The following is a 57,671-nucleotide window of genomic DNA, read 5'->3' as shown; positions in this document are numbered from 1 at the left end:
CTTTCATCAACTCGTGGCGCAAAACCACCGTGTTTCAAGCTAGATGGGGGAATCCTCAATTGTAAAGGTTGATGCTAATCATTGTTATCTTATTTTAAAGATAGCGCTCCAGTGTTTTAGAGTCTTCTTAGTATGGATAAGCCGGGTATTATGTTGCTGGCTCTAATGATTCTATTCAGTTTTTACATAAGTATTAAAATAGATATATCTCAAGGCATGAAGTTTTAACTAAAAAATATTAATTTAAATATATATGCCAAGGAATTCCGTTTTTAACCGGAAATAAGGGTAACAGGCTATGAACTTGTCAAAGTATCTGTTCGCTGGAATGGTAACACTAGTGATAGTAGTCTCCGTAGCAGAAATAATAGCTTCAGCATTAACATTTGAGAGCTTCTATGTAGTTTCAACTGGTTTACCACTACTGCAAGAGAGGGTTGAAACACCCCAGTATATTTCTGCTGCAGCAACAACAGGGTATATCATATATTCATACCTACCAGGCCAACCAAACTACAACAACTTCATCATGCAACCACCTGTGGCCTCATACATAGATAAGGTTGGACACTGGGAAGGATCGACTTATTGGTATGCTAGAAGTCCTATGACGTCTCCATGGCTGTCACCTAATGAAGTATCGGTTTATGTAAAATGGAATTATAGAGATATGAGCAGCTCGGATATCCTAAGCATTGACTACCATGGATGGCTCATTGACGCCGAGGCGCCATCTAAGAGTGTTAGTTTTTCACTATCCGTTAGTGGTGGAGTGAATTATGAGCAAGGCGGAATTACGGTTACGTTCTATGATGTAACAGAAACAAGCACAGTAACAAATATGACAATTGAAAACGGATGGCTGCGAATATCAACAGCCAGGGCAGACTATAGATCGTGGTTTAGATGGGAATGGGGAGGTGAATGGAAGATGACTGCCGCAATAGTTCCATTAATGAAGAACTCTTATCTATATGATAACAGGGCTTCCAGGATACAGTATATGATACGTCACGATATAAGTTATTGGACAGATATGACGTTATTGTGGATAACTATAAAGCATGTGAAGATACAATACATTCTAGGTGACAATATCGCAGACGGAGATGGCGTAATTACTGTTGCACCGGGAGTTTGGAGGGGTTCACAATGAATATTGAAAAATACAACTACTTCTTCCCCGCTTTACCGTTAGTTCTTATCATTTTATTGCATGTAGGCGTTTTCTATCTTTGTAATAGTTTTATTATAGATTACAATAGCTTGTTTTCTTCGCGAAAAATACATTTGATAATAGGTTATTCTGGTGATATAGAGAAAAACATGTTCACTAATTTGTCTAAGGATATCGTTTCTTTGGCAAGCGAATATGGTAATAAAGGAATGTTGTTCTTCGGCTACGTAGGCTGGCTTGTAGGCGTTGAAGCGGAGGTAAATGATTCGCGCTCACTCGTACTCTTCCCAGACCAGTTCTTCCATTTATGGCTAGGTAACTTTGGAAAGCCCTCGTGGCTAGACTATATAGAGAAACACTATGGATATGAAAATACATCCTACTTGATCTACTTATCCGAATCTGAGAATAGAACTGAAGTCTATAGAGCTTTGCTCTCGATACCTGGGAGTGTTTCTAATCAGAGCGTTATGGTTGTGAAAACAAACGTTGATGATTTAAAGGAGATGTTCTCGAGTATTTTGTATGGACGTAGGGATGTCTACTTGTTTCTACCAGTTTCAGCGCCTGCTACAGAGCTGTATCGGCAAATAATGCTAGATGTATCCGCTGTAAATAGTGGGGAACCTAAACCCGTGCTTTACTTGTCCATGTTTGCGTTCTCAACGTATACGAATAATGGGCAAATACTAATTGATCCTGAAGCCATAAGATCATTCCTTAGTAACGCATCACGTATAATAGCCGGGTACGGATATAGCCCTGTGATAATCGACCGTGTATCGCAGAAGCTACAGTCTTATATATTATCTCTTCAGACCATGCTTACTGTCTACACCATCGTGTTTTTAGCGTTTTCTGTAGCTGTACTCGCATATACGTACCTGGTTTACCGCTCAAAGTGGCTGCCAAGCTACTACAAGTACATACGGTTGATTTCAAGTATGGGATATTCTCCAAAACACATTAAGAAGAAGGCATTGCTTTCTACGATAACAGTGTTGACAGCCACTATCTTATCGATTTTCGCCACGTATAACACGTTGCTTAGAACAATCGTGTTCTACGGATACGACTCTGCTATCCTGCCCATATTAATAGCAATATCCTTGACAATTATACTATACAATTTATTCCTCTATAAAGCATTAGTTGACACAATAAAGTATGGAGCAACTGGTTCTTCAACTAAAATTAAGTTCCTTCTGTTTACAGTACCACTTTTCCTAGTGTTCTTACTAAGATCATACCATATAACCGGTGTTTTTGGAAGGATATTCGGCGCCGCTATTCTATTAAATCTCGCTTTACTGTTCATCCTGCTACTGGTATACGACAATAGATTCTTCAGTAGACTCATATACAGGACTGCCAGGGTTTCAAGCACTGCGAGCGCAACATTCTTAACCACGATAATATTTTTCTCTGTCCTGTCCCCTGTTATCGGTACATATACGCTCACAATCGGTTCGGAAGAGTTGATCAGGTTTTACTTTCCTTTAGACAAAGGTATCGACAGGGTACTGATTATACCAAGCCATACGAGTCTGAGAGATCTTGCTAGTTTAGAGGAGAAGTTGGAGTCTAGTAAATGGTACCTCACAACAGAGTTGCATATACAAAGAATTGATGATAAAGAGTTTATACAGGTAAAAACAGAGAAAGGTACTGGTCACTTCGTTGCTGAAACGACCTTTAAGATGAAGATCCCACTAATCATTGTTTCCGATGAATTAATGTATTCACTTGGCTATAAGGACTACAATTACCTTTTATTTGTATCCCGGTACTCGCCATATGCTGACGAGCTATCCAAGCTTATAAATGGCAAAGATTATGTAAATGTCTCGCTGATTCCCATTGAATCTCTACTGTGGGAATACCCGGTAATCAACATAATTGTTGAGAAAGGAACTCTTGTTAATACCGGTTTTCCGCTATGGATAATAGGATACAACCCCGAGGGAGAATCGATAGAGTCGTACACTGCTGTAGTGGATTACTATAATAATGCCTTCGTTGTTAGAGATAGCTACTTCAAAGAAAAGCTGGGTGCGAATTCATCTTCGTGGCGTGTAGATATTATAGGTGTAGTTAACCCCCGTCATATTCCTGAGGGGGGTTTCGTGGTTGACTATAGGGCTTTGGCGAAGAGTTTTGCAGAGGAGCTTGGTGGCGTAACACCCAGCATTATACCCCTACTCTTCATATTGAGTTTTCTGTTGATGATGCTTGCCAGCTACCTTTACTATCACGATATAAATATGGTTATTCAGAAGAAAGTAAAACTCTTGATATCGCATGGGGTTACTGGTAGGGATATTGTTAGAGGAGAGCTTCTAGGCAATATAGTTGGTGCTGTCATAGCGTTCTCCATTGTGGTTGGGTATATGTATAGTGTTGGGAGAGCAGTATTGTTCCCCGTATTGAATACCTTTACCTTGCTTTTAATCATATCTATTGCTCTATCCATTTTTGTCCTTGGTGTAGCATTCTGTTTGAAAACAACCACTAGGCTGATTAAGACCGTGTCGGGTGGTTAGGTATGGGTGAAAAGGAGTCGCCTATAGCTAGAATCGCCAGCATAAAGCTCGAGAATGTAACTGTAAGGTACCCTGGAAATGTTGATGCATTAAAGTCGCTGTCACTCGTCTTCGAGCCAGGGATATACATATTAGTAGGGCCTAATGGTGGCGGGAAGACTACATTACTGGATGTCGTTGCCGGCATCCGGAAGCCTTCTACGGGGAGAGTGGTCGTTAATGACGCAATCAATCTTTATGGACTGGATGAAGAGACTCGGGCGAGTATAAGAAGAGAAACGATAGCATATATGCTCCAGGAAGATATTTTCCTCGACCACCTGAACGTAGTTGAGAACTTGAAATTCTTTTTCAAGACCATAGATGAGAGTGAAGTAGTGGCACTCATGAAGAAACTAGGGGTAGGGTCGCTTGCCAGCCGCTATCCGGCCGCCTTAAGTGGTGGTGAGAAACGAAAAATCAGCTTCATAAGAACCTACCTAAAGGCTGTTAATTCATCGCTGGTATTGTTAGATGAACCAACTTCTCACATGGATGCAGATAGTGTTAATGTAGTCAAAGATATGATACTTGAGCTCTGGGAACGCGATAAAAAGAAAATTATTATAATAGCCACACACGATCTTGAACTAAAGAGCATTGCACACGTACATATAGAGTTGAGGGCTGGCCGCCTCGAAAAAGTAGAAAAACAGCTGACATAACCTAACATCACCCTCTTTTAGCCCCTGCCCCACATAGGGCAGGTCCAAAGCTATGGATGCCTTCTTTGGGAGCGTGATGGGTGTTTCTACAAGGGCCTGCATCAAGTATTTCACCACGCCTGCGATGCTTCGACAATCCTTAAACACTTTCTCCCGCTCTACATGTGCTCTACGTGCTGTGCATGTCCTCGACTTGCTTGCCTCGTCTGCATATATGAGCTTGAGGTATATTGGGAGAACGCTCATAGCCATAGGTATAGCTGTTTTCGCCCTACTCGCAGCTAAGCCGGCTGAGATGCTGTAGCTAAGCAACGCAAGCACTATAATCTTGTTACCTCCTCCCCGCTCTGAAATGCGGGGCTTTCAGTTGTAAAAAGTATAATAAGTTGGTGTTGCCATAATATTCCGCGGGAGTAACCTGTGAAGAAGGGTATAATTCCTTTACTAATTATTGCAGCCATATTATTGGTTCCAGCATTAACTGCCAGCTCAAACTATACATGCATTGCTTCGGTGATTAATAAGTACGGCCCCGTTGTTATTTACTCCGAGAATAGTGTGGTAATATACGCGTTCGACGAAGGCTTCTTCAACTACACTTATAGAAACGTGTATGTCTACATCACAAGTAACTATATTATCGAGGGTGAAGATAGAATCCCCGAACTATACAATATAACCTATAAGTATCTACCAGTAAACCCGTATGAATTAAACTTAAGCACTGCAAAAGCAGATACTTGGAGAGAAGAGCAAATCGCTAACCTCTTCAACGAGAAAACAGGTTATCCAATAGTTAAAGGAGTAGGGGAATACGACGGCACGATTCTAATAGTTATAGCGAATACAAATGCGGGGCTTGACGAACTCGTCGCCATTGGTAGGGAGGTATCGGGGAAGTATAATGGGAAAGTAGAGATCATTGAGATGAGCCCCTTTGAAGGGTTCTTTAACGGGGAATATAATGAATCACTGATAGCTTCAGAAGCCAAGAAGATTGTTGAGGAAAACGGTTTGACAAGTGTTGTGACCGGCATAGGTGGATGGATTCCAGCGTTTAGAATATATGCTATCTTAGAGCTTGACTCAGACGCGTTAAAGGCCATCGCAGAAAGCAAGCATGTTAATGCAACTAAGCTGATCCAAGATATTATAGACAAATTGAGAGAAAGAATACCTGAGGAAATACCATTATCCATTATCGTTAAGAAGAAAGGCGAAGTAAAGTTCCTAGAAAATTATGGGAAGAACGAGATCGATATCACTCCCCCTAACTATGGAGCACTACAGTGGATTATCGTTACTGTCCCAGTAATCGCATTGCCACCAGCCGTGTACTGGTGGTTTTCAAAAAGATGGTAATTTCTACCCCGCAACCTTGTATATAAGCTGACCCCCGGCCCCCACTATGCCCTGGCACGCTGTATGGGGCTGGGCGTCTGGTGGTGATGTGTCTTATGTAATCCCCCTGTGTTTTCATTGGGCTTCTTGGTGGATTTCATGCCGGAGACCAGACTCTCCAGCGGGTTTCTTAGGGGTCTCCGCCAGATTTCTTAAGAGTCTCCGCTGGATTTCCCCGGGGTTTCAATGAAATAATACCGTGCGATTCCATGCTGGAATCCCCTAGGAGCCCGCCAGAAATCCTAGACCACATCGCCAGGGGCCTCCGACACGGACCAGGGGTTTCCGGGAGTCTCAGGTATAAAAAGTATACGCCTCCAGGGATTATTTGATGATATCCCCCGGGATTTATAGGCGGTTTCCCCAGGGAAGCCCGCCCGGCATCTAAGGGGTCTCCAGCATGGAATCCCTTTTGCAGCCGGCATGATAGGGAGCCCTCCTGGCTGGCCAAGGGGACAACGCGAAGTCCTTGCTAAGCTACCTAGGTATGATTACCACTGTAGCGTAGACTTCGAGAACCCGGTAATCGGAGAGAGGAGGAAGTATATCGACAGTGGTACTGTAAACCGTGAAGCACGGGTTTAAGGTAACGTTAACCAACATGAGTGATACAAACAGCCTTGAAAGGAGTTGATTACCCCGACACGGTGTGAAAGCAGTGTTTGTGGAGAGCGTGGAGTGCTGTCTACCGCCCTGCTATATATCCTGCTACTGCTTGAACTTGAAGAGCTTCTTCAGGCGCTCCCTAACTTTTGCTCTAAGCCTAGGAGAATCTACTGCCAAGATGATAGGGCTTACGTAAAGACGGTTGAGGAATAGAGTCCTGACGAGGATATTAAATTACTAGGGGCATACTTGGAGATCACGAGGCTTACCTACTTCGAGAAGAAAGGATTCTGCAGGTACTACATGGGGTTGAAGGGCCCCGAGAAGTCCTGTGAATGGGTGTACATGAGCCTGGAGATGGCGAAACTCCTTAGAACCATTGCCCCATCCCTACACTACTTGTGACACCACAAAACCGTGAAGTTTTATATGTTTCCCAAAGAAAAGTATATAAGGAGGAGGCCCGATGAGCCTCGCCACAGTCTACGGTGTCCCAGTATATGTAGCCGGTGATGCACAGAGGGTTGAAGTCCCCTTCTTCAAGATAAGGATTGGCAACGAGGAATTGGCCACAGCGTACAGGTATTTGGCGTACAAGTTCGGGCAGTACCTCTTCCTCAAGAAGGGCGTAGTGGTAGCAGGCTACGACCCGGCAAGCGGCACACTGCTCCTCAACGGCTTCATGGAATTAGATGACGTCTACTCAGAGTACAAGAACTTTGTGAAAGAGTACTTAGCACCGAAGCTCAGAAAACTCATCGAAAACGCTGACATTAACGACATACTCCCGGTATTCTACTACAGACGAGGCGAGCCCGACAGTTCACCCACAGGGCTCTCCACCGTTGTCCTTGCCGCACACCATGTTGGTAACTACATTGAGACTCTGAGGAGTGGTTACAAGATTCAGACCCAGGAAGAACTCCAGAAGAAGCTCAGCAAGATGGAGAATGAGCTTAAGCAGAACCAAGCCGGCTTGAAAGATATTGTTCTGGTCAACAAGGAAGGAGATGTACGTCTACTCAGCGACGAAGAGATTGCCGGAGAGCTCAGCAACATAGATGCGACTGTTAGCGGGGATGTGAAGGAAGTTGAAAAAGATAGGTGCATATACTGTGGTGGAGTAAGTAAACACCTCTACCCGGCCACGGGTAAGCTGGGAACCGGTAGGACTAGGCTCTCACATGAAACGTACACTAAGATATCTGGAGATGCACAGATATGCCTGCGTTGCATGCTTGTCACGCTGTTCCACAGGCTCAACAGCAAGAAGGATGTGCTCTTCGAGCTGAACGGCTATCTCGCTAGGTTCTCCGATAAGCTTGCCCGCCGGGCTGACACTGAAACGCTGAAGGCTATACTCATGGTCTTCAGCAAGCTGGAGAACATTAGCCGTGGCGAGGCACTAGTATTCAACAGCCTCTTTGGCGATGAAAGGGTGAGGGTCAAGGTGGAGGGCCTCGATGAAGAGGCCGTTGAGAGAATAGCCCTCCTCTACGCAGTCGCGGGGAGAAAGCCGTTTGAAGACCCGCAGACACAGTCTCTCCTCGTCTCCTACGTTTTCGCGCCCTCCCTCACCGAATCGGTTAGGGTTCTCCTCCACATCCTGAAGCAATTTGAAAAGGGTGGGGGGTTAGACATGAGTTACGTATCCAAATATATAACCTCAAACCTATATATGCAGGAAGAAGATAAGAGGGTAGCCTACGCGCTGGCAAAGCTAGCTGAATCAGTAGTATACATGATAGATGAGAAGTCCCCAGTAGAGAACAAGGACTACGTGAAGAGAAGGTTCGCCGACACACTAAGGAGGGCGGGACTATCGAAGGCCATAGCATATGCGGTGTCAGCCGGGGGCATAGACATTATACAATTACCGGTACCAGCAACGGGTGAGGAGAGAGACCATATAAAGGAGGTGCTTGAAAAATACGGGTTCAAGTACGAGCAAAGCAACGACATCTTCAAAGTAGACGTAAAAAGCATACCGCTCGCCGAGATAAGGATTGAGGAGGAGTTCACCAACAAGATATACGAGGACGCCTACACGTACCTAGTAGTCCTAAGACCTGAAATCGAGCTGGGGTAGAGGGTGATGCGGGATGCCCAGGAAGAGTAGTGGAGAGAAGAAGGAGCAACTCACAGCAGACATAGTACGGCTAGCAGAGGACGCAATATTCTCTGCAAGCACAATGGTCAACATGGCTATATACGCCATCCTAGAGGCACCGCAGGAGCTGTACTTCGGTAGCCACAGCGAGAAGAACCTGAACGTGCTCGAAAAAGTCGTGCTGGACATAGAGGTCGAAGAGGGCGGCAGGGTAATCCAGAAGCGCGTAGTCAAGCCGTACTACAGCCCGACAAAGCAGAGGGGTATAGAGAGGAGAGCTATAGCGTACTCCCTAGTGAAGACACGGAGCGGTCTAGTTCCATACTACAGGTACTTCAACCTAGGCATCGACGTAACGGACACGTATTCTAATGGAGTGCCAGACCCCAGGGATATACTGACATTCCTGTGGGGTGCCACATGGACGAGACCAACCGCCTACATCAGGGGTAGAGTAGGGTATGGAGGGGGCGTTGCTGTTCAGAGCACATTTGAGAGGAAGCAGAGGAACAGGGTGGATTACAACATATACGAAGCCGTTACAAAAACCAGTAAGGAAGGAGGGAAGAGCGAAGAACCGGAGGCAGGCGGCGAGGGCTACGAGACGGCTCAAACACTGTGGATGAAGGAGTATGCAGAACCACACCTACTGATACCTGTCACTAGGCATGGAATGCTACTGGGCGTCGAGAATTACGAGCCGCATGCAATGGCATACGCCTTCCTGCAGGGCCTAGCACTCGCCGGCGCCAGCACCCCGAAGTCTATAAGCATCCTCGAAGCGTACTGGCTCGACGGCAACAGGAGGGATAAGGCAATCGTCGTGGACATTGGGCCATGGCTACTGCTAGAGCCTGTAACAGTATCTCCCGCCATCATGTCGCCAGTAGAGGTGCTCAACATATTCAGGGAGAAGGCACTGAAGCACGGAAAGAACATATGCAACGAGACAGAGCCGGAGAAGGTATTCGACGCTTTTAGAGAGAAGGAGTCGCCGTGTGCAAAAACGCCGGTCAGGCTAGTGGGCGACACGGCGTACGAGTTCCTCAAAAAGCTTGCGGACGAGTTCGTTGACAAATACCTAGCTAACATTGAGCAATTAAATATTCCAAGAGTGGAAAAGCTGAAACAGTACGTACAGACATCGACAAGCACATAAAGGGGCGCCCGGCTTGAAGCTAGTTAAAATAAGAGCACTGTTTTTATCGCCATCCTTCCTCCCTTTTTCATCCGTGACATCCCACTGGAGTATCGTCCACGAGCATATCCCGCCCTCGACATTCTCGGGTCTCATGTTCAGGGGGCTCTTATTCGCCTTCAACTCTAAGGCGTTATACGGAGACTACATTCCATGCGCTATAGGAGAGGGGCTGCTTGCAAAGCTGGTGAGAAGCGGTTCAAGGCTTCTGGGTGTTGAGTGGACTAAGGCCGGTAAAGTCGAGGAGAAACCCGGGTACAGGCCACCCTACATCGAGCACCACTTCAGGGCTATCGTCCACGGGGCCTACCCAGTCTCCATCCTCAAGGGGCACAAACCGGGTAGCAGGGGTGTTGCCGAGAAGTACTGGAATGTGATAAAGTATATTGACAACGCCGACGAGCACCTTCGTGCCCCCATAGTAGTCGGCATTAAGACCTGGCACTACTCGGTAATGGATGGTGCAAGACTATATGAAATGGGGAAGAAGTCCGGGGAAGGAGAGGAGAAGAAGAGGGAGGTTAGGTACCAGATTTATGACGTTGTCAAAGTTAAGCACGTGTTCGTTCTGGAGGATATCTACGGCTTCATCCTAGTGGATGATCCCGCAGCCGAAGAAGGGCTGAGGAGACTGCAGGAAGGGTGGTTCATCGCTAAGTCTAGGCTCAAGACGCTCGTGGCTGTTAAAACCGAGGAGTTATTGGAGGAGATGGCAGAGGAGCCTAGCCAAGTAGACTACGCGGTCCCATTCCTGAGGAGGCCGACAAAGCCAACCTATGCTTTTGCGAGTAGCGTACTTGACTTGGATGCTGTACGCGGAGAGAGGAGGGATGCATTAGTGGTTAACGCCTATCTCTACGCGACCACAGAGCCACTCCTAGACAGGGATAGGCTACTGTTTTTCGAGGATAGGAATGGGCACGTCTACGCTGTTGACAGGGAGTGGCTGAACTATCTTGGACCCTAGGGTGGTGGTTGCATGAATGTTGGCAGGGGACTCATAACCCAGAAGCTAAAGGAAGGCGAGTATGCCGGCTTCGCCGTACCCCTCGAACAGCACACGGAAGCTGTTGAGAGCATCCTAGTTCACCTCTTCGAGCTCGCGGGCGATGAGGAGCGATACCTCCCGATTTCAGCTAGGCTTCACGACAAGTACAAGCCAGCCACTATGAGAGTTGAAGAGGAGGGCAACAGCTACACCGTTGGCTTCCGGGGACACCCATATAAGCTAGGCTTCACGGACTTTGAGGAGGAAGCAAGGGAGCCGGTTGAAGTGGCTCTTGCTACTGGCGTGGCAAGGCTCCACCACTTCCTGAACATCCGGGACGTGGACACCTTCATACACACGTTAGCGCTGGTCAAGGCATACCTCACTAGAAACAGCGTGCAACTGGCCCTCAAGGAACTGAGGACAAGGGTTCTAGATGGAGTTGTAAAGCTACATGTCGCGGACATGGTGGCCGGCTACATAGAGCAGCTTCTATTGAAAACAGCGGCTGGTTCGTTCACTCCAGACGTGGACGTCATTGACACGGAGTCACTTGAGCACGCTGAGCCGCATATACCGCTCTCCATAGCTGTGACGCCACGCAGCGAGGGAGAGCTCGATGTCAGGGTGGTAGTGCACGGGCTTGAGCAGGCGGTGAGTCCTAGGCTCTTCTCAGGGGGGAGCACGCTGAGGCTGGAGTACCAAGTTGTGGAGGGCGTCTTCGACGAGAAAGGATTCACGCCTGCATCGTCCCCGCCTAGGAGCTTCACAGTCAACCTGGTTTTACTGCATAAACGTGGCCTGATACAGGGGTTGAGACCATGATGCATAACCCAATTGATGAAGAAGGGTTTAGGAGGTTCTTCGCTGTCGCCACTGGTTTCAGGGAGCCCTACCCCTGGCAGGTGAGCGTAGCCAAGGAGATACTGGGAATGGGGAGAGGCATTTTCTTCCTCTCTGCTGAGACGGGTGCCGGCAAGACTGAGGCCGTCGCGGTACCAGCGCTCTATAGGGCGCGGCAATTGATTGTCGTCGAGCCGTTCAGAGCCCTCGTCGAGGACATGGCCGACAGGTTTAGGAAGATGCTGGGAAGGCTGAGCAGGGCTCTTCACACGCCGTACACGCTGGGACTAGACTACGGTGGCGAGCACGTCGTCTACGAGATTACTGAGGCTGGTGAGCGGCAGGTTGTTACTAGGAAGCCGTTTGGGGTGGACGTCCTCGTTACAACAATGGATGAGATGCTCTACAGGCTCCTGTCCGTGGGTCCCAAGCGGAAGGCATCCCTCTACGCTACGCTGGTGAGGCTTGGAACACCAATAGTCTTCTTCGACGAGGGGCACAGCTACTCGACTGAGGTCATGAACCCCCTTGTAACAGTGCTCCACGAGGCGCTCTCCATATCACTATACTCACCCGTGGTGATAGCGTCTGCAACGCTCCCTGAGCAGCTGAAGAGCCACATGAAGCTCCTCGCCGAGAGGAACAGGGTTCCCATAAAGGAGCTGGTTGCACCCCCGAGGGAGAAGAAGACGCGTAAGGCAGAGCTAGAGCTACACTTGGACAGGAAAGGGTACAAGGAAATTGCTCGGTACACACTAAAGCTTGTTGGACATGAGTTTAAGACAATACTAGTGAGGACAATAACGCCGAAGACAGCGTACAGTGTTTACAGTGAGCTCCTGAAGTGGAGAGGCGTCTTCAGCGACTACTCGATTGGGATACTACATGGGAGGATGCCCGTAAGGGACAGGGCTGAGGTGTTCAGGGCGGTCAAGGAGGACATGGAGAGCGGGAAGAAGGTAATTCTAGTAGCCACGCCAGCTATTGAGGCAGGAGTTGACCTAGACTTTGACGCCGGAGTCCTGGAGCTGACGCCCTACAGGAGCCTAGAGCAGACGCTTGGCAGGATAAACAGGCACTACACCAAGCCGGATGCGAAGGTTGTGGTGGTCGGGGTTGACGAAGCAACGTGGGAAATTCTGGCACCCCGCGAGTACCTAGATGAGGTCAGGAGCGTGTTGAAGGTGGTTGGCGGAGAGTGCTTGTGGGGGAATGTGAGGTGGAAGCTCAAGAAGATAGACGAAAAGTATACTGGGGACCAGCTATCGGCTCCCTCCCTGCTAGACGCATACGACTCGCCGTACTCAAAGTTGCTGGCAGTCTCCTTCCACTCGCTCTTCCACCTAGAGGGCACAATGATGGAGTATCTGCTGGCGCTGTCAAAGGATTCGTACAACACCAGGGGTAGCTTCGACATCACCGTCTACGTAGAGGGAGAACCAGGCAACTACCTGAGGATACCGTTTTATATAGCGAAGAAGCTGTCTGAGCAGGGAATTGCTGTAAAGCCCGGTGGGACAATACCACAGAGCCTACTGACCAGCCACGACTACACAGGGGCAGAGAGAACGGTGAAAGCACGAGGACTAGTCGTATGAGGCTTCTACGCGTGCTCTACCCTATTTCCTGGAAGACAATGAAATTAGAAGAGGAGTCTCATATATTCTCCAGGTCTACATCTTTGTATTCAGTTGGCGAGATAGTGCACGATGCAATATTGAAGGCGTTTACTTTCAATTCTTTCTATTGTATTCTTAATGAAAAATTGTTATTTTTTATGTTACAGATCGGAAACCAGCTTTCAATTCTTTCTATTGTATTCCTGAAATCTCCTTCTCTAAGCCGTATGGTGTTACTCCAGCAACCCTTTCAATTCTTTCTATTGTATTCAAACTTTGGCACAGTATACGGGAATAATAATGAGAAATTAACTTTCAATTCTTTCTATTGTATTCTGATGACTTTTCATTCATGATCACTGGTAGAAGCGAAAAAGATCCTTTCAATTCTTTCTATTGTATTCACGATGATGTGATAATGCTTGTCATTCACAGCTACGAGCAGTACTTTCAATTCTTTCTATTGTATTCGCAAATGGGGGATTGGTGTGCCACGTGACGAGGCGTACACGACGATACTTTCAATTCTTTCTATTGTATTCATGGTAACTGGCGACAACCCATACCAGCAGGCAATACAGAAGCCTTTCAATTCTTTCTATTGTATTCCATTGGCAATACGGTTGCAGACTCGGTGAAAGGGTTCTTTGACCTTTCAATTCTTTCTATTGTATTCTGCAGTGGACTATGTGTTGGCGTTCAGGTTTCACTCGCTGAGTGCTTTCAATTCTTTCTATTGTATTCACTGCTTCCTCAATGATTCAATGCTGAGCCTGACGCTATGCTTGGCTTTCAATTCTTTCTATTGTATTCCAGTATCTGCGTGGCGATGGCTAACGCTACATCTTCCTGCATCTTTCAATTCTTTCTATTGTATTCTATCACTACACACGCGGATGAGTGGGAGCATGCTGGATATACTCTTTCAATTCTTTCTATTGTATTCTAGGAGACAAGCTGGTTGCACTAAGCAGTGTAGTAGGCGTGTTCTTTCAATTCTTTCTATTGTATTCTCAATGATGCTGTCAAGCTAAGTGCTTACTCAGCTATGATTACACTTTCAATTCTTTCTATTGTATTCTGATGTGAGGCTCAAATCGAATAGGAGGCACCCGAGGCCCGACATATCTTTCAATTCTTTCTATTGTATTCCAGTAGTGAGGCAGTGATCGGCTTTGCGTCGAGAATGATTGGTCCTTTCAATTCTTTCTATTGTATTCATCCCGAGGTGGTTGCAGTTGATACTGTTGGCTTGGGTGCCTTTCAATTCTTTCTATTGTATTCCTGAAGAATGCCCTCCAGGACGCAGGCAAGACTCTCTCAAGCGCTTTCAATTCTTTCTATTGTATTCCAAGAGGTACGTGGTGGCTCCTCTACCATACGGGGATCAAGCTTTCAATTCTTTCTATTGTATTCTGGTTTCTACACGAGTTCTCAATGAATGTTCTGCAAATATCCCTTTCAATTCTTTCTATTGTATTCACGTGGACTCTGATACTATGCCGCGTACATCACTATATTTCTTTCAATTCTTTCTATTGTATTCTAAAACCGAGATCTACGTGAAAACGAGAAAGAAGCGTAAAGAGGCTTTCAATTCTTTCTATTGTATTCGAAACCCCCGTTTCCACCGACGCGCCGCGGTGCTTGGCTGCTTTCAATTCTTTCTATTGTATTCTTACTTCAAGAAGGGTGATTTCCCGTTTCCACGGGGGAAGATACTTTCAATTCTTTCTATTGTATTCTTCCTCACCAGCAGGGATATGACTGCGTTGCCCGGAGTCGTGTACCTTTCAATTCTTTCTATTGTATTCATCCGCTTCTCAGCACAGAACGCCACGAGCTCCACGAGGTTGCCTTTCAATTCTTTCTATTGTATTCACCGCTGGAGCTTTTCGCATTATACGAGATATGGAGGGCTAAGCTTTCAATTCTTTCTATTGTATTCGGTATGAGAAAACAGGTGCTAGCGTCGACACAGTTCCGAGGCTCTTTCAATTCTTTCTATTGTATTCCCTCACTAATCCGTGAGCCATTACGCAATTGAACTAGTAAAATAGCTTTCAATTCTTTCTATTGTATTCTAAGCATGGGGGCACAAGCACAGGCAGAAGAGAAAACACTTTCAATTCTTTCTTCTTTCTATTGTATTCCCATGTAAGGCGTGTAAGGGCGTAAGGCGTGTAAGGCGTGTACTTTCAATTCTTTCTATTGTATTCCGCAGCTTCTTCGAGTCATTCACAATGCAGAGAGTAAAACCCTTTCAATTCTTTCTATTGTATTCCCCAAGATAATCAAAAACACCTAAACAAACTCGAAGAAATAACACCTTTCAATTCTTTCTATTGTATTCCGCTGTGGGAGAAAACGTGCCACGCCAACAGCTACAGAGTGTATCTTTCAATTCTTTCTATTGTATTCCTTCTAGCTATCCCGTAGCCTTCTTCGCTCGGAGCCACATGCTTGCTTTCAATTCTTTCTATTGTATTCTGGTCGCGGATGAGAAAGACCTCGAGAGGGCGAGGAATCCTTTCAATTCTTTCTATTGTATTCCTAGTTTGTTATATAGATCTGCTGATGCGAAACGATTTATCCGTCTTTCAATTCTTTCTATTGTATTCGGGGCGAAAAGTTTATAAGGGGCTTTTGACACATGTAAAAAACCTTTCAATTCTTTCTATTGTATTCGTGTCAGCGGTGGAGGCGGTGCACTCGATGTACTCGGTGCACTCTTTCAATTCTTTCTATTGTATTCGATGTACACACCTTTAGCGAAGCGATAGAACTGGGATACACTGTCTTTCAATTCTTTCTATTGTATTCCCCGCCTTCTTGTAGCTGTAGACTACAGCACTCAGGCGGGTCTTCTTTCAATTCTTTCTATTGTATTCTCTCTCTGAGTAGCGTTGCTGTTATCGAGATCCTGTTTTCACCTAGCTTTCAATTCTTTCTATTGTATTCTGCAAGAAACCACGGCTTCAAGGGGTTTGGATTATCTAAGCTCCTTTCAATTCTTTCTATTGTATTCTACGTGCTGAATACCCGCATTATAAAGACATTCTACATCTATGCCTTTCAATTCTTTCTATTGTATTCGCTATACTTCTGCAGTGCCTCCAGCTTCATGCGATCACCTCACTTTCAATTCTTTCTATTGTATTCTAGTTCTTTCTTGAGCCTCGAAGCCCGAAGGCGTACTCTATTCTTTCAATTCTTTCTATTGTATTCAAATTATACCCGCGGAGACTTATAAACACAGACGCCGCGCACCGCCTTTCAATTCTTTCTATTGTATTCGGAGATTGGGCTACGAGAAAGCGTGCACTGATAGATGAGTGATCTGCACTTTCAATTCTTTCTATTGTATTCCAGTTAGCGGCAAGTGTGGCAGGTTTGGTCGTTAAGAACATTCTTTCAATTCTTTCTATTGTATTCGTCAGATAACGCCCGCTAGGCTTCAGAAACCCCCGCAGTGAGCTTTCAATTCTTTCTATTGTATTCTGCTTAGAGCGCGGCTGTATATACGAGCTACCGAGATAGTCGCCTTTCAATTCTTTCTATTGTATTCTGTTCTTGATCTTTGATGTATTCATGTTTATTCTTTTAGCGTCTGGGTTTTTAAATATTTTGTGCTGGTGTGGGTTCATGGCTGTTATGTGGGGTTGATCAGTGATCGTGCCTCGTCTATTGGTTCAGCGGATTCCCTTTGGGTCTTGGGATTGTGGCTCACTGGTTGATTTATGTTGATCCGGTTCTTAAACTCTGTGATGTCTTGATTTACAGGTGTGATCGCCCTGCCTCCTTGCTTTGGTGTCTTCTTGTTCCCATGATATGTTTGGGATTTTTAAGCTTGGCTGGGATATTTTATTCTAGGTTATTGCCCATGCCTAGGGTCTTCTTGTCTCCCCTGGGCTTTCACGAGGATATCTTGGTCAGGGCACTCATACAGTTAAGGGCTTCCAGGCTAGACAAGCTCCTCGTAGTCTCCTGTAAGCCTCTTACAGGTGGTGTTAGAAGGGCTTTCGATGGCTTGAAGGCCTCGTGCAGTAGGCAGGACCTCCCGGAGCCGGATCTCCTGGAGGTGGATTGCTCTAGGTTCTACGAGTCTGTAGCGGATGTGAGGAGAGAGCTGGCTAAACGTGAAGGGGAGCCAATACTCCTCCTCGGAGCCGGGCTAAGGATACTCAGCCACATGCTGGAAGTCGCAGTCCTAGTCTCAGGGAGGCCTTTCAAAGTATATTATGAGCCGGAGAGCGAGGGAGGGGAGAGAGTTCTCATAGACCACTACCTCTACGAGAACCTCTTGAACCGAGGCAGGCTGACGAACCTAGAGCAGAGGGTATTGAAGCTTACCCTCGAGAAGCCTGGAGTCACAGTAGTAGAACTAGCCAGAGAGCTGGGAGTCAAAGAGAAAACCGTGAGGAACACCCTCACGAAGCTCAGGAACAAGGGACTGGTGGCGAAGAAGGGGAGGAGCGAAGGAGTTGAACCCACCCCGGTAGCCATAGCACTCTATTCTTAGGCAAAAATCCCATTAGAAGCCTGGGAATCCCAGAATCGTGAAGGCCCCTATTAATAAATACCTGGATGCCCAGAGGTGATCACGGTGGAGAAGATTGCTGAGCAGAAGACTCATGCTTAGACTAGTGAGGAGGATCTACGCCTGGTCCAGAGCAGACCCCGTAGACGAGGAGCTGAGAGGCTGGAACTGGGATAAACCACCCCTCAAGCCTAGAGCATACCTCGACCTAGGAGTATGGGAGGTGGCTTCAAAATACTGTGGAACAAGGAGAGACCTATGGCTAAGGAGGAAGATGGGGGTCTCAGTAGAGCCGAGCGAGTCTATGGCTAAAGGAAGAATGGTTCACGAAGCAATCACCACAGCGTTGAGAGAAGCCGGCAGATACCTCAGCAACGGGCTGGACGTTTGGAGCGTCTACGAGGTTGCTAAAGAGAAGTGGAGGAGGATAGACACAGGAGGCTCTAGAGAGAACGCCAGGCTCGTCGAGAAAATATACAAATCCACCCTACTCTCAATACTCGGGGAGGCAGCATATGAAGAAGCACTATACGGCTCGAGGCGGCCACCACTAGCGATCTCAGAGTACAGGGTAGACGGGTCAAACCTCGGCCTAGCTTCAAACCTCTCAGCAGACCTGGTGGCTGAAGGAGGAGTCATCGTAGACATAAAATACGGGGCTCACAGGGAATTCCACAAGCTCAGCCTAGCGGGCTACGCTCTAGCACTCGAGGCGGAGTATGAAGTACCATACGACTACGGGATACTAATCTATATACAAGGCTCTGCCGAAAACATTAAGATCAACGTCAAGCCGATCTACATCAACAGCTACCTGAGGAGGCATTTCATCGAGGAGAGAGACGAGATAATAGATATGCTGATAGAAGATAGAGAGCCCCCGAGAGACTCAGCATGTAATACCTCGTGCCCATTCTACAAGGTGTGCAACAAATGAAGACGCTCATCATCTCAGGCTACGGGGTTAGACTAAGGTATAGGAAGGGCCTGATACTAATCGAGTCCAAGAGTGAGAAGAAGGAGGTTCCGTTAGCAGACCTAGAGCAGGTTGTCGTCGAGACTGGAGGAGTATGGTTCTCAAGCAAATTAATTAGGAAGATGACCGAGTATGGAGTAGACTTCGTGGTCTTAGACCACAGAGGATATCCAGCCGGGAGGCTCTACCCTCCATTCATAAGCAGGACAGTGGAGACTAGAAGGGCACAGTACGCTGCATACGAGAGCTGGAGAGGAGTCCACGTAATGAGGGAGCTAGTCTACTCTAAGCTAGCTAATCAAGCCGGTTTGCTGAAGAGGTATTACATGTACACTATGATAGGGGAGCTTAAAGACGCCTACAAGGAGATCACAGAGCTGGCTCATAGAGCTAGAATGCTTGAAGCAGGATTCGAGGAGGCTAGAGAGAAGCTGAGGCAGCTGGAGGCCGAGGCAGCACGCATCTACTGGCCTTCTCTAAGCCTTTTAATACCAAAGGAGCTGGGCTTCAACTCGAGAGACCAGGATAGCGGAGACCCAGTGAACACGTCGCTCAACTACGCCTACGGGATACTCTACGGCGAGTCATGGAAGGCGCTTGTGCTAGCTGGCCTAGACCCTTACGCTGGCTTCATGCACACGGATAGGTCTGGTAAGCCTGTTCTAGTATTCGACTTCATAGAGATGTTTAGATTCATAGCGGATTCAACACTGTTGGCAATGTATAGACATGGGTGGAAGCCGAGGGTTTTAAACGGGTTACTAGACTACGAGTCTAGAGCCAGGATAGTTGAATCGATCCTGAAAACCCTCGAAAACACGAAGACGAGGTACGTTGATGAAACCCCTATAACCCTCAGGCAGGCCATGAAGAAAGCCGCGTTGAAGCTGGCCTCGTTCCTCCGAGGCGAGTCGAGCTTCGAAGGCTTCCTCCACGGGTGGTAGCAATGTACGCCTTGATAATATATGATGTATCGAGTAATGAGAAGCGGTACAATCTAGCCAACTACCTTAAAGCAAAGGGGTTGGCGAGGATCCAGAGGAGCGCTTTCATAGGCAGGATACTCCCATCGACGCTCTTAGACGTGGAGAGAGTGATTCCAAAGCTTATAGATGGATCAATTGACGTCGTCCATGTTTTCCAACTATATGATACAGCTATCCAGCGCGTAAAGGTGTTCGGGAAGCCGCTGGCAGAGATCACGGTTAAGCATGGAGTGGTTGTGATAGCTTGATTCTCACGAAGCCGTTCGACAGGGTCAACCCATCCCTCGTTAAACAATACTATTACTGCCCAGTCATACCCTGGATACAGGCTAATCTAATGGTGGCGGAACCTGTGACAGACAGTATGATGCTGGGTTCTGAAGCCGTGAAACCACCCACCGGGAAGGGGCAGGTAAGGATCTCGACGAGCAGAGGAGCAACAATCATAGATGAGGTCGTCGAAGAGAAAAATGGAAAGATTATTATAGAGAAAAAGGCTTTCAAGAGCCATAACTTCTCGAGATACGTGTCTCAAGCAATAACCTCATACATTATTGCGAGAGAGAAGATGCCTGGCGTTAGGAAAGCTAGGATTGCTGCTGGGGATAAAATAGTTGAGTTAGAGGTCAACGATCAATTAGTCCATGATGTCGAAGCCTCCATTAGAAGCGTCAAGAGGATTATCAACGAGAATAGTCTACCCAAACCCGGTGAAAAGGGTAAATGCTCGAGTTGCTGGTATAGGAGGTTCTGTCCCTACGCCTAGTAGGGTCTGCGGTGATCGGGAACTATGGTTAATGGATTTATTTAGGTCTTTTGACAAATACTCTAACGGGAGGGAAAGTGAGGACATTAGTTGCCAGCTTCGGGTTCGACATAGACTTTATAACCTATAGGATCAGCGCTGTTAAACCAGATAGAGTAGTGCTTCTAGCACTATATACTTCGAGAGAAGCATACTCGAGGATTGAGAAATCATATCATTTAATATCCGTCATGTGCAACTCTATCAAGATCAATTGCGAGCTTGAAAGCATAGACCCCTCAAACACGGGTAGATCTGTACTCTCGATCCTCGAGAGAGAGGTGAGGAACGCTGACGAGGTCGAAGTATTCTTGACCGGTGGGCCCAGGATACTCGTTGTAACACTATTGTTGACGGCACTACTACTCCCCGATGAGTTAGCGTCTAAGATCAGGGTAGTCGCCGAAGGAGAAGGGTTCAACTGCAGGCTGGAACTGGATGTCAAGTCGTTCATTGAGAGGATGAGAATAGACGCTAGGAGTAAGGAGATATTAAACAAAATCGAGCTAATAGGCAACGCGACATTCGGGGAGATATCTCGTGAAGCACCAGACATACCTCGGTCGACGATGTACAGGAGGCTTGACGAGCTCTTGAAGACGGGTCTTGTCGAGAAAGCTGGTGGATACTATGTTGCTAAAAGGCCTTTGAAGGTTGAATGCAGGGGTTAAGCCTAGCTGGATAATCTATGCACCCGTGTAGTGTTGTCTCATTTCATGAAACAAATTATTTTGAAACTCATGTTCCTGGTTATGAGACATGTCTCATTAAAAGCTTATTAACCATCCCAGTGCAAATATTTATATTGAGGTTGGTTGAAATGTCCACACCTTCAACCCAACTCTCGGAGATAGTAGACATCCTAGCATTCCTAGGCGCGGTAGGCGACTACGGGTATATTGACAGGCTTGGGAATGCGATCGATGAGGTAACCTTCATGGAGGCTGTCAGAGACTCTATTAGAGCATACTACACTAACTGTCTTGGAGAGAAGAAGTGCGTTGAGTATGATAGGGAGAAGAAAGCCGGCGTGTTATGCCCAGATTTAAAGCCAGGCCAGCTCGAGAAAATCATAAGCAGCATTCTCGACACGATCAGCAAAGCCAGTAGGGTCGACGTGATAAAGCTCTCGCGAAAAATAGCGCTGGAGGCCTATGCGAAGATACCGGGAGTAAGAGAGAGCCAGGGATGCAAGACTGAGTAGGGGGTGGGATAGATGCAGATCACGATCGGATTATCCCTCAGAGTCCTCGTTAACGCTGAAGCATTAAACATGGCTGAAGCCGTAGGAAACTACACTAGGCATAGAAAGGCCCCGGTAGTCATATCTACTGGGACAGGCTACTCGGTGGTGTACGTACCGGCTGTTAGCGGGGAATCTATAGCACACCACTACCAGCTCACACTAGCCCAGATAGCGAAGAGCCGCAACCTCCCTGTAACATCAGCCGACTTAGAGGGCTACTTCATCAAATTTGCAGATAAGAACGTTATCAAGAACCTTTACCCAGAGCTAGATAAGATCGTTGGAGGCATTGAAAACTGGCTTGGCAAGAAGCCGTCGCCAGGCGAGCTGGAGCATATGTTCCTTAAGGCTAGTGTCGTAGCTGACGTAGGCGGATTCCTGTACGTAGATGGCCCTATCAAAAGGACTTCAGCAATCAGGTTCAGCTACATGCTCCCGACGCTCGACGCCATCGAGCAGGGCGGTGTAGCATTAACGCCACAGTTGCACACCAGGTATGCGCCGCCAGAGCTCATGAAGGATTACCAAAGACCATTCTATGTTGAGAGCGGCAGCGCCCTCTACACGCTCACCGCTGAACTCGTGGTCACAGACATCGCTAGGCAGTACTACTCGAAGGAGACTGATAAAGAACTAGAGAAGCAGAAAGTCGAGCGAGTGAAAGCAGCTGTAGATGCTCTGATAGCTCTCGTAGACGGCATGATATTCGGAGCCAAGAGGTCTAGGTATAACCCGCTGTGGAAGGTTAAGAGTGCTGTTGTAACACTCAGCAAGGGACCCGTGGAATTCATACCCAGCTCAGGCATCTCGAGATCATATATTGTCGAGACATACAATAGGGCGGTCCAGCTGACTAAAATTATTGAAGACGAGACTCTCAATATCTTTGTCTACAACGATGAAAACCTCGAGGAGCCTAAAGTACAGCAAGAGCACAAGAAGGTGACGTATGAGAAAGCCACGACTCACACCGAGGCTCTAGCCAAAGCGAGAGACAAGGCAGTGAATATACTGTCGGTTCTTGGAGTTATAGCCTAAGTAGGTGATATCAGGCATGGTTGAACCCCAAGACATAAGGGTTTTTTACGCACGCGCATCCTTCTCATGGGGCTTCACCGTTAGATACAAGGGTGTTTCAGCCGCTCAACCCTCATACCCCATACCGCCGCCGACCACAGTAGTCGGAGCCTTCGGATACCCGCTGGCAAGGCTACTCGGCTTAAATCCGCATGGCAAAGAAGTGGAAAAACACGGGGAAGGCCTCTTGATCTCCCCGCCGATGAAGGCTTTCCTAGAATCTACGATCACAGCCTCAGTAGCCCTAGTGAGAACCAAAGGTTCCGCTGGAGGGATATCCGTGTATTTAGAACCTAGCAGGATAATAGGTTTGGTTTACAAGACGGGCGGGCAAGTTGAAAGAGTGAAGAAGGCGAAAATGTGCACTAGGGAGTTCCACACTGAAGCACTGGGAGTAATGCTACCTGTCCAAGCACTCGGTTCAGCCTACGCTCCTGGACTCGTTCTAGACCTACTCTGGATTATTGATGCAGGAAAGCTAGTCAAAGAACTAGGCGTGTCGAGAGAAAGCTTCGAGAAAGCCGCCTCTAAAGCCGTCTACGGGGTTGTTAGGATAGGTAGCAAAGAAGGATTGGTCGCACTTCACACCGCCACCTATCTTACTAGCGTCAAGATCCTGAATGCGGGTGAGAAGTTTAAGACAAGGTTCTATGTTGATGCTAGATGCGTAGAGCCCCTTGACAGAGAGTACGTTCTCGAAATAGAACTACCAGGTATACGTTACGACACCAGCAAGTTCTACATAGCGGCTCAGACGGGGTCCCAGAACCTGATTATACCACTATCGGAGAGTTCAAGCCCACCCTGGTACAGGGTACTAACCAACTGTAAAGGATTCGTTGCACCAATAAGTGAAGAGATAGTGGGGGTGGCTCCTGTTGAGTAGCCTGGTTATTGAGCTGTTAGATGAGCGAACCATAGGCAGGAACTTCCAGGTTGCTGCTCTAGGCTTTATCAGAAGCAGTCTTCCACCTAGCATCGTCAATGAAATCAAGAAGGGCCTTATCAATGGTAAGATCATGCTGGGTGCAAACGATCTGAGAGAGCTATTGAATATCCTGGCTCAGCAGACGAAGGATGTTTGTGAAAGCAAGAAAAATTTACCGAAATTATATGGGAAGGAAGATACTAAGGCATTGTCTTCCATCGGGATAGCGATCTCGTCGGCGAAGTCCAAAGAGGAATCTAAGGCGAAATCTAAAGAGTTATGCGATGCTCTAGTGAACTCGGTGGAGGCTGTTCTTAGTAATCCGACATCCGAAACAAGGATTCCACAATTCCTTAGAACCTATGTGTTCGGCAAATATAGAACCGAGCTAACACAGGTGGAAACCTCTAACGCTGTCTCAATCTACATAGCTACTGCGGGAGCCATCATCTCGATGGTCGATCGCCTTAAAGCTGGAGAAACCTTTCTTGAACAATACCTTGTACCTGATGGCTCTATCGCGTCTTTCAACGAGGCAGTGAAGGTATACGGCTTGATCTATGCTTCGAAAGAACACACCCTCGACAAATTCATTGAAAGCATATACTACAACCTTGAAAACATAAGCCTCGAGGTCTCGCTGATACTAGCAACCATGGCGTTCACCCACTACATAGCCACCCAGGTAAAGGGACTTCAGACCCTCGACCAATACTACGACTCCTTCGAAACACATCGACTAGTATCTATCAGGCCAGAGATGAGGCCACAGGTTGCCTGGGAGAGACCTCTCACAATATCAGGGCATCTGAGAGCACTGGAGAAGAGGAATGCGATAAAAATGCTGGACGACCTCAGGAGCCTCGCTAGCTACGCTAAATCAGTGGGAAATGAGGTAGAGGCCTACGACGACACAATATCCATGTGCCTCCACGAGATCTACGGCTACATGGAGACTGGATCCCTAGACCTACTGACGTCCTGTGCTGGGAGGATAACAAGGATCTTGGACACGTTGAACTCGAAGAATATCTGCGGAAGGAATAAGTATGTCTGCACAGACTTAAAGTCGCTCTTGAATCATTTGATGAGGCTAGCATACTAGCACTGTCCCCGAGGATTTTGCTATGACGTTTATAGACACCATATATTCGAGGCCCGGGCTCGAGAGAGCGGGAGAGCTCTTTAAGAGAGAAGGAAAGCTTGTTTTAATCGCTCCAACAGGTTACGGGAAGACAGTCTTATCTCTGAAGCTGTACAGAGACTTCGTCGAGGAGGGCCCATGGGGCGGCTTGATACATGTAGCGCCTTATAGAGCCCTCGTGAGGCAGATATACAATGAAAAATTCAAGCCTTACGTGTCAACATCAGGCTATCAATCGCTCGACTATATCGAGCCAGGAGACAAATCACCATACTTCCTTAGAGACTTGATCGTGACAACGCTCGACAGCTTCATATACAACCTCTTCAGGATACCCGTCGCAGAGCTGAACAAGGTTTATAGGATGATTTCACAAGGCCACTACTATCCTATACAGCTCTCCATCTTCACATCCCTCATAGTCTTAGATGAAGCACACGTGTACCTTGGCGATATAGATGAAGATGTATCTATCGCGTCAGTAGTAGCAGCCAGCAGGTTTCTCAATAATGCCGGAGTCCCATTACTTGTCGAGTCTGCTACGATGCACAGCGATCTGGTTTCAGCATTATCTAACAACATCCTGAGGGGGTCGAAGATAGTTTATGTTGGAGACGAGAACTACCAGGTGAAGAAGCTTAAAGATAAGGGAGTTAGCGTTGAAGTAGTCCGGGACATAGATTTCGAGTCCTCTAACTCATTCAACTGGCGCACACAGCTAATAAGCGAGGATAAGATAATTGGGGTCCTACAGGAGCATTGTAGATCAAGCTTAGTACTCTTAATCACAAACACCGTGAAGAGAGCTGTCGAGATCTACGATGTGATCCTCGAGAAAGGAATATGTGATAAGGCAGTGCTACTACATGGTTTGTTAAGCAATAAGGATAGAGAGGGGGCGTTAAGCGAGATAAGTAAGGCATCGGCAGGCATAGTAGTATCCACACAGGTTGTAGAAGCTGGAGTCGAGTTCCCGAGCAGAGTCTTGATTACAGACCCAGCACCCCTGGAGAACCTGGCTCAAAGAGCCGGAAGGCTGTGTAGAGAGAAGTACACTAGCATATATGAAGAATGCGTGAAAGAGGGGCCTCTGGTCTACATAGTTAAACCTCCCGGTGACTCTGAGTTAGATGAGTACAGGGGACCCTATAGAACTGAGCGTGTAAGATCCGCTTTGACTTCAATCAACGATGTCTTAGAGAGGGGAAGGAGTATTGACTGGAGGCTGATGTCCCACAGGGAAAACTACATTCCGTTTGTTGAACTACTAGAGAAAACCCCGGCCGTTCAACCCGCGAAGGCTGATATTGGGGCATCAATACTTGAGGAGTATCTAAAGAGCGATGCTACACCCGAAGATTTAATCAATGTGTTAAACTCCACTGGTCTACAGCTCACCAGATCAGGCTTCCTGGTAAACCTGCTTGTGAACACTAAAGAAGTATGCGGTAGAGAGCTGAGAGACCTAGGCGAGCTGGAGACCGTGTCCATCGACTTGAGGAGCCTGCTGAGGGGTGGAGTCGCGAGGGTTGTAGAGACTATTAGCGTGGATGATAGAGATTATTTGAGGCTGGCTGCAGTGAGAGTAGTTAGAACAGATGGTGGAAGCGTAGTCAAAGTCGTCTGCGATGTAAAAAGCAAATATTTCATACCAGCGCGGTTGAAAGAGGTAACCCTCAACGAGTACTTGGGCTTGATAACGCCTGATGTTGGAGATGGGGAGGTGTACGTTGGAGGCAATGCTGTCACTCTAATTGTAGCTTCTGAAGGAAGTTATGTCAGAGGACGGGGTCTAGCAGTATGGTGAAATGCGATATCCCCGGCTGGCCTTTAGCATACTACGAGGTTAGAGCAGGCAATGTAGTAGAGGTGCCGTTGCAGAAACACTTGGTTCTGACCTCAAGGATCGCACTAAAAGTCTTCGGTAAGAGAATTAAAGTATTAGATTACATGGTCTCCTCTTCGGGATTGTATAGTTACATAGAGAGTGTGCGCGGGGTTGTTGAAGCCACCGCTCTGCTTCACGATATCGGGAAGGCGAGCAAATTCTACTGCGGAGGTGTTAAACAGGGTAAAGTCTCGTTTGAGCTACATGAGTATATACCGGCTGTTTTACTAGCGGATCTTTCGCTAGAAACGAACATGGAGGAGAAACCAGTTTTCAAGCTTGTAGCCAGGGCCATATCTCGACATCATACCTCAATGAGGAGTAGACACCCTGCATCTCTCCATGAAAGTAAAAAAGTAGAAAAGCTTGCGAAAGCGCTCAAGGCATTCTTAGATGATAGTGAGGAGGTAAACAACATGCTAAGCGCGTTAGAGAAGCTATGCTCAACAGGTGAGTCCTGCTCCTTTATCGTTGGGGGACTTAAAGACCATATTAGCAGAATCGACTCGGGTAGAATAGTAGACAGGGTTAAATCGGGTGATTTATTCAAGACGCTTAAATCAACAACCGACTCCAGTGAAGACTTCACAGGTTACAAGATCTTAGCGGGTTTAACAGGTATGCTCATAGTGGCAGACAATATAGCCGCGAGTTGCGAAGGAAGGGTCAGCGACGACACGCATACACCGTCCTATGTCACTTATTGGCTGAGAGAGCTAAATCTAAGCGGGGGAAGATTAGACCGGATATGCCAGGATCCCTTCTAGGAGGGAGGATTAGATAGGTGGGGAATGCTTGGATCCTGAAGTCTCGTTGATCAAGGCTGTCGTGAGAGTCAGTGGGTTTAAAGGCTACTTGTTCACAGGGAAGCTTGTCAAGACCCTTGTCTTAAGGAGCAACCCTGGTTTATCCAAGTTCTTCGAGCCTAGTAAAGCCGGGCCGCCTAAGCTCATCCACATCTCCCCCCTCTTCAGGCTTGACGGAAATGATGTCAGGTGCGAGTACAGCTTCGTGGAGTGTAGGGGTGGCTTGATGGCTAAGTGTGACGGTGAGCCCTCGATCGTCTCTCTAGACGGGGTCTACAGCTTCTACCTCGGCTTCCACAGGGATGTTGGAAACTACTCCGAGGTGTTGTCGAACCTCGTCAATAATATTCAAGGATGCTTCGAGTTCATGAATCAAAAAGTCTGTGTCGAACCCCTTGAGTTCGAGTACGTGGATGCTGTTGCAGCCGGGAGGAGGCTGGCGGGAGAAGTCCTAGAGACTGGGGGAGTCAAGATCGTGTTCTCGTCACCTGTTATGCTCAGAGACCCCCTTAAGCCTGTGGGCAAATTCAAATCCTTCACTCCAACCCCTATGAACGTATTCGCGACACCCATCTACTCTCTCCTATATGCTCGGGGACTGTATAACGTTAAGAGGTTTAGGCTCGAGCTCCTCAGGCTCCACAGAATCTTCAATGAGACCTACACTCTCTTTAAAAGCTTGAGGCTGAAGTGGGTCTACTACAATCTTAAGCCTGAGCCAGCTCTAACAGGCTTCGTAAACTACAGGCTGAACAGAGACTACCTGGGCTTCCTCAGGGAGAAGGGTGTCGCAGTCGAGGAGTGGCTAGGCAGCATACTCGCATACACTATTACACTAGGAGTCGGAGCTGGCAGGGCAACTGGCTTCGGCCACGTCTCAATAAAGCCCCTCGCGAAGAACGGGGAGAAGCCCCGGGGAGGCTAGGATTCTTTTTATTTCTCCGCTTAGAGCACCCTACCCCACCCTCCAGTTGCGAGGCGGTTACTTGTTGGAGAAGCGTGGATTGATCACCTGTAAAAAGGGTTACGCTGAAAACCGGCTTAAAAGCTATCTCGCTCTCTTCAAGAGCGTGAAGCCTGCTACGTCAGTGACGACTATAATAACAATGGTTAGCGCGCTGGAGCTGCTGGTTTAACGCATCCTTGTCCGACAGGACCTGCTGGAGCTACATTATGCCCTACCCAACCTGATCCCCACGACCAGCGAGCATAAGAGAACTGGGGAGAGGGATGCAGGATGCCCGGCTAAACTACAAGGATCCAGTTAACCCAGTCTATCCTAAAGAAAAAATGATATGATAGAAAAGATTGTTAAGGCATCAAGCAATCCTAGAGAATTATGATAGACATATTCTGCTGGCCCGGAACACTTGCACTCGTGTCAAAAAGGCTTGACAGAAAATGGATTTGTATAGACAATTCCCCCATAGCAATTGGGATTGCGATCAAAAAACTGTCTACCATAGTAAACCGCCACCCATTCATCCTAGTCAACGCCACCGGAAACCCTTTGCCTGGAAAGCTAAAGGAGGTTGTTCAAGCACCTGCTTAAGAAGTAGAAAAGGTTCACGTTAAGTCAGGATCCAGCAAGTAAAACACTACCCTAGCCATTTATATACGAGTATCACCTTACTATTATCAGGTAGTGGTTTAAGGATGGAGCATGTTCAACTGTCCCAAAAAGGGGAAGAGAATATTTCGACAGTAGGTAAAATTTTCATCGGCATCACAGTCCTCTTTGTGGCGATGGCGGTAGCTTATTCTGTAATGCTCACGCTAGAGATCTTCAAGTCCGCCAGCGAAGGCGAGACCACAACACCATCTTTTACAACACCAACATCTTATCCAACCGTCTCAGGATTCTATGTAGGATACATTCCAGGGCACACGGTGCAGCCGAGGGTTGTGGCAGAAGAAGAATACCTCGGCTACTACTTTAAAGGCGACGGCACCTACACAATGTACATTTCAACCGATGGAAGAAAATGGATTCCACAATATACAACCTGGCCGTCAGGCGGAAACCCATATACGGGAACCTGGTTGCAAAAAGGAGACATTATCACCATAAACTATCCGGGTATCGTCAGCGGAGGAACAACTATTCCCCCGTCATCCTGGAAGGTTAGGATAAGCGCTGACGGAAACAAAATCTTCTCCAACGAAGTAACACTTGAAAAGGTAAGCGAAACACCACCATAGTATGCGTTTGAACTTTTTGATACATTTTACCAGGGAAAGGACAATACATGTTAAGCGTGTGCTTAACATGCTATATTGTGAGCCACTAATCTATTGAACAGGCTTGGGTTCTTAGCCATTAAAAATAATCCTCTATTATGTATAGTTTAAGCCTGCTACGTTCTACACGCTTGAAGCGGTAGGCTGTGGCTGAGGCTGTGTAGGCGTGGTTTTAGCAACCCTTCTCCGTTTAGCAACGAAGTACACAGCCAACCCCACTACGACTACCGCCACTACGACTATAGCGAGTAAGAGCTGTTGCGTCAATGGTGACGGACCTAGCCCCTGCTTCAGCCAGCTTATACTGGTATCGATTAATTCAATGCTGAAGGTGGCAACTACGCCTGTTGTAAACTCACCCTCCTTCTTAACCAATACACCGTTCTTGTAGTAGACCTTCTCCCCGCTACTAGTAGTATAGTCGCCTGTGTACTGCGGGTTTATGAAGAAGTCGCCTGTGTCAGGCCCCTGGCTCGAAACATCCTTAGACATAGCACTCGAGAAAGCTAGTCCAACAATCAGTAGGCCACCGATGGAAGAGCACTTCTCGCTATCGCCGCTCTCAAGCCTCTCGACTCCACCATCATACTTGATAACAGTGCCCTGAACGTCTTTCACAGTTACTTTGATGATGTATACGCATTTATTCCCTCCAACCGTGATGCTGTACCTGTACCTCAGCCAGTCGCCCGGACCATAGCCCAGCTCTGCTAGAGTGGTTGCCGAGGCTACAACTACTAAGAAGGCGAGGGTCAGCCCAGCCAAGACTAAGCCGTGCTTCAATATCACACCCTGAATAATGAGTCGCCGGCTTAAATATTTAAATCTTATGAAGGGGCTTAATGAATCTACAGGAACCCGTCTAGTGCCTTTCCATCATAGCCTGGCCGCTGGTTTTATCCGCTACTAGCTCTCTACGTATCGAGGCCGTCTCAGCGACTTTAATCAAAGCCGGGCAAAGCCCTATCGGCGGCCATGGCTGCCGAAACCCTCAGGGTGGTGAGGAGGCCCGGGGAAATTAAACCGTAGACGGGGAACGGTGGACTGTAATGGTTACAGGATTATAGAACAGCTGACATAATAAACCTTCATCAGCTTAGGGTTCTCCAGGATCAAGTTCACGGAAAAAATAATGTATAACTCATCATCTTTATTCAGCAACTGCTTTTTCAATAGCCCTTAATCTATATGCTCCGAGTAATAATGATGATAAAATTATGATTAATGCCAGCCTGGAGTCTATTTTTGAAAAAACCATCCAAGTCGCTATAACGAACATGATCACTCCGACGAATATCCTCGATGAAGCCGGGTTTACCAGTCTCTTGCTTACTTGCCCCTGCCTCTCTACCCCGTAGAACCAGAGTGAAGTAATATAGAAGAATACTATTAGAAATAGGGTTAAGGGGTCTTCTCCTGTAGGAAGCATCGTCGAAGACACTCCAGCTATTAGTGATGCGATTATGGCTGTGAAATCCCGGAATGCCGTTGCAAGCTTCAGCCTCGTGAAAGACATGGTTGCGTAAACTATTGTTGAAGCAACCCCTAGAATGATTAATACTTCAGTCATCCCAACCCCATCTTATACACTCAGCTTAGTTAGATTATCCAAGCCTGTTATAAGACTAATGCTTAGGCCTCTCTCGTAGGCCAGTGTCTGCTGGTTGACAGGGTTGAACGGGATATATATGACGCCTGTTGCCTGGGAGGATACGAATATTATCTTCCCACCATACTTGCCGCTGACCATGTTCATGTAGCCGTCGAAGATCTTCTCAGCGAGCACGCTTGATATAAGCGGTGGGATTACTCTAGCATCAGCCGGCAGACCCGAGGCCTTCATCGATGAGATAATACTCTTTAAAACCGGGTAAAGCGGTGCCTCCTCAACCCTCTCCAGCTTCACAGGTTTACCCGAGTACACTCCGAAGACATCTGTCACAGGGTTTGCAGCATATGGTGCGATCGCCGAGACAAGCACAGTCAGCCTCGACTCCACGCCCTTCTTCAGAAGCATGCCTTTAACGAAGGAAAACCTGGATTCAACCACATAGAACGGTAGATAGAAACTTCCACTGCCTGGAACAACGTAGACTTGGGATGACCCGTTTTTAGCAAGCACAATCCTCCTGAGATTCTCAACCACCTCCACGAGATCGCTTAAAGGCCTCTTATAAGTTTCCCTAATTAGCTGGAAAACCTTCGTATATGCCTCAACAAACCTCAATACCTCCAAGGGGTCCCTGCCAGCTCTGAAAAACTCATGCGATGCCTCAGAGATTTTATACACTATCTCAGCAACCATCTTCTCGGCCTCTAAGACACCTCTACTGACTTCCGGCGAGGCAGAGGATCCTACACTATCCAAGAGCATATTGTACTGGTCTATCCCTGTCTTCGCGATATCGAGGGCTGCCTGGGTATCTCTATCGTATAAGAGGCTGAGTGCTGTTAGCACAGACCTCGCTGCATTCAGCCTCTGCTTGACTAGATTGAGGCCGGGGTCCTCGGGGATGCCTGCCAACGCCTCCTCTATATTCTTCAATGCTGATTTAACATCGAACTTCGACAATGCTTTAATCGCGTTGAGCAAATAGCCTGCTATATTACCATATACTATCGTCTCCTGGACAAGCTTCAAATCATCCTCTGATACCGCGAAGTCTCTTATTGTTTGAATTCTAAGGGTTTCCTCGAATAATGGTTTTGGGTCATCACTTGAAAAAGAAGGCGGAGGAATCGGCGTGAGAGGAGATGAGAGATAAAGGAGGTACTTGGCTCTTATATTGCTCCTCGCCATCATTACCTTCGGCTTAATGATCTCCTGGAAGATCTGGTATCTAGCCGTAAGATCCGCCACCGTTGACGAGATCATTGTTGCAGGGAGTAATTCGCGAATCCATTTCTCGAGATCTCTTCTAAGCCTTTCAACATATGCTGCAGCATCAACCACCTTGTTAAGGAAGCCGCAGTACTCGCATCTAACCCACTCTTCACCCGGCTGAGGCTTGGGGAGTGGGGCCCCGCAGTTGGTGCAGCGGAGTGCCACCGTCTCCACTGCTTTAATCCCTCATATAGTACCTGCGCCCTGCTTGAATACTCAGACTCATCAGCTCTGCTTCGAGTGCACTTATCCTGGCGTTTAACCTCGCCTCGACCTCTTGTAGTGCTTTCATAGCCTGATCGTAGTAATTTTTCGCGAGAGCGTCACTTAAATTATATATCATCGTGTAACAAACTCTGCAGACAGCGATCGCGCCATCATTTATTAGGTACGGGGAGTCATTACCATACTTCTCAATGATATACTTGTTAATCGATGCTGGAAGATATATGTAGTTGATGTCTTCGCCTTGTATCTCTCTGCGGCAAACCCAGCACCTAGTGGTCTTAGACAGCTTGCCTATCCTGCTGTCAACAAACTTCTTAACCTCGGCTGGAGCCTGTTGGAGGTAGGCAACTGCCTCGCTGTATAACTCCATCGCCTTTGCTGGATTATCGGCCTCTATCTTCAAAGCCCTCACGATTCTAGAGTAGCCGAGGAACCTGAATCCTATCGTGGAGAGCGGATCATTTATTTTCAAATAGTCCTCGATTATCAGCCTCCTCGATCCCTCTGCTAGAAGTTTACTACCTATCTCCTCGTACTTCGAGGCAAGCGATTCATCCATACGCCTAGCCACGTCTATGCTGAACTCCGGGAGACTCACTATCATCGAGGCAATCTCGAGATCCCTGCACAACTCGCTAGCTGTGGGCTTACTGGCTAGGCCTATGTCAAGCTGCCGACCGGGGTCCAGCCTCTTGCATTGCTGCAAAGCTTTAGAAAACGATTCCGCCGTCTTTTTGACCAACGCATCATAGAATAACGCGTAGAATAATATCTCGTCGGCTCTCTTAGAGATCTCTGGATCTTTCGCCTTCAAAGCTATCTCGTAGGCGTTTAGAAAGCGTTTCACAGCGCTCTCTAAGTTGCCTTTATTCCTCTCACTTAAAGCCTTGTTCAGCTCGTCCTCAAACTTCTCCCTATCGCTTTTAAACAAGTGCAAGGCTACATCTCCTTCTTGAATTTTTCAAGGATCTCCTTCTTCAACTGCTCATACTCCTCCTTCGTGATCAACCCCTCATCAAGCATCTTCTTCAACTCCCTAAGCTTAGCGATCGCCGGGCTCTCGGCTGGCTGAGACGGCTGACTAGGTTGCTGGGGCTGCTGAGTAGGCTGGACAACCTGTTGCATCAGGCTGGGCATTGCTACAAGCGCACCCATCCAGCCAGCAGCAGGCGATTTACCCAGTGCCCTCATGACTTCAACCGTCTTAACGATCTCCAGTACCTTATCCTCCTCGCCTTTCTGAATAGCCAGTAAGAGCGGGAGGCCGTAGGTAGGGTCTTCTTTCTCCATCCTCTCGAGCTGCGGCAGGCTTGCCCCGGCGATTTTGACATCTATGAGCTCCAGCCCTCTCTGGGCGAAAGCTTCCTGTATCACTCCTGCTTTAAGCCTCGAGGTCACCTGGGATAGATTTGTGTAGATGTCTATCGCGGTGTATTTGCTGATCTCCTGGATCAATGTCTCGGTGAAATAGTTTCGAATAAATTCCGCTACAGCAGTTGAAGCCAGATTACTCACCGCGCCAGCTATTTGGGTGAGGAATAAGACTGGGTCTGAGACTCTATACCAGAACTCGCCGTATGCTTGAAGCTCAGTCATGTATAATGTTCTAGGGCCAAGTTTAACCCTAGTGGATAGACCGAATTTACCTTTGAATTGCTTGAGCGATACAAATACAATCCTTGCTTTGAAAGGCGACTCACCGTAACCCATCACCAGCCTGTAGGCTCTCGTGAGAAGGGGTAGGTTTTGAGTTGTCAGCATATGTCTTCCTGGTGGAAGTACATCGTAGATCTTCCCGTCCCTCATGAATATTGCTGTCTCATACTCGTGGACTATCAATACGCTGCCCCAGCGGATCTCCTCATACGGGTAAACCCAGAGGATATCCTCTGGCCCTGGATTAACCCACTCTATAACATTAGTCTTACTCAAGCCCGTCACCTCCTATACCCTGAGAGCAGGCTATCCCTTCCCTCGAGCATTACCTCGTATTCTTTTGCTAGCCTTTCAATGTTCGCTAAGAATGGCTCCGCATCTGTGATGCTTGAAGGCGGGTTTGAAGCAGCCTTCTCCAGTGCTTCCGCTATCTCGCCGAGCCTTAAATCATGCTCCAGCATCTTGTTTAAAACCTCTTCATCCACCTTAATCGCGTGGAAGAGGGGCTTATAACCGTAGGGGGCATGCCTCGTCCTCTCGGCAAGGGAATCGATTTTATAAATTAATTTTTCCAGCCTCTCCGTGAGAGGCGTCGAGCCAGTAGACGAGGCAATGCTCGAGTAATAGTTTTTCAAGCCGCCAACACACTTTTTAAGCCTACGATAAAGCTCATCGCGTACAACACGGTCAGTCTCTCTAACAAGCTCCTTCTCTTTATACCCCCTGTAACCTGGGAAAAGCATCATCAGCTTCTCGTAAAGCCTTAGATCCGGGGATGGCTTGGCATCCGACGACAGATTTAACACCTCTTCATAAATTATATTTACATTTTACAAATATATAGGTAAAACACCTTGAAATCAGCTCCGATTCAGTAGTATCCAAGGTATGCTGATTGCATAAATAATGATGAAGCCTCTCCAACTTCCTTGCAGGATTAGAATCCAGTAGCCCTAGGCGGGAAATATTTCAATACCTTGCCTACAATGCAGCTTATCGAGTTTCTATACCCACAATCTCCTCACTACGGGCACTCTATCGAATCCACTATCCTCGCTAACAATGGTGTTTATACTATTGTTAACCATGACTCCTAGATGGAGTGAGTCTGAGGGTTCGAGGTTGTAGTCTAGGAGGAATTTTATCGCCTGCTTATACTCCTCTCCGCCTAGGCTTATAACGGATACATATGAGAGCACATTGGACTCTATAAACTCTATTGTAATATTATATGGGATGCCATACTTTTTTAGAGACGTGTTATTCTAGATATACGGGGCAAACGCTTTACGTGTATCTAGATGTGTAAATCAACTACTACTGTAAAATCCGATTATTTTTCAATCCTTTCTTATTGCTCCGTACTAACTGGGCGGGCTTTCATAGCTTTTACAACTGAAACCCTTATCCTTCAGGGCGGAGAGGAGGTCAGTTATTAAGAGAAATAGACAGCTAATACTCAAAGGCTTTTGAGGCGTTGAGAAAAGGATTGAAAGACATCGAATTCTTAAAGCAGCTCCTCACAAATGTTTAGAGGGGCAACTAGGGAAACACGTGCGCAAACAAGCATTTATGGAGCTATTTTAACCACTGCAATGCCCTATTGTTTATAGCTAGAAGTACGATTCAGATAAGTAGATCAATCGGCTTTAATCATGTTCCCTGGGAACTGTGGCTTCCACCAGCTTTTTCTCCAGGAAAAACTCTAGTGCCTTCTCGACGCTTACCATTTTCCCTGAATTATCCGGTTCCACATAGTATATTTTCACGCCACGGCTTCTCAGCTTCTCGAACGCGCCAGGCCCCATGCCTAAGGATATCACCGCCTCCACGCCCTGGGAGACTAGGAAGTCAACTACTGCCTCACGTCTCCCATGGGCATGGTTGAAAAAAGGGTTCTCAACTACTTTGATAATCCTGTGGGATCCATCGGCTACTTCAGCGAGGGTAAAAAATCTTGCCCTACCGAAATGCGGGCTCAGGTATATTCCGTGAGAGGTCTTTATAGATGGTAAGGCCACTATCAAGGCGGGCTCCTCTTCAGCTCCTCTATTCTCCTATCAATGTCTTTCAATACTACGTCCGTGAGATACTTCTTAAACTCTTCTAGGTACCGTAGCTCTTCTTCTCTACCAATGGGTGGCAGAGGATAATCTGGCCGATACCACCAGCACCAACCTCTCCCCATATACCAGCCAGGCCTCCTCCAGGGGGGCAGGTGATTCCATGGACCATGCCCTGGCCAGGTACTCGGGTATCTCCAGGCCATATTGTTCACCGAGATGTGAAATATGTTTCAGATCCTTATATATTTTTCTCTCTGGCCCCAGCGTTTTCACCAGGTGAGCCTGAAACAAGTTTAATAGGTCTCCCCTCGGATAAAGCCACCGCGATCTTATACCTACAGGACTCAAGCATCCGCCAGAAAGTAGCCTTGGATACACCTAGCCTTGCAGCTGCCTCCTCCGTGGTTAACCCCTCCACGTGGACCAGTCTAAGGGCCTCAATCTCGTAGTCATAGACCTCGACAAACTCTGAGAGGCCAAGGCCAACAACTTCTCTAACAGGAAGGTAGACAACGTTACTGCCCCATGCAAACCCCCCTGCATAATACGGCGGAGCCCTACAACGCCACCGTCGGGGAATACCTCTAGGCAAAACACGACACCCTGGGAAACAATTAGTCAACCCAGCCTTTAAACTCAACCCATTGACTTTCTGATAACAAGGGGTGAAGCAACCTTATAAAAAGTTGCCTTGCATCCATTACGCTTACAGCGTTACTTGTTTTTCTGCTCCCTGGGCTTCTGCTCAGAGGTAGCTTTCTTTCTTACACGGCATTTTGCACCGCCAATATTTACTGCATCATCTTAGGGATATAAACTTTTCTCATTAACATTCTATCTCAAACAAGTTTGAAACACGAACTCCCCCTGTCTAATAGCTTGTGACCAGCTTCTTCCAAAGCAGTTTCTCCCGCGTCGAGAATGATTGCGTAAGGAGCTGTTTATGCTTATTAAGTAAGCCTGGGTTTTTTGTATGTAGTGGTGGGAGTGTGGCTGGGAGGGTGTGGGTCTCTCGCTCGTGGCCGGGTTCTTTGTAGTTGTTGCCGCAGTCATGTTCGCGGTGAAGTATAGGGGTGAGCTTAAAGCACAGTTCTCGGGATCACACAACTGGCTACCAATAATGCTATTATTACTCGCTGATGTCGGGAGCCTGGCCTAAGGGAATTCACGAACCTTCTTCACGTACTTAATTACCGCGCTATCCCTCTACCAGCCAGGGCTGCCACCAGCTAAAATCGCCTCAAGCGTGGCAGTATTCCTCCTCTCAACCACGCTCATATCCGCTCTAACCACTGCTCAAGCACCGCTAGTGGAGGCATTAATGTACGGTGATATCGCCGTAACGGGAGTTGTCTTAGGCACACTGAGAATCATTGATGCAGTACAGCAAACAGCAGCAAGTTAGAGAGGCCCGCTCTTAGGATTCGATACAATACTCTTAAAAACCTTTTAAGCAAGGAGGTTTGAGAAATAGAGGCACGAGAACACTTGATAGGGTTATTTAGTGGTTTTATAGTTGGCTGGAGAAGTTATTGACGCCGCCCAGGCAATAGGCCCTCATTTCTATTCACCCTGCACCCAGCTCGGGTTCTCATCTGGCTTAGGGACGTTCAGGGCGACCCCATTAACCTCCTCAGAACCGGTTTTCTGCCACCATTTTTCTTGGCTGATTTTACCCTTCGGAGTGGGAAGAAGGTTAAGCAGTTAACATGCATCTTTCAATATTTTAAACAAAAATAATATAAACCATGTTTAAATATTTAAACAAAGATAGAGTTGCAAGAATTAAGGTAGGAGAGGTAATTATGAATACCTGTCCTAAAATATGGTGGGCTGTTATCCTCACCATAATACTGGCTATATCATATGAAGTCATCATAAATAATCAGGCCGTAACAGCAGAAACACAAGACCTGAGATTCAAAGGTGTGGAAACAGGTATACTAGTGAGAAACTTTACTACTCCATATGGAAGTCTAACAGCTAATTTTACAGTAAATAATGTAAAACCATTTCTATATGATCCGCGAAGCCTGTTTGAGGTTAAATACAACGTGATAGTTCAATGGGATACAAATGCTGTAGCGGCAGCATACGTGCCAGCAGTCTTAGAAGTCTATGAGAAAACAAATCCAAGTTACAATGGCACAATAATAATTAAGAGGCCAACTCTGGTTGGACTGAGCGCAGTATTTAGGGGCAGTAATAGATCTGGAACAACATTAGACACGGAATGGGAGGAAAAGTACCAACTATATAATGGAACCCTTTACCTACATATTGCAATAGGGTCAAAGACATACGAACGTGAAATAGAGGTATTTATGGAGGAAAACTATGATGAAAAAGCAATACTGGAAGCCTGGATGCAAGCCCGTGCAGGTATATCAGCAGACCTTAAGTTGTTGGATTTTGTTAAAGCTAGCTTTGACTTGGCTTCAATTGAAGCCGGAGTTAAAGCATCAATTGTATCCAAGTATCAAGTCTCTAATGGATACAGAGTAAGGGTGAAATTCACCATACCAACTTACGAGATAAGGATAAGTTATTACGCCGGCATAGATGTTGAAAGACTATATAATGCATACTCTATGAATGGTAGTAATGTGATTCTTAGCCGTGGTGAATTGCCCGAGGAGAGAAAGACTACTACTGAGAGTGAAATGGATAGATGGACGCTTGGTGCTTCGGGATATTACGTTGGCTACTCGGACTACATTGATATGATTCCATATTCTGGGATCTATCAGTTTGATGCCAATGGATCAACAGGAATGATTGTGTATATGACTAGCTAATGTCCCGTTAGGGGTGTGATTATGAAGAAAGTGATTATGAAGAAGCTTCTTTTTTCAACAATGTTTATATTGATTGTTTTCTTCAATGCTCTTTCTCAGCCATTTACGTATGTTCAAATAGTAGTTGATGCAGGAGAGAACGATGATGGCTTAGAGTACTATGTTATATCTTCGGAATACAGCTCTGGGTGGATAGGGACACTTTACGTACTAGACGAAGAGTATAATATCATACTCGCTCCACTATCCACAGCGTTGTCGCATGATTGCTCTGTTCAAGACGCAGTGTTTCCCCAGGCCCCCTATATCGAGTATATAGCTCAGGGGTCAGTGAATATGGAGGGAGTGTTATCCAATGGAACCCGTTTCACCAAGCTATTCTATACAATTGCCAATTACATTGGTTGTGGAAAAGATAATGTGGAGATCAAGGGGGTTACACTGGGGTATGAAGGATCCGAGGTCCTTGCCTGCGTCCACGTATTTATACCTATGCGGCATACTGAGAAATACAATGTTTTACTAGAGCTTGTGCCCGGGAGCATGGTTTTTGAATACAGGTATCTCAATTCAACTCATTTCGAACTGCTGATTAAGCTATACTATACAAAGTATGGACTAGCGGATATCGTTAGAATTGCTCTTAAAGAATACAATATAACCTTCAGATTTCTCATCGACATGAATACGTGGAGTGCAAGCTACTGGAATGGATCTAATTGGATACCTGTTGGGACGTTGCCAATAGCGACACCATCTCTAGATCTATCACTACTCCTCTACAAGCTCTATGAGGCTTACAGTAAGGATGTAGAATATTATCTAAAACATGAGACGGAACTACAGATCACCATAGAAAGGCTAAAATCTTTAATAGAGAACAATATAGATGAGGCTAGGCAATTTTTATTTGAGAGAGCAAATGCAGCCCTCCCTCAGCTCTGGAAGGAATATCACGGAGTATACCTTGGTAAAGAAATCAGTATAAAAGCTCGCGAGGGAATGATTGTGGGTCCATACGTTAATATCACATTTCCAACATACAACCAATTAACCCTGCTAATAAATTCCACGGCGTTGAAAAACTACAAGGAACTCATCGTAGAAGGGCTCAGGGAATATATTGAAGAAGGGCGCTTGAATAAGCTGAATGAAGTAATTGCCGGAAATGACGGGTTTATCAGCTTCAATACTACTCTAAGGAAAGGAGGTGTGGGCTCATTCCTATGGGCATTTGTGCCCTCGCACCTCCCATTAACTCCCATAGGCTCAATGTTTATACTACCGGCAACACACTTAACCGAGTATCTCGGTGAAGGGCCCAATTATAAAATAGCGTATGCTCTGCTCGATATCATGCCACCTGAAACGGATATTACGATAGAGAAGACCGCGTCGCCACCTGAGCCACCGCCCCAAGGTAATTATATTACAATCGCCATAGATACCAGGCTCGCAGAAAGATTTATGTTGACCACCGGAGATAGGGTATTGCATGACAGGAACACAAGGCTATCAATACTGAACAATCTGGAATCTAGCGTGAAAACAAAGTATTATAACACATGGTATGAGATAGTCAATGGTGCCGATCCCGAGAAGAAATTCCGCGAATTCTTGGAGTATCTAGAATCCGCAGTATTAACAACGGCTTATCGGCTAGGGGGAGAAAAAGGCGTGGATATTGTTAGAAACCTCATCTATAATAATTCATCGCTACCGGAAACCACAACCACCCCTCCTTCTGGGAACGAGCCCGGGACCTCGACAACTCCTTCAGCCAGTGATTCTAATTCAAGCAACTCAACAAGTAGAGGCGGGGAGGTTTCTGGATGGCGCAGTATATATGTTACTATCCCCATATTAGTAATAACGCCACTTATATTATCCACAGCGTATCTGTTATATAGGAGGCGTAGATCCAATAGAATCAATGCATCCTAGATAGCAAATAACTATGCTTAGAGCCTCTCCCGAGGAGATACCCATGAAACGAATATACACGTTGGCCTTGTCGGATCCTTCCATTATAGAAATTATAGCGATCACTATAGGGATAGTCTCTAGTGTTGCAAGCTTTTTCTATTTGTTCACGACCCTGGCTTACCAAGCCGGTTTATCGGCTTCAACTATCAATCCAACTGGCCGAATACCTGGATATATAAGTGGATTTCATCAACCAATGCCCCTTCCATCATTGGATTCTATAAGGACTACAGCGGCACAAGCCTTCCTTTACAATCTATATGGTGCAAAGCTCGAGTTTTGGCTAATCTACATCATATCCATGTTTATAACCGTATACCCGATAACCAATAGGCTTGAAAGCGTAATAATACCATCCATGAGCATTGTTGGGAAGTCTCTAGGTTGGATAATCCTGGCCTGCTTTATCCCGATCATGCTTATATCTCTCGGATACGTATCAATGTTCATTTTGATGTCAGCATCTGTGTATGTTTTCTACTTTAATTCAAGCATCGATGGCTTGTTCCTAAGCATCGTAGCTAGTATTTCAATATTCATGGTGCTTGCCACGGTGATCTTCTACAATGGATTCATAATCACCGGCAAAAACTACTTTGGTGCTCTCCTAAGTTTTCTTCTAAGTCTAGGCATCGATAAAATCTACCTGGCAACAAGCGAGCTAACTCTCCTATGCATCGTCCTCATCGGACTTAACCTTATGTTATTAGCGATAGCAGTATGGAGGAGGTGGATCTCAGTTTGAAGGCATCGTTTTTTGCGGCAATCATTGCCTTACTATTCATTGCATCAACCGCCACGGGAGTCCTTATGATATATAATGGCTACGGTATCCCTTCAAGGTTCCGGGCCGTGTACTGGCTCGACTCCTATACGTTACTGATTAGCACTGGGAAACAAGCCGGGAAACCCGTAGTTTATGAGTGGATTATAGCTACAGTGTTAAAGCCCGGAATCACTAATGTGAGCATAGTATTACGCGAGTTGGGGGCGCTGGAACGTGCCTTAGATTATGCTACCATACAATTCTACTTTGATGATAAAATCTATGAGGCAAACTCCTCGTCCCTAAGCGTTACTGTAGAAAGAAACACTGTATTTTTTATCGGCAAAGCTAGAGTTATATTTTCCCCCGATGCGCCACCAACTATAAAAACGCCAGTCGTGTACGTTGACATCACGACGACTGACAGAATGCAATGAGGCGTCTTACATGCACGACGAGAAAAACCCCATGTTCTCTGTGAGAAACCTACTCGTCAAATATCATAAACTGGTTGCACTGGAAGTTGAAGAACTCGAGGCCCCGGTGGGGAAAATACTCATAGTTGGATCGAACGGTAGCGGTAAGACAACTTTGATCAAAGTATTACTAGGTTTAATGAGGCCCACTAGAGGTGAGGTGCGGCTACTTGGATTAAACCCATTCACGGAGTCAAATAAGTTGGCTAAACAGGTCACATATGTCAGAGACAAGGATGAATTGCCCGATAATCTCAAGCTGTCAACGCTTCTCAATGTGCTTAGAGAACAGTATGGGGAAGATAATGTAGATGCTATTGCCAAAGAACTCGGCTTACTGAACCATAAAGATAAAAGACTATGTGAACTCAGCAGAGGGTGGAGGAGAAAAGCAAGCCTGTTAATAGCCCTGGCCTCCAATAAGAAGTTAATTATTATGGATGAGCCTTTCAGCGGTATAGATTCTGGTAGCAGGGCATTAATATCCGAGCTACTCGAGAAAAAGCCATCAAATATGATAATCATATCCCATATACAATCCCGAATCCGCTTCGACCACCTAATAGTGGTTGAGAGCGGCCGGATCACTTACAATGGGCCATATAAGCCGATAGAGTGGTACTCATAAACCAAGACTCGTATTTATGGCAAACCGGGAAATAGTTGAAAACGTACCATATAAAAGATTTTCAACACCGATCTAGCTAGAGTTATTGAGGAGCCAGATGGATCTAGAGGGCATATATGCTTCTTCAGAGGGGTCTGTTTTAATCACGATTCATCCGATAGCGTACTCATCATCAATGTAAAATATATATGGGCGGGCTCAGCGCTTTGGCCCCACATCACTCTTCAGACGACCCCTATTTTCAATAGAGGTCCCCATACATCATTCCCGCGTTGTAGACCTATGTCTACTGAGGCTATTAATTCTTTCAACCTCGAAAACTATTTTCTCATAGCCTCTTACTTTTACCCCGGGTTCCACGTTGAATACTAGTAGCCTGCCTCCACCGGTTATAGTATATGGAACCCCTAGATCAGCCTCAATGAATCTACCTGTTTCAGGGAGCATCCAGTATACTCTATAGCCGTACTCAACTGTTTCCTCCTCGTAGATATCCTCGAACACGTTTACACCCGGTTTTAACTCTCCTTTAAACACGATTATGAAGACTATATATGGATATTCAATGCTACCTCTAAAACCTATGTCGACATCTATAACTCTTGGAAAGCACGGCTTACCGTTGAGTTTAACCTCCTCCATGTCAAGGTAGAACTGCATGTTTTTAGCCAGTGCTTCTTTTTCCTCCACCAGCTCATCGCTTGTTAAACCATGGTAGTAATGATCCGGGTCGTGGTAATCGAAAATCACCACCTCATTGATCCAGCCTGATTTCAATACATGAAAGAAACCCATGCCGTAAAGGGGTCTAGGCTCTCTCATTTTTTCTCCACTATTCTCCTATATGCTTCCTTACCTTTATCTGTTAGCCTTAAGTAATTATATTTACCAGTCCTAGCAACTGTTATGAATCCTTCTTCCTCGAGTCTCCTTATCCTTCTGCTCACACTTGACTTAGGTATCCCGGTCCTATTCGTTATCTCAGCTTGAGTTAAGCCAGCGTCTCCAGCCTCACCTAGGGCCCTTATTATGCTTCTCGAAACGGGATCATTTAAAACATTGACCTTCTCGATTCTACCTATACTGGTCCTCCTCCACCTTAGAACGATGATCACCGCCGCGACTACCGTTATTAGCAGTAAGGGGAACAGTAAGTTTAATAGATTGAATTGAGTGGAGGAAGGGGGAACAGTGTTCACGGGTATCTTCAACACTATGAAGTATATCGCTGGATCGTATGCCCGGATCACTGTTGTATTAGTTAACGTCTGAATGCTGTAACCAGATACCCTGGGGTAGGAGTCTATTATGACATCATATATTCCCGTCAAGTATATCTCCACGGATACGTTCACCGCTCCACTGGTATAATCCAGTAAATCCAGCGTCGCTGTATAAGAACCTATCGAGGCTTCCTCAGTTAAGTTACTGACTGTGAAATACAGCGTCACCGTCGAAGCATTGGATACGAGGAGCGATGCAATCCCCGTGTCATCATCGTAATTTACCACCAGGGAACCCGTTGGAGGATCCATAGTGTAGTTGAAGAAGTAGAGGGAGGCGTCGCTGAATATCTTGACGGGTAGATCCACATTACCTATCTCACCAGGCGCGAGCGACATAGTGATCGAGACACGGAGAACCCCTGTCCCCTCGATCGGGTCGTAGAAAACAACATACTCGACACTCTCGACCCCCTGTTGCGTACCCAGCACTACATGGGTTAAACCAGTAAGCATGCAGAGTACTAGCAGTAGCAACAGGTATGGATTTAAACCTCTCCAGGTAAACATTATCAAACACCATTGCTTCTCATATAATAAAGTAGGCTAATAATTATTAAACACTATCTAGTGGAATAGTGGTATATAAGGTTGTAAACCATGTGGATGTACAGCGAGCTATATAGTTGCCCACTTACAGTAATCCTAGGAACCTTTACGTACAGAGGGTATAAGGGGTGGACGGTGTTACCACTGCTCAACTATAGGGTGTCATTACTCAGAGGGGGCGATGCATGGAGGGCTGTGACAAATATACGTGAGCCTCAATGGTATAAGAGGTGCCTCGATACATGTAGAAGCATTGCAGACGGTGTTACATCAACCGGTAGTATTGAGATAGATCTATCATTAAACGCGTCATTCTACGGTGGAATAGGCACTTATATTCTCTTAGAGACCGGCTTGAGACCGCTATCCCTCGACCTAGTTAACACCATGGTGTTTAAATTCTACCTGAAGCCATACACTAGTGGAGGCGGCTATGTAGAAGGAGGGTTGGAAGACTGGTTGCTTTTACAAACAGGTTTAAGAGAGGGATTAATGAAACCAGTCCTAGATGCCTGTGAAAGCCTTGGATCGGTTAAGGACGATACATGCATAATCAACAGCGATTTAGGTAAGGTGGCGATAACACGTGGATACATCAATGAAGATGGTTGGCTACATATAGTACCCGATAACTCACCGTTTAGACATGTTTTAACCCTTGAAAACCGTGTCAACTAATCTTAAAGATGACCTGCTGTATAAACAAGTTATAATAGGGTTAAACCAATTAATTATGGTGAGGAATAACGGTGAGGAAATAATGAAGAGTAAGGAAAAGAAGTACCGGTTCATCCCGGGTGTAATACTCGACGACGCCGATGAAGAAATAATATATAGTTTAACAAATGGTTGCAACACTTGTGCTAGATGCCCGCTTAAAGGATTATGTGGGTAGTCCATATTGGAGCGCATGGTCTCGAGAGGGGAGAGGATAAGGTATAAGTGTATCAGGAGTGGCACCTGCTGCGGCAGCGGGCCTAATGTGGCTTTAACAGCCTTCGATATATGTAGAATAGCCAGGTTCCTTAACACGGAGTGGAGGAGCCTGGTTGGCAGATATATCTACGCAGTTATAGCCGATCAAATCCCCATACCTGTTTTAAGAGGCATCAACAATAGATGTGTGTTTCTCCAATCCAGTAACAACTTGCCAGCATGCAGCATCTACCCGGCTAGGCCGAGAAGATGCAGGTTATTCCCCTTCATACCTATCTCCCCCTCGATAAAGGATAGGATGTATGTCTCAAGGATATGCCCTGGTATCGGGGTAGGCGAGGAGACGGAGCCGCCGTGGAGTGAGCTGGAAAAATTTAGTGAGGAGGTAACAATGCACTATAGGCTTCTCTACGATTACATCTTTAACAAGGGCTACGAGCCTATCAACGCCCTTGAGGCCGTAATAGATCAGGTATGCCTTCAGTAGTAGCCCGTGGGTATGCATTCTCTAAACTTAATTAGTTTCCACTACGTAATAAAAAATGTACTATTAAGGGATACACCATGTATGAGTTCAAGGAGTGGAAGGTAATCGGGTCCGATAAAGTCTCAGCAATAGGGCTCGGCACGTATGGTATCAAGAGTTATGATAAGGCGTTTGACGCGTTCATCTATGCATTAACCCACGGTGTAAACCTGGTTGACACTGCCGAAATGTATGATGGCGGGAGAGCTGAGGAGTTCATTGGAAGAGTGGTTAAGGAGGTTGGACGGGACAGTGTATTCATAACGACCAAGATGCTACCGAACAGACTCGATGACAAGGAGAAGATTATTAGGGCGGCTGAGGAGGCTTTAAGGAGGCTTGGTGTACCATATGTAGACCTCTACTTAATCCACTGGCCCAATGAAAACCTCCCGATAAAGGTACAGGTAAGAAACTTCGAGGTGCTTGCTGAGAAGGGTTTAACCAGGTATATAGGGGTAAGTAATTTCGAACCAGCCATGCTGCGAGAAGCCATAGAGGCTACAAGCAGGCACGAGATAGTTGCGAACCAGGTTCACTACAGTGTATTCAACAGGCATTATGTGGAAAAAGAACTCCTACCCTACTGTATTGAGAAGAAGATAGCTCTCCAAGCATATACCCCTCTTGAAAGAGGGAACGTAGTGATAAATAATGTCGTGAAGAAAATGGCTGAGAAGTATGGCAAAACACCTATACAGGTAGCATTGAACTACCTGGTGAGCCATATGAATGTTATAGCCATACCTAAGACAGAGAATATAGAGCATGTAAAGGAAATACTGGGCTCAATGGGCTGGTGGATGAGCATCGAAGACCTTGAATACCTGAGAAAACACGCCTAGTTATCGAGGCAAGCCCTTCACGTCTTTTAGGCGGACCCCTGCTGGTATAGTGTTTTAAGAATAAAATAGGGTTTACATAAATCTTCAACCCGATGGTGACTGAGGACTTGGAAAACAAGGAGCTAGAACTAACAAAGAGGCTTGCCGAAAACCCAAGGATAAGTATTAAGAGGCTTGCCGACGACTTAGATATGAATTACACTGCTTTAAGGGATAGGATTAGGAAGCTATCTTATAAGGGCTTGATAAGCTTCACCTTATCTGTTTCACCGCTTATCACTGGAAGCACTGCAGCCTTAGTTAGGTTGAAGGGGCATAAAATGGAGAAGCTGTTGTCGAGGGCCTCTAAATGTAATAGGGTTATAACAGGCATGAAGGTGAGCGATGATGAAGCCATCCTAGTGATCTATGGAAAAGACAGGGGCGATGTCGCATCAGTTATAGATATATTGAGAGATGATGCCAGCGGGGACCTTGAAATACACGTGGAATACGGGAGGCTCCTCCCAGACTTTAAAGTCCAGATAAGGAACCCTAATCCTGAGTGCAGTCATCCACCATGCAATAACTGTATACCCGTGCTCAGGAATAGGGTTAAGAATAATTCCGGGCCTCATGGAACGTCGTAGGCCTCCTTGGTGAATACGAATATATTTTCATAGGTCGGCTTCCTCCTTAGATCCCTTATTCTCCTCCTATACCACGGCATTTGTTTAAGGGTGTGATAGATTATTTCCCCGAATACCTTCCATCCCTCACTATTTAATTCGTCGCCGTAGAAATAGTAGTCCCGGTTATCATAGAGTTTCAAGATGAGGCTTCTAACATATTCAGCGGTCTTCTCCTTACGCATCAACACTACCCTACTCTGACATCTTCTTTGCATGGTTGTAACCGGAGTATCTTATTCCTCCTTAAGACTTCCTCCACCACCGGGAATACCTCCTTGATAGACTTATTTGAATCTACTTCAATAAGCTTATTACTTACCCTGTAGTACTCGATTATCGGTTTAAACGTCTCATAGAACACTCTATATCTGTTTCTCACTACCTCTGGCTCGTCGTCTGGGCGCCTGATCAACTGTGCCCCATCGTAATCACACTTCTCATCCTCTCTGGGCTTCGGCTCATAGTATATATTATATACTCTATTGCATACTGGACATATTCTCCGCCCACTTAATCTCCTTACAGCTACCTCCTCCGAAACCACGAGATGCACCACGGCGTCGACATCTACTATTTCATCGAGGGCTTTGGCCTGCTCTAGGGTTCTGGGGAACCCGTCTAGGATGAAGCCTCTCGACGCATCGGGTTGCTTCAGCCTCTTGCTTACAACTTCTATAACGATCTCGTCTGGAACCAGTAATCCCTTCTCTATATAGGATTTAACCACTCGTCCCAGCTCGGTGTCTCTAGCTATTTCCTCCCTGAATATATCGCCGGTTGAAATATGAGGAATACAGTACTTCTCCCTTAATATCTGTGCGTAGGTTCCCTTACCTGCCCCAGGGGCGCCTATTAAGACTATCTTCACTCAAAGCCACCTCATTAAGTATCGATTTATCTCCAGTAATTTAATCATTTATGGAGAATATTGGCTGAGAGTAAAAACCTATACCTTATACCTAGGATCACTTATACCGAGCCAGTTCAATAGTTTCTGGAACGCATGGTATTTTGAGACCGCCTTTGACCCATGGGGACCAGGCCTCTTCATATAGAACGCATTAACCTCGTAGATTGTTCCGTAGGCCTGCCTATCAAGAGCTATTCTTCCTATTCTAGCTAGATCTACGAGTAGGCCAGCTAGTGCTGGGCTGTCATTTATCCTCATTAATATATAGAATTCATCCTTGAATTCACCGAAGCTATAGTACTCAATGATCATGGCGACGAACTTCTTGTCCCCTAATGGCTCGAGATACCCGGTTGGCCTGATGTAGTTGGGGGCCTCATAGCCAAGTATATCCTTTACGATACCGCTCTTCGTCGTCTTCTTCATGATGTTTCTCTCAGGTAGGTTCAATGAGAGGAAGTCAGTGTTACCGCCTATATTAAACTGCGCGATATCGATGACTTTTCTATTCCTCTCGTACATGTGTTCCAGTAGGTCGGCTGTGAAGGGTGTTGCCCCAGTTGAGCCATCATCACCTAGTATGGTGCATTTCCTTTCAGTACATAGCTTGATGAAGCCTGGATCATTCGCTAGGGGTGAGGGTATTGCATTAACGAATGTTACAGGTCTATATTTCGCCGCGTAAAGCGTTGCAGCATAAGCGTATGTCTGGCTAGCGGTTAGATCACCGTGCAAAGCCCTCCTCTCTATCTCCCTTGGATCACCAATGGCTTCAACAGGTTCAGTAGTCATAACGTTGATTAATACGTCTACGTTGAGATTCCTCCATTCATCGATCAACTCGTTTAACGCGACCTCAATACCCTTATCCTCTTCTCTCCCTCTAGCCTTGAAGGGGAGTCCCTTCATGCTATTTAAGTGAATACCCCTGCTTACAACGATGTCCTTCAGGGATCCAGGTATTGAATCACCCGGGTAATCCCTTCTCGCCAACTCGTATACTGTCTTCCCAACCTTTGATTCATCCACGTCGTATGATGCCACTATTTCTATATCACTATACTTGTAGGGGAGCCACTCCCTCAGGGGAACTCCATAATCAGGTATCTCATTGTTCTTCAATCTCTCTAATCCAACCTCGAAGTGTAGTGCAACCAATCCTTGACCTATTATAGCCACGCGAATCATGGCGACCACCTATAATTTAAGCTTACTAAGAATCTCCTCGATCAATACAAGCGCATTCTTGAATGCATTGATCCCCCTCTCCGTTACAGAGTACAATGCTTCACCATTCTCCTGTCTCCGGGATAGTAGTCCATCCCGGCTCATCCTGTATACAACAGTATACACGGTTACAGCAGGGGGATCTATACCGAATTTCTCCCTCAACCTAACCTTTATATCATATGCCTTCAACGGCTTACCCTCCTCCATGAGTATTTTGACTATGTAGAGCCATAGATTCTCCACCGTGAGCTTTTTAACGAGCCTGATGTACGCCCTCGATGTACTCATGGTTTCAACCTTATATTTGTGATCATAAATATAGTTTAAAAAGCTTTAGCTACAAGAGGATACAAAGTCGCTACACGATTTAGCTCTATGGAAGCTGATTTTTGGTGTTTAAAGGAGGGGTTTATATAGGTTGGCAGGTGGGGTGGAACCCCTAAGTGAAACCATGAAATTATACAAAACGATAGAGTGAACACTTAGGGAGAAACGGTGCTAAAAAAGGTTATGGCACTAGTCTTGTTCTATCCCTAACAAATAATATGGCCTCTCTAACGTTTTCCAGGTTGAGCATCTTCATCAGTAATCTCTCAACACCAAGCCCGAACCCGCCATGTGGCGGCATACCATATTTGAAAGCCTCCAGGTAAAAGCTGAAGTTCTCCGGGTTAAGGCCTTTCTCCTTCAACGCGTTCAATAGCTTCTCATACCTATGCTCCCTTTGTCCTCCACTCGCTATCTCTAGCCCGCTGTAATCGAGGTCGAATTTCCTAGTGTAGACCCCGTCTTCATCCCTCATGTAGTAGAAGCCCGTTGAAGCCCATGGGAATCCCACTATAAAGTATAGCTCATATCCCTTCTCAGCCATTATTTCCCCCAGCTTCTTCTCAGCGTAATCGCTTAGGTCCTCTGTCTCCGAAACCTCGAGTCCTTCGCTTCTAAGTATATCGACTGCCTCCTGGAACTTCAGCCTCTTAAACGGTGTCGATGGTTTCTTAATCGTGACGCCGAGTATTTCCAGCTCCTCTTTATTATTCATCAAAACATACTCTATGATGTATGTAATCAGGTTTTCAAGCGTTCGGAGAACATCCTCGACGCTATTTATAAAGCCTTGTTCCACGTCTATACCCCATGACTCGTTCAGGTGTCTCGTCGTATTGTATTTCTCAGCCCTGAAATACGGGGTTATCTCATAGACCCTTGTGAAGCCAGCCATCAGCATTTGTTTAAATAACTGGGGACTCTGGCTGAGATATGCATCGTTCTCGAAATACTGGATCTTAAACAGTGTTGCACCGCCTTCAGCACCAGCAGCCACGATCTTCGGGGTTTGAACCTCTATGAACCCGTTCTTGGATAAATACTCCCTGGCTGCATTGAGTAGGCTATTCCTAATGATGAATATCGCCTTCTCAACGGGGTTTCTCACTAAGAGCCACCTGTACTTTATCCTTGTATCGAGTAAAGCCGGTACCTTACCCATGGTATCGACTGGGAGGGGTTCAATAGGTTTCGCGTAAACCTCTATCTTCCTAGCTATATACTCTACTCCCCTTGCACTCCTCTGCTCTGGGGCTTCCTCTCCCTCGAAGCAGAGGGCTGTACCGATATCGATTTCCATCCCCAGCTTAAATAATTCAGGCTCCCTTTCCTCCTTTAATACCAGGACACTGGGTTTCACATTGTCGCTACTTACCTCGATAATAATTATCCTTCCAATACTCTTCTTCCTTATAACCCATCCACAAATCCTCTTTAAACCCATTCTACCTCACCTGGGAAAGCATGCCCCAGCCTTCTCCCGCTCTATAAGAGCGGGCTTCTAGCTGTAAAAATTTATTAGTAGGTTTAAAATAATAATTTTATTAGCGGCTAACTACCCCCTCAGCCCCGAAGCCAGGCAACCCAGCTATAAATACACTAGATTAACTAGTGTATAAAGCTGGGTAAGACCCTAAGGGGTTTAAAGGGTATCCGAGGGTTTAGCCTGGCTAGGATACCCGGGGGTAGGCTACAGCGTTTCCCAGCCGGCGGAAATACCGCCGGCTGGCTGATTTGATAACTAGGCTATGGGCAAACAGTAAAAACTTATAATCCCTTGTTATAATTACATAGAAAACGGCGGGGCATCATAGCGGGGTAGGGCAGCCTGGTAGCCCGCGGGGCTCATAACCCCGAGGTCGGTGGTTCAAATCCACCCCCCGCTACTTCCTCCTAACTTTTCCAGTACCCTGTTTCTTCCTGCATACAGTTAACATTACTATAGCCGTGATGAGAGTCTCTAGAGTGAGTATTGGAATCATATATGATTGAAGATCCATAATTAGTTTTCCATCCTCTATTGAGAAGACCATGGGACCCCATAAAACCTCGCTATTCGCTACTACTGGTTGTCCTGTCCCATTTATCTTTATGGTCCTGCTAGACCTGGGATCAACGTTAATGCTTACAGTGTTGATAGATGCATTCACCCCGTATATCTTTATGTAGGTTCTACACGCTCCCCATCCATTATTATGTATTTCCACAACTGGGTCCACGGGTAGAATATAAAGGTCGACCGTCACATTAAATAGGTAGGGGGATTGAAAGTTCACCAGCCAGTGGCCGGGTTCAAGTAACGTAGTAAACACTGGTGGGTATGGGAAGTAGGGTTTTATCCCGAGGTCTAATTTTATATCCGTTGCAAGCGTGAGGTTCTCTATTTTCTCCCAGGGTAAAAATAGACTGGTTTGATTATCTATAACATATAGGTCTGTCCCATTAGTGATCAATAACTCGCCTATTGGGAGAGACGAGTCGCCGATAAGTAGTTTAACAACCACCGTCTCGTTCTGCCTTACAACCAATGAACCAATGGGAGTAATGTATCCGTTGGCATTCACTAGTAAGAATGCCCTACTATATTTTTGATCCACCAGTAAGTCATATGTTGAAACCACCAGCTTAGGCTGCGAGATATCAAGCACGTATGCCGAAACAAGTAGAATCAATACCAAGAATACCAGGAAATTCCTAACACATCTCTTCCTAAGCCTTAAAACCAGATGGGTACGCATAGCTTACTCACCATGAGTCCAAAACCCATCTACTATACCTCTGACCTCCTCCCCACTCTAAGGTGTGGGGTTCACTGGTTTCCTGCATCTATTCCGGGTTTCCATCTCCTGTATGCTGGGTGGTCGGCGGGCTAGCTCCCGCCTCATCCAGGCTAGAGTCTTCTCCCCTGTAATCCAACAACTAGGAAACAACTTATAAGCCTTCCACCATCCCCACCTAAAGGACAAGGCCTTCAGTTGTAAGTCCTAAAGAGGATAAGCCGCCGCCGGGATTCGAACCCGGGTCCTCTGCCTTACCAGGGCAGCGCTCCACCAGGCTGAGCTACGGCGGCAGGCTTACTGTTTAATATCCAGGACTGGGATTATATTTTTTACCGCCCTAGCTATTGAACACCTATGTTAAAGTCTAAGCAGTGAAAAATACTCCACTATGTTTTCAATACTAGTATTTCAGAGTATCCATCCTCGATAAGCGTTTCCTCCAGGATTTTAAACATGTCAACGGGATTCTGAACACGTTTCCCGGGGTTAATGCTTAGAACCCTCGTTAAGTATTCTAGGATTCTTCCATTGATCCTACCTCTCAGAGACTCGAGATACCTTGCGAGATATTCGTCAACAAGTTCCCATAGCTTAGGTAAGGCTTCCTCAACTCTTGTCTCTCCTCGTGCTAGCTGCTCGATAATGGTTTTCAAGTTACTCGTGTATTCCTCTAACCCCTCGCCTTGTAAGAGGGGGGTCTCTATATTAAAGAGGATGCGTGATATCAGCTTATTTAACTGGAGATGCGGTAGGATAGGTTTATTCGTTAAGGCTTGCAGGATCATGGAGGAAGTCATGAATAAATTACTCGCCGGTGTAACCCTGTTAGTGAGTAGTATAAGGGGATCAATGGTTTCAAGCCCCCTGTATAACCCCCTATAAGGAGAGTCGAGCCTCTGAAGACTAGTGCAATACTCAACCACGGGCCTATAGCCTAGCGGCTCACCCTGGTCCTCCACCAGCCATACATCTCTAAGTCTTAAAGCATTCAACCCGTAGCCCAGCGTATTCATAAGGGCAGTCAACCCAGTTAACCTATGGAGAATGAAGAGTGCTTCCTCAGTGTTTAACTGGGACTCCTCGATCTTCCTCTCAAGGTTTACGCCGCCACTATGTGATCTAATAATGCATGGAGGAAGCTCAAGATACGTTTTCTCATCGATGGGATGCTGGCCGGTTATAAAGCCTATGCATTGGCCCATATACTTAGCGAAGCCGGCCAGCTTCCTTAATACATCTGCCTCAACGCTGGCCGGGTACTGAATGGATCTTAGGGAGAACTGGTAGTTTAATGCATCAATGGTGTTTAGAAATAGTTTCCCCGTATTATCCACTTGCTCCAGTTTCGGTATTTCAATAATATACTGGGATCCCCCAGAGTCAACTGCATGTAGCTTAAAACTATATTCATCCTCGTCCAGTATCCTGGTTACCTTGAATCCATATATCGCTCTATTGATCCATGCATCGGGGAAAGCAATCCTGGTTTTCAATGCATTCTCCAGGATACTCTTTAATGAGGGGGGTAGATCATCCTGGCTTAATCTCCCTATTACAATGCTACAGGTGGTTTTAGGATATGATGCGGCCTCGAGAAGCATTCTATATGCTTCACTGCCTTTCACAATGGCTCCTGGGACCTCACCCACTACGGTGAGCACTATGTTTCCCACTACTATGAATCTAAGGGTTTTCCTCCTTCGATCATATTTTATGACAGCGTAGGCTAGGTCATTCTTTTCCTTAAAGAATCTCTCGCCAACTTTACCCAGTGTATCAACTGCTTCACTGCACAATAATTCTCTCTCAGGTTCAACAATACTGATTTTTCTAATCAGCGAGGCCAGATTCAATGGATCTGCAAATATCTCACTGGCTTCATCCAGCCGGTCATGCGTTCTTAAGTAATGCGGCAAAAGCGACACCTATTTAATCATTATCCAGCCTTACTAAATAAATAATTAATGATTCTAGATGGGTTTAAATCACAAAGGTGGTAAAAGCAATGCATGAATCGGATGAGATGATCAAGGCGTCTAAAAAGATCATCGACGAGTTGAAATCGCTCCTACGCGAGCACTACGGGGACCCAGGGTACGCTACTGTAGTTGGGGAGGGGGTTTCAGGAGATATAACGAGGCGCATAGACCTCATGGCGGAGGAGTATGTTGTCGACGCGTTCAGTAAATCCGGGTTAAACATATGGGTAGTCAGTGAGGAGAAGGGATTATATAGGCTGAGAGAAAATCCTGATTACATAGTACTACTCGATCCCCTTGATGGAAGCCTTAACTATGTATCGCAAATACCGTTTGCAAGTATTTCTATGACACTATATACGGTTAATAGACCTAGATCGCCTCCACTAATACATGAAGCCATATATGGCGTGATAGCGGATGTATTCAACAATATTCAAATAGAGTACATTGATAGCAAGATCATATATGGCAATAAGGTTTATGAGAAACGGGTATCAAACAATGGAAGGCAGCATAGAATTATATCAGCTTACTTTAATAGAGTAGAGGAGTTCTCGGTTATAAGGGATATAGTTATCAATCAGGGAGAAGGCTTTAAGCTAAGGATAATGGGCTCCGCATCAATTGAGTCCACCCTGGCATCGCTAGGATTAATAGACTACTTCATCTCTCTAACAGGGCGGCTGAGAAACACTGATGTAGCGTTAGCAATAGTGGCGGCTGTAAAGCTAGGAAGTAGCATACTAGTTGAACCACCGCTGAATCATATACGGGTAGATAAAGTAGAGATAATAAGGAGGCTTGCAATCGGTCCAAGTAATGACTCAATAATTAATGAAATAAGGAGAAAATGGTTCACCAGTTGAAAAACTATAGCATCAGCAATGGTTTAAGCCTGCGTGAAAGCACTCTAACACCATTCTTGGTCACTAATACATCCTCCTCCATTCTCACGCCATACCTACCGTTAAAATACACGCCTGGCTCAATAGTGAAGACCATCCCCGGCTCAAGTAGCGTTGGGCTTCCAAGCCTAAGATATGGGGGTTCATGTACAGCTATACCTATTCCATGGCCTAACCCATGTATGAATCTCTCATGTAAGCCGTATTTCTCAAGTTTTTTAACAGCTTTCTCAGCAACATCACCGGCTTTAATACCTGGGTAGATACTGTCAATTGATTCCCAGAGTGCCTCCTCCACTGCTTCCAGGCTCCTTCTTTCATCAGGGGTGGGTCTACCCCATGTAATCATCCTCGTTAAATCACTGCATCTACCTCTGTATTTAACACCCACATCGATTAACACGAGATCCCTCCTACCCAGCTTCTTACTACCTGGTAGAATATGGGGATAGCTATTACCTGGTTTAAATGCTATAATTGGGTCGAACGCGTACTTCTTCACTCCTTCCCTTCTCACCCTTTCCTCAAAGAAACCTGCGAGCTCGGCCTCCGTAACGCCCTCCGATATATTATCCTGGATCGTCCTTATCCCCTTTATGGTTATATCAACTGCCTCCCTGATGGCCTCTATTTCTTCCTCGTCCTTAATCATTCTATGCTTCCACACGTCCCCCGAGATATCGACTACTCTATCGCTACGGGTTTCCTGCTGGATCGGGGTGTCTTGAAGCGGTTTGTCAATACCTATCTTGCCGCTTTTATCGATTATTTCCTTCAGGATCTCCCTGTAGTCTTTTTCAACTATCCTTGCATCACTAGGCTTCAGGGTTTTCGAGTAAGCGTATACCTCTACTTCCCCCGGAAGGGAATCCCTGTATCTATAGTATTCGAGGAGCGGGACATATATACTTACATCCCCGCCTCTAGTTGCATGTAGCAGTAGCGTGGCATCGGCCACTGTCTCCACGCCAGTATAATACTCTATATTTTCAGGTGAGACCAATACTATGTCCTGTAATCCATGGGACTCCATGAGACTTACGAGTTTCCCTATCCTTAATTCCCTACCCATATCTTTCAACCCTTAGTAATCGTAATCAATGAGTTATTAATGCTTGAAACAAATATAAACTATGGAGGTATGGTAAATGCGTGGTGATATACTTGAGTACTGAGGTAAAGTGTCCTAAAGACAATAATACGATGATACTTGTCTTGGAATCCGAGAAGCTTAGCGATGGCACGGTGAAGGCATACTTCAACTATAGATGTCCAATCTGCGGCTTCAAGCTAGAGGTGGAGAGAATAGAGATAACACGTAGTGGTGAGGCTATAAGTATTAAAAAGACTTTTACCCCTCCTCCTTCCCATCCGCGTTAGACTGTTTTAAAGACTCCTCGCCTAAGCCATAAT

63 protein-coding genes, 2 tRNA genes and 2 CRISPR repeat arrays (1 of these 67 only partly in view) are annotated in these 57,671 nt (G+C 46.1%); of the genes, 43 read left to right on the top strand and 22 right to left on the bottom strand.

What is annotated here, in order from left to right; all coding sequences use genetic code 11:
- The first annotated feature begins 298 nt into the window (after positions 1-298).
- The 28 genes from QXV08_RS03335 to QXV08_RS03200 all read left to right on the top strand — a co-directional run bounded on the left by QXV08_RS03335 (position 299) and on the right by QXV08_RS03200 (position 29,787).
- Positions 299-1,156, top strand: coding sequence for a hypothetical protein (locus tag QXV08_RS03335; protein ID WP_342784891.1), 858 nt, complete (start codon positions 299-301; stop codon positions 1,154-1,156).
- Positions 1,157-1,338: 182 nt separating this feature from the next.
- Complete coding sequence (locus tag QXV08_RS03330; RefSeq protein ID WP_342783330.1) at positions 1,339-3,720, top strand: hypothetical protein; 2,382 nt, start codon at positions 1,339-1,341, stop codon at positions 3,718-3,720.
- 2 nt (positions 3,721-3,722) lie between these two features.
- A complete protein-coding gene (locus QXV08_RS03325) occupies positions 3,723-4,424 on the top strand; it encodes an ABC transporter ATP-binding protein (protein WP_342783329.1) in 702 nt (233 codons plus the stop codon).
- Positions 4,425-4,476: 52 nt separating this feature from the next.
- Positions 4,477-4,728, top strand: coding sequence for a hypothetical protein (locus tag QXV08_RS03320; protein ID WP_342783328.1), 252 nt, complete (start codon positions 4,477-4,479; stop codon positions 4,726-4,728).
- A 116-nt stretch (positions 4,729-4,844) separates the two neighbouring features.
- The gene (locus tag QXV08_RS03315; RefSeq protein WP_342783327.1) at positions 4,845-5,786 is read left to right on the top strand and encodes a hypothetical protein; all 942 of its coding nucleotides are present in this window, start codon (positions 4,845-4,847) and stop codon (positions 5,784-5,786) included.
- Between the two features lie 462 nt (positions 5,787-6,248).
- Positions 6,249-6,410, top strand: a complete 162-nt coding sequence (locus QXV08_RS03310) for a hypothetical protein (protein ID WP_342783326.1) — start codon at positions 6,249-6,251, stop codon at positions 6,408-6,410.
- A 270-nt stretch (positions 6,411-6,680) separates the two neighbouring features.
- Positions 6,681-6,836, top strand: a complete 156-nt coding sequence (locus tag QXV08_RS03305; protein WP_342783324.1) for a hypothetical protein — start codon at positions 6,681-6,683, stop codon at positions 6,834-6,836.
- A gap of 61 nt (positions 6,837-6,897) precedes the next feature.
- Positions 6,898-8,520 (top strand): hypothetical protein, encoded by a 1,623-nt coding sequence (locus QXV08_RS03300; RefSeq protein ID WP_342783323.1) that lies wholly within the window; start codon positions 6,898-6,900, stop codon positions 8,518-8,520.
- Between the two features lie 13 nt (positions 8,521-8,533).
- Positions 8,534-9,700 carry a hypothetical protein gene (locus tag QXV08_RS03295; protein WP_342783322.1) on the top strand — a complete coding sequence of 389 codons (1,167 nt, stop codon included), beginning with the start codon at positions 8,534-8,536 and terminating at the stop codon, positions 9,698-9,700.
- A gap of 13 nt (positions 9,701-9,713) precedes the next feature.
- Positions 9,714-10,706 (top strand): hypothetical protein, encoded by a 993-nt coding sequence (locus QXV08_RS03290; protein ID WP_342783321.1) that lies wholly within the window; start codon positions 9,714-9,716, stop codon positions 10,704-10,706.
- 12 nt (positions 10,707-10,718) lie between these two features.
- Entirely contained in the window at positions 10,719-11,552 is an 834-nt protein-coding gene (locus QXV08_RS03285; protein WP_342783320.1) for a hypothetical protein, read from the top strand.
- Entirely contained in the window at positions 11,549-13,168 is a 1,620-nt protein-coding gene (cas3, locus tag QXV08_RS03280; protein WP_342783319.1) for a CRISPR-associated helicase Cas3', read from the top strand. Before QXV08_RS03285 ends, cas3 (QXV08_RS03280) begins: the two co-directional genes overlap by 4 nt.
- A gap of 132 nt (positions 13,169-13,300) precedes the next feature.
- A CRISPR array of direct repeats spans positions 13,301-15,273; the repeat unit is 24 nt; unit sequence CTTTCAATTCTTTCTATTGTATTC.
- A 110-nt stretch (positions 15,274-15,383) separates the two neighbouring features.
- Positions 15,384-16,757: a CRISPR direct-repeat array (repeat unit 24 nt; unit sequence CTTTCAATTCTTTCTATTGTATTC).
- Between the two features lie 315 nt (positions 16,758-17,072).
- On the top strand, positions 17,073-17,711 hold the full coding sequence (csa3, locus tag QXV08_RS03275) for a CRISPR-associated CARF protein Csa3 (protein ID WP_342784896.1): 639 nt from the start codon (positions 17,073-17,075) through the stop codon (positions 17,709-17,711).
- A gap of 94 nt (positions 17,712-17,805) precedes the next feature.
- Positions 17,806-18,666 (top strand): type I-A CRISPR-associated protein Cas4/Csa1, encoded by an 861-nt coding sequence (cas4a, locus tag QXV08_RS03270; RefSeq protein WP_342784894.1) that lies wholly within the window; start codon positions 17,806-17,808, stop codon positions 18,664-18,666.
- Positions 18,663-19,649 carry a CRISPR-associated endonuclease Cas1 gene (gene cas1, locus QXV08_RS03265; protein WP_342784892.1) on the top strand — a complete coding sequence of 329 codons (987 nt, stop codon included), beginning with the start codon at positions 18,663-18,665 and terminating at the stop codon, positions 19,647-19,649. Before cas4a ends, cas1 begins: the two co-directional genes overlap by 4 nt.
- 2 nt (positions 19,650-19,651) lie before the next feature.
- Positions 19,652-19,939: a CRISPR-associated endonuclease Cas2 gene (cas2, locus tag QXV08_RS03260; protein ID WP_342784890.1), complete on the top strand. Its 288-nt coding sequence runs from the start codon at positions 19,652-19,654 to the stop codon at positions 19,937-19,939.
- The gene (gene cas4 / locus QXV08_RS03255) at positions 19,936-20,457 is read left to right on the top strand and encodes a CRISPR-associated protein Cas4 (RefSeq protein ID WP_342784889.1); all 522 of its coding nucleotides are present in this window, start codon (positions 19,936-19,938) and stop codon (positions 20,455-20,457) included. Before cas2 ends, cas4 begins: the two co-directional genes overlap by 4 nt.
- A gap of 77 nt (positions 20,458-20,534) precedes the next feature.
- Complete coding sequence (locus tag QXV08_RS03250) at positions 20,535-21,167, top strand: CRISPR-associated protein Cas3 (protein WP_342784887.1); 633 nt, start codon at positions 20,535-20,537, stop codon at positions 21,165-21,167.
- Positions 21,168-21,301: 134 nt separating this feature from the next.
- Positions 21,302-21,700: a hypothetical protein gene (locus QXV08_RS03245; RefSeq protein WP_342821400.1), complete on the top strand. Its 399-nt coding sequence runs from the start codon at positions 21,302-21,304 to the stop codon at positions 21,698-21,700.
- A 12-nt stretch (positions 21,701-21,712) separates the two neighbouring features.
- Complete coding sequence (gene cas7a / locus QXV08_RS03240) at positions 21,713-22,780, top strand: type I-A CRISPR-associated protein Cas7/Csa2 (RefSeq protein ID WP_342784883.1); 1,068 nt, start codon at positions 21,713-21,715, stop codon at positions 22,778-22,780.
- Between the two features lie 16 nt (positions 22,781-22,796).
- Positions 22,797-23,705 carry a CRISPR-associated protein Cas5 gene (cas5, locus tag QXV08_RS03235; RefSeq protein ID WP_342784881.1) on the top strand — a complete coding sequence of 303 codons (909 nt, stop codon included), beginning with the start codon at positions 22,797-22,799 and terminating at the stop codon, positions 23,703-23,705.
- A complete protein-coding gene (locus QXV08_RS03230; protein ID WP_342784879.1) occupies positions 23,698-24,852 on the top strand; it encodes a hypothetical protein in 1,155 nt (384 codons plus the stop codon). Before cas5 ends, QXV08_RS03230 begins: the two co-directional genes overlap by 8 nt.
- A gap of 22 nt (positions 24,853-24,874) precedes the next feature.
- Positions 24,875-26,698, top strand: a complete 1,824-nt coding sequence (gene cas3 / locus QXV08_RS03225; protein WP_342784877.1) for a CRISPR-associated helicase Cas3' — start codon at positions 24,875-24,877, stop codon at positions 26,696-26,698.
- Entirely contained in the window at positions 26,692-27,546 is an 855-nt protein-coding gene (locus QXV08_RS03220; RefSeq protein WP_342784875.1) for a CRISPR-associated endonuclease Cas3'', read from the top strand. The genes cas3 (QXV08_RS03225) and QXV08_RS03220 overlap by 7 nt, the downstream gene beginning before the upstream one ends.
- 28 nt (positions 27,547-27,574) lie before the next feature.
- Complete coding sequence (locus QXV08_RS03215) at positions 27,575-28,510, top strand: hypothetical protein (protein ID WP_342784873.1); 936 nt, start codon at positions 27,575-27,577, stop codon at positions 28,508-28,510.
- Positions 28,511-28,574: 64 nt separating this feature from the next.
- Complete coding sequence (locus tag QXV08_RS03210) at positions 28,575-28,721, top strand: hypothetical protein (protein WP_342784871.1); 147 nt, start codon at positions 28,575-28,577, stop codon at positions 28,719-28,721.
- 203 nt (positions 28,722-28,924) lie between these two features.
- The gene (locus tag QXV08_RS03205; protein ID WP_342788034.1) at positions 28,925-29,137 is read left to right on the top strand and encodes a hypothetical protein; all 213 of its coding nucleotides are present in this window, start codon (positions 28,925-28,927) and stop codon (positions 29,135-29,137) included.
- Between the two features lie 104 nt (positions 29,138-29,241).
- Positions 29,242-29,787, top strand: a complete 546-nt coding sequence (locus tag QXV08_RS03200; RefSeq protein WP_342784869.1) for a hypothetical protein — start codon at positions 29,242-29,244, stop codon at positions 29,785-29,787.
- 162 nt (positions 29,788-29,949) lie between these two features.
- Here QXV08_RS03200 and QXV08_RS03195 read toward each other — a convergent pair whose 3' ends face one another.
- From QXV08_RS03195 to QXV08_RS03150, 10 genes are all read right to left on the bottom strand, one after another.
- Positions 29,950-30,615 (bottom strand): hypothetical protein, encoded by a 666-nt coding sequence (locus QXV08_RS03195; protein WP_342788035.1) that lies wholly within the window; start codon positions 30,613-30,615, stop codon positions 29,950-29,952.
- 361 nt (positions 30,616-30,976) lie between these two features.
- Positions 30,977-31,396, bottom strand: a complete 420-nt coding sequence (locus tag QXV08_RS03190) for a hypothetical protein (protein WP_342784865.1) — start codon at positions 31,394-31,396, stop codon at positions 30,977-30,979.
- Between the two features lie 12 nt (positions 31,397-31,408).
- Positions 31,409-32,884, bottom strand: a complete 1,476-nt coding sequence (locus tag QXV08_RS03185; RefSeq protein WP_342784863.1) for a hypothetical protein — start codon at positions 32,882-32,884, stop codon at positions 31,409-31,411.
- 4 nt (positions 32,885-32,888) lie between these two features.
- A complete protein-coding gene (locus QXV08_RS03180) occupies positions 32,889-33,875 on the bottom strand; it encodes a hypothetical protein (protein WP_342784861.1) in 987 nt (328 codons plus the stop codon).
- A 2-nt stretch (positions 33,876-33,877) separates the two neighbouring features.
- The gene (locus tag QXV08_RS03175) at positions 33,878-34,879 is read right to left on the bottom strand and encodes an SPFH domain-containing protein (protein WP_342784859.1); all 1,002 of its coding nucleotides are present in this window, start codon (positions 34,877-34,879) and stop codon (positions 33,878-33,880) included.
- Positions 34,876-35,400: a hypothetical protein gene (locus tag QXV08_RS03170; protein WP_342784857.1), complete on the bottom strand. Its 525-nt coding sequence runs from the start codon at positions 35,398-35,400 to the stop codon at positions 34,876-34,878. Before QXV08_RS03170 ends, QXV08_RS03175 begins: the two co-directional genes overlap by 4 nt.
- A 198-nt stretch (positions 35,401-35,598) precedes the next feature.
- Positions 35,599-35,814 (bottom strand): type II toxin-antitoxin system VapC family toxin, encoded by a 216-nt coding sequence (locus QXV08_RS03165; protein WP_404991022.1) that lies wholly within the window; start codon positions 35,812-35,814, stop codon positions 35,599-35,601.
- Between the two features lie 429 nt (positions 35,815-36,243).
- Entirely contained in the window at positions 36,244-36,615 is a 372-nt protein-coding gene (locus QXV08_RS03160; RefSeq protein WP_342784923.1) for a NifB/NifX family molybdenum-iron cluster-binding protein, read from the bottom strand.
- Between the two features lie 2 nt (positions 36,616-36,617).
- Positions 36,618-36,863: a hypothetical protein gene (locus tag QXV08_RS03155; protein ID WP_342784853.1), complete on the bottom strand. Its 246-nt coding sequence runs from the start codon at positions 36,861-36,863 to the stop codon at positions 36,618-36,620.
- Positions 36,864-36,898: 35 nt separating this feature from the next.
- Positions 36,899-37,252 (bottom strand): DUF134 domain-containing protein, encoded by a 354-nt coding sequence (locus QXV08_RS03150; protein WP_342784851.1) that lies wholly within the window; start codon positions 37,250-37,252, stop codon positions 36,899-36,901.
- Between the two features lie 411 nt (positions 37,253-37,663).
- Between QXV08_RS03150 and QXV08_RS03145 the strand changes: the two genes are divergently transcribed.
- The 7 genes from QXV08_RS03145 (at position 37,664) to QXV08_RS03115 (ending at position 43,314) form a co-directional block, all read left to right on the top strand.
- Positions 37,664-37,819 (top strand): hypothetical protein, encoded by a 156-nt coding sequence (locus tag QXV08_RS03145; RefSeq protein WP_342784849.1) that lies wholly within the window; start codon positions 37,664-37,666, stop codon positions 37,817-37,819.
- A gap of 87 nt (positions 37,820-37,906) precedes the next feature.
- Complete coding sequence (locus QXV08_RS03140; protein ID WP_342784847.1) at positions 37,907-38,065, top strand: hypothetical protein; 159 nt, start codon at positions 37,907-37,909, stop codon at positions 38,063-38,065.
- Between the two features lie 400 nt (positions 38,066-38,465).
- Positions 38,466-39,458: a hypothetical protein gene (locus QXV08_RS03135; protein ID WP_342784845.1), complete on the top strand. Its 993-nt coding sequence runs from the start codon at positions 38,466-38,468 to the stop codon at positions 39,456-39,458.
- 21 nt (positions 39,459-39,479) lie between these two features.
- Positions 39,480-41,402, top strand: coding sequence for a hypothetical protein (locus QXV08_RS03130; protein ID WP_342784843.1), 1,923 nt, complete (start codon positions 39,480-39,482; stop codon positions 41,400-41,402).
- 43 nt (positions 41,403-41,445) lie between these two features.
- Positions 41,446-42,189: a hypothetical protein gene (locus QXV08_RS03125; RefSeq protein ID WP_342784841.1), complete on the top strand. Its 744-nt coding sequence runs from the start codon at positions 41,446-41,448 to the stop codon at positions 42,187-42,189.
- On the top strand, positions 42,165-42,647 hold the full coding sequence (locus QXV08_RS03120) for a hypothetical protein (protein WP_342788036.1): 483 nt from the start codon (positions 42,165-42,167) through the stop codon (positions 42,645-42,647). The genes QXV08_RS03125 and QXV08_RS03120 overlap by 25 nt, the downstream gene beginning before the upstream one ends.
- A gap of 10 nt (positions 42,648-42,657) precedes the next feature.
- Positions 42,658-43,314 carry an ABC transporter ATP-binding protein gene (locus QXV08_RS03115; RefSeq protein WP_342784837.1) on the top strand — a complete coding sequence of 219 codons (657 nt, stop codon included), beginning with the start codon at positions 42,658-42,660 and terminating at the stop codon, positions 43,312-43,314.
- Between the two features lie 261 nt (positions 43,315-43,575).
- On the opposite strand, the gene QXV08_RS03110 is transcribed toward QXV08_RS03115, so the two are convergent.
- Both QXV08_RS03110 and QXV08_RS03105 read right to left on the bottom strand, forming a co-directional pair.
- Positions 43,576-44,136, bottom strand: coding sequence for a hypothetical protein (locus QXV08_RS03110; RefSeq protein WP_342784835.1), 561 nt, complete (start codon positions 44,134-44,136; stop codon positions 43,576-43,578).
- Positions 44,133-45,107: a winged helix-turn-helix transcriptional regulator gene (locus tag QXV08_RS03105; RefSeq protein WP_342784833.1), complete on the bottom strand. Its 975-nt coding sequence runs from the start codon at positions 45,105-45,107 to the stop codon at positions 44,133-44,135. The genes QXV08_RS03110 and QXV08_RS03105 overlap by 4 nt, the downstream gene beginning before the upstream one ends.
- Before the next feature lie 90 nt (positions 45,108-45,197).
- Here QXV08_RS03105 and QXV08_RS03100 point away from each other — a divergent pair, with 90 nt between their 5' ends.
- The 5 genes from QXV08_RS03100 to QXV08_RS03080 all read left to right on the top strand — a co-directional run bounded on the left by QXV08_RS03100 (position 45,198) and on the right by QXV08_RS03080 (position 48,082).
- On the top strand, positions 45,198-45,824 hold the full coding sequence (locus tag QXV08_RS03100; protein WP_342784831.1) for a hypothetical protein: 627 nt from the start codon (positions 45,198-45,200) through the stop codon (positions 45,822-45,824).
- Positions 45,825-45,882: 58 nt separating this feature from the next.
- Positions 45,883-46,041, top strand: coding sequence for a hypothetical protein (locus QXV08_RS03095; RefSeq protein WP_342788067.1), 159 nt, complete (start codon positions 45,883-45,885; stop codon positions 46,039-46,041).
- 6 nt (positions 46,042-46,047) lie between these two features.
- On the top strand, positions 46,048-46,569 hold the full coding sequence (locus tag QXV08_RS03090) for a YkgJ family cysteine cluster protein (protein WP_404990982.1): 522 nt from the start codon (positions 46,048-46,050) through the stop codon (positions 46,567-46,569).
- A 77-nt stretch (positions 46,570-46,646) separates the two neighbouring features.
- Complete coding sequence (locus QXV08_RS03085) at positions 46,647-47,453, top strand: aldo/keto reductase (protein ID WP_342784827.1); 807 nt, start codon at positions 46,647-46,649, stop codon at positions 47,451-47,453.
- Between the two features lie 92 nt (positions 47,454-47,545).
- The gene (locus QXV08_RS03080; protein WP_342788038.1) at positions 47,546-48,082 is read left to right on the top strand and encodes an Lrp/AsnC family transcriptional regulator; all 537 of its coding nucleotides are present in this window, start codon (positions 47,546-47,548) and stop codon (positions 48,080-48,082) included.
- On the opposite strand, the gene QXV08_RS03075 is transcribed toward QXV08_RS03080, so the two are convergent.
- From QXV08_RS03075 to aspS, 5 genes are all read right to left on the bottom strand, one after another.
- Entirely contained in the window at positions 48,067-48,306 is a 240-nt protein-coding gene (locus QXV08_RS03075) for a hypothetical protein (RefSeq protein ID WP_342784823.1), read from the bottom strand. The two genes, QXV08_RS03080 and QXV08_RS03075, sit on opposite strands and share 16 nt — an antisense overlap.
- A gap of 5 nt (positions 48,307-48,311) precedes the next feature.
- A complete protein-coding gene (locus QXV08_RS03070; RefSeq protein WP_342784821.1) occupies positions 48,312-48,992 on the bottom strand; it encodes an adenylate kinase in 681 nt (226 codons plus the stop codon).
- 78 nt (positions 48,993-49,070) lie between these two features.
- Positions 49,071-50,222: a myo-inositol-1-phosphate synthase gene (locus QXV08_RS03065; protein WP_342784819.1), complete on the bottom strand. Its 1,152-nt coding sequence runs from the start codon at positions 50,220-50,222 to the stop codon at positions 49,071-49,073.
- 9 nt (positions 50,223-50,231) lie between these two features.
- The gene (locus QXV08_RS03060) at positions 50,232-50,552 is read right to left on the bottom strand and encodes a PadR family transcriptional regulator (RefSeq protein ID WP_342784817.1); all 321 of its coding nucleotides are present in this window, start codon (positions 50,550-50,552) and stop codon (positions 50,232-50,234) included.
- A 220-nt stretch (positions 50,553-50,772) separates the two neighbouring features.
- Positions 50,773-52,035 carry an aspartate--tRNA(Asn) ligase gene (aspS, locus tag QXV08_RS03055; protein ID WP_342784815.1) on the bottom strand — a complete coding sequence of 421 codons (1,263 nt, stop codon included), beginning with the start codon at positions 52,033-52,035 and terminating at the stop codon, positions 50,773-50,775.
- A gap of 368 nt (positions 52,036-52,403) precedes the next feature.
- Between aspS and QXV08_RS03050 the strand changes: the two genes are divergently transcribed.
- Positions 52,404-52,477, top strand: a tRNA-Met gene (locus QXV08_RS03050).
- Here QXV08_RS03050 and QXV08_RS03045 read toward each other — a convergent pair.
- The 3 genes from QXV08_RS03045 to QXV08_RS03035 all read right to left on the bottom strand — a co-directional run bounded on the left by QXV08_RS03045 (position 52,475) and on the right by QXV08_RS03035 (position 55,296).
- Positions 52,475-53,329 carry a hypothetical protein gene (locus tag QXV08_RS03045; RefSeq protein WP_342784813.1) on the bottom strand — a complete coding sequence of 285 codons (855 nt, stop codon included), beginning with the start codon at positions 53,327-53,329 and terminating at the stop codon, positions 52,475-52,477. The two genes, QXV08_RS03050 and QXV08_RS03045, sit on opposite strands and share 3 nt — an antisense overlap.
- A 258-nt stretch (positions 53,330-53,587) precedes the next feature.
- Positions 53,588-53,661, bottom strand: a tRNA-Thr gene (locus tag QXV08_RS03040).
- Positions 53,662-53,757: 96 nt separating this feature from the next.
- On the bottom strand, positions 53,758-55,296 hold the full coding sequence (locus tag QXV08_RS03035) for a protein kinase (RefSeq protein ID WP_342784811.1): 1,539 nt from the start codon (positions 55,294-55,296) through the stop codon (positions 53,758-53,760).
- An 80-nt stretch (positions 55,297-55,376) separates the two neighbouring features.
- On the opposite strand from QXV08_RS03035, the gene QXV08_RS03030 reads away from it, so the two are divergent.
- Positions 55,377-56,219: an inositol monophosphatase family protein gene (locus QXV08_RS03030; protein ID WP_342784809.1), complete on the top strand. Its 843-nt coding sequence runs from the start codon at positions 55,377-55,379 to the stop codon at positions 56,217-56,219.
- Positions 56,220-56,223: 4 nt separating this feature from the next.
- Here QXV08_RS03030 and QXV08_RS03025 read toward each other — a convergent pair whose 3' ends face one another.
- Complete coding sequence (locus tag QXV08_RS03025; protein ID WP_342784807.1) at positions 56,224-57,330, bottom strand: Xaa-Pro peptidase family protein; 1,107 nt, start codon at positions 57,328-57,330, stop codon at positions 56,224-56,226.
- Positions 57,331-57,422: 92 nt separating this feature from the next.
- Between QXV08_RS03025 and QXV08_RS03020 the strand changes: the two genes are divergently transcribed.
- Positions 57,423-57,638 carry a hypothetical protein gene (locus tag QXV08_RS03020; protein ID WP_342784805.1) on the top strand — a complete coding sequence of 72 codons (216 nt, stop codon included), beginning with the start codon at positions 57,423-57,425 and terminating at the stop codon, positions 57,636-57,638.
- Here QXV08_RS03020 and QXV08_RS03015 read toward each other — a convergent pair.
- Positions 57,610-57,671: the end of a hypothetical protein gene (locus tag QXV08_RS03015; protein WP_342784803.1), read on the bottom strand. Its footprint extends 346 nt past the window's final position; only the last 62 of its 408 coding nucleotides appear in the window; its start codon lies beyond the right edge, outside the window — the gene reads right to left on this strand; it ends in the stop codon at positions 57,610-57,612. The two genes, QXV08_RS03020 and QXV08_RS03015, sit on opposite strands and share 29 nt — an antisense overlap.

The sequence above is a fragment of the Desulfurococcus sp. genome (assembly GCF_038881575.1).
Lineage (GTDB): Archaea > Thermoproteota > Thermoprotei_A > Sulfolobales > Desulfurococcaceae > Desulfurococcus.
The sequence above is the reverse complement of the archived record's forward strand: the minus strand, read 5'-3'. Positions and strand labels throughout refer to the sequence as shown.

Excerpts from the sequence above, each read along its gene's own strand:
- QXV08_RS03120 (WP_342788036.1), top strand. The coding sequence starts at position 42,165 with ATGGAGGAGGTGGATCTCAGTTTGAAGGCATCGTTTTTTGCGGCAATC.
- cas5 (WP_342784881.1), top strand. The coding sequence starts at position 22,797 with ATGGTTGAACCCCAAGACATAAGGGTTTTTTACGCACGCGCATCCTTC.
- QXV08_RS03205 (WP_342788034.1), top strand. The coding sequence starts at position 28,925 with ATGATAGACATATTCTGCTGGCCCGGAACACTTGCACTCGTGTCAAAA.
- QXV08_RS03285 (WP_342783320.1), top strand. The coding sequence starts at position 10,719 with ATGAATGTTGGCAGGGGACTCATAACCCAGAAGCTAAAGGAAGGCGAG.
- QXV08_RS03045 (WP_342784813.1), bottom strand. The coding sequence starts at position 53,329 with ATGCGTACCCATCTGGTTTTAAGGCTTAGGAAGAGATGTGTTAGGAAT.
- QXV08_RS03075 (WP_342784823.1), bottom strand. The coding sequence starts at position 48,306 with ATGCGTAAGGAGAAGACCGCTGAATATGTTAGAAGCCTCATCTTGAAA.
- QXV08_RS03105 (WP_342784833.1), bottom strand. The coding sequence starts at position 45,107 with ATGTTTACCTGGAGAGGTTTAAATCCATACCTGTTGCTACTGCTAGTA.
- cas1 (WP_342784892.1), top strand. The coding sequence starts at position 18,663 with ATGAAGACGCTCATCATCTCAGGCTACGGGGTTAGACTAAGGTATAGG.
- cas3 (WP_342784877.1), top strand. The coding sequence starts at position 24,875 with ATGACGTTTATAGACACCATATATTCGAGGCCCGGGCTCGAGAGAGCG.
- QXV08_RS03130 (WP_342784843.1), top strand. The coding sequence starts at position 39,480 with ATGAAGAAAGTGATTATGAAGAAGCTTCTTTTTTCAACAATGTTTATA.
- QXV08_RS03115 (WP_342784837.1), top strand. The coding sequence starts at position 42,658 with ATGCACGACGAGAAAAACCCCATGTTCTCTGTGAGAAACCTACTCGTC.
- QXV08_RS03325 (WP_342783329.1), top strand. The coding sequence starts at position 3,723 with ATGGGTGAAAAGGAGTCGCCTATAGCTAGAATCGCCAGCATAAAGCTC.
- QXV08_RS03335 (WP_342784891.1), top strand. The coding sequence starts at position 299 with ATGAACTTGTCAAAGTATCTGTTCGCTGGAATGGTAACACTAGTGATA.
- QXV08_RS03030 (WP_342784809.1), top strand. The coding sequence starts at position 55,377 with ATGCATGAATCGGATGAGATGATCAAGGCGTCTAAAAAGATCATCGAC.
- cas3 (WP_342783319.1), top strand. The coding sequence starts at position 11,549 with ATGATGCATAACCCAATTGATGAAGAAGGGTTTAGGAGGTTCTTCGCT.
- QXV08_RS03065 (WP_342784819.1), bottom strand. The coding sequence starts at position 50,222 with ATGATTCGCGTGGCTATAATAGGTCAAGGATTGGTTGCACTACACTTC.
- csa3 (WP_342784896.1), top strand. The coding sequence starts at position 17,073 with ATGCCTAGGGTCTTCTTGTCTCCCCTGGGCTTTCACGAGGATATCTTG.
- cas2 (WP_342784890.1), top strand. The coding sequence starts at position 19,652 with ATGTACGCCTTGATAATATATGATGTATCGAGTAATGAGAAGCGGTAC.
- QXV08_RS03100 (WP_342784831.1), top strand. The coding sequence starts at position 45,198 with ATGTGGATGTACAGCGAGCTATATAGTTGCCCACTTACAGTAATCCTA.
- aspS (WP_342784815.1), bottom strand. The coding sequence starts at position 52,035 with ATGGGTTTAAAGAGGATTTGTGGATGGGTTATAAGGAAGAAGAGTATT.
- QXV08_RS03135 (WP_342784845.1), top strand. The coding sequence starts at position 38,466 with ATGAATACCTGTCCTAAAATATGGTGGGCTGTTATCCTCACCATAATA.
- QXV08_RS03220 (WP_342784875.1), top strand. The coding sequence starts at position 26,692 with ATGGTGAAATGCGATATCCCCGGCTGGCCTTTAGCATACTACGAGGTT.
- QXV08_RS03085 (WP_342784827.1), top strand. The coding sequence starts at position 46,647 with ATGTATGAGTTCAAGGAGTGGAAGGTAATCGGGTCCGATAAAGTCTCA.
- QXV08_RS03300 (WP_342783323.1), top strand. The coding sequence starts at position 6,898 with ATGAGCCTCGCCACAGTCTACGGTGTCCCAGTATATGTAGCCGGTGAT.
- QXV08_RS03200 (WP_342784869.1), top strand. The coding sequence starts at position 29,242 with ATGGAGCATGTTCAACTGTCCCAAAAAGGGGAAGAGAATATTTCGACA.
- QXV08_RS03110 (WP_342784835.1), bottom strand. The coding sequence starts at position 44,136 with ATGAGAGAGCCTAGACCCCTTTACGGCATGGGTTTCTTTCATGTATTG.
- QXV08_RS03060 (WP_342784817.1), bottom strand. The coding sequence starts at position 50,552 with ATGAGTACATCGAGGGCGTACATCAGGCTCGTTAAAAAGCTCACGGTG.
- QXV08_RS03125 (WP_342784841.1), top strand. The coding sequence starts at position 41,446 with ATGAAACGAATATACACGTTGGCCTTGTCGGATCCTTCCATTATAGAA.
- cas7a (WP_342784883.1), top strand. The coding sequence starts at position 21,713 with ATGCAGATCACGATCGGATTATCCCTCAGAGTCCTCGTTAACGCTGAA.
- QXV08_RS03155 (WP_342784853.1), bottom strand. The coding sequence starts at position 36,863 with ATGGCCTGGAGATACCCGAGTACCTGGCCAGGGCATGGTCCATGGAAT.
- QXV08_RS03320 (WP_342783328.1), top strand. The coding sequence starts at position 4,477 with ATGGATGCCTTCTTTGGGAGCGTGATGGGTGTTTCTACAAGGGCCTGC.
- QXV08_RS03025 (WP_342784807.1), bottom strand. The coding sequence starts at position 57,330 with ATGGGTAGGGAATTAAGGATAGGGAAACTCGTAAGTCTCATGGAGTCC.
- QXV08_RS03190 (WP_342784865.1), bottom strand. The coding sequence starts at position 31,396 with ATGACTGAAGTATTAATCATTCTAGGGGTTGCTTCAACAATAGTTTAC.
- QXV08_RS03080 (WP_342788038.1), top strand. The coding sequence starts at position 47,546 with ATGGTGACTGAGGACTTGGAAAACAAGGAGCTAGAACTAACAAAGAGG.
- QXV08_RS03310 (WP_342783326.1), top strand. The coding sequence starts at position 6,249 with ATGATAGGGAGCCCTCCTGGCTGGCCAAGGGGACAACGCGAAGTCCTT.
- QXV08_RS03295 (WP_342783322.1), top strand. The coding sequence starts at position 8,534 with ATGCCCAGGAAGAGTAGTGGAGAGAAGAAGGAGCAACTCACAGCAGAC.